At 34.0% G+C, this 56,191-nt stretch carries 54 protein-coding genes, 2 pseudogenes and 1 other annotated feature; of the genes and pseudogenes, 41 read left to right on the top strand and 15 right to left on the bottom strand.

Features of this window, described 5'->3' with window-relative positions; translation table 11 throughout:
* From FC57_RS04820 to FC57_RS04705, 24 genes are all read left to right on the top strand, one after another.
* Positions 1-907, top strand: a 907-nt coding sequence (locus FC57_RS04820) for a zinc-binding dehydrogenase (protein WP_056990016.1), incomplete at its 5' end; no start/stop codon positions are given.
* Between the two features lie 142 nt (positions 908-1,049).
* Positions 1,050-1,982, top strand: a complete 933-nt coding sequence (locus tag FC57_RS04815) for an AEC family transporter (protein ID WP_007125722.1) — start codon at positions 1,050-1,052, stop codon at positions 1,980-1,982.
* A gap of 25 nt (positions 1,983-2,007) precedes the next feature.
* Positions 2,008-3,036, top strand: a complete 1,029-nt coding sequence (locus tag FC57_RS04810) for an FMN-dependent dehydrogenase (protein WP_007125723.1) — start codon at positions 2,008-2,010, stop codon at positions 3,034-3,036.
* A gap of 175 nt (positions 3,037-3,211) precedes the next feature.
* Positions 3,212-3,670 (top strand): hypothetical protein, encoded by a 459-nt coding sequence (locus FC57_RS04805; protein ID WP_007125724.1) that lies wholly within the window; start codon positions 3,212-3,214, stop codon positions 3,668-3,670.
* A 31-nt stretch (positions 3,671-3,701) separates the two neighbouring features.
* On the top strand, positions 3,702-4,217 hold the full coding sequence (locus FC57_RS04800) for a DUF805 domain-containing protein (protein WP_007125725.1): 516 nt from the start codon (positions 3,702-3,704) through the stop codon (positions 4,215-4,217).
* A 136-nt stretch (positions 4,218-4,353) separates the two neighbouring features.
* A complete protein-coding gene (locus FC57_RS04795; protein ID WP_007125726.1) occupies positions 4,354-4,560 on the top strand; it encodes a hypothetical protein in 207 nt (68 codons plus the stop codon).
* A 169-nt stretch (positions 4,561-4,729) separates the two neighbouring features.
* Positions 4,730-5,644 (top strand): glycine betaine ABC transporter substrate-binding protein, encoded by a 915-nt coding sequence (locus FC57_RS04790; RefSeq protein WP_007125727.1) that lies wholly within the window; start codon positions 4,730-4,732, stop codon positions 5,642-5,644.
* Positions 5,645-5,695: 51 nt separating this feature from the next.
* The gene (locus FC57_RS04785; RefSeq protein ID WP_007125728.1) at positions 5,696-6,328 is read left to right on the top strand and encodes an ABC transporter permease; all 633 of its coding nucleotides are present in this window, start codon (positions 5,696-5,698) and stop codon (positions 6,326-6,328) included.
* Positions 6,321-7,088: an ABC transporter ATP-binding protein gene (locus FC57_RS04780; RefSeq protein WP_007125729.1), complete on the top strand. Its 768-nt coding sequence runs from the start codon at positions 6,321-6,323 to the stop codon at positions 7,086-7,088. The genes FC57_RS04785 and FC57_RS04780 overlap by 8 nt, the downstream gene beginning before the upstream one ends.
* A complete protein-coding gene (locus tag FC57_RS04775; protein WP_007125730.1) occupies positions 7,085-7,726 on the top strand; it encodes an ABC transporter permease in 642 nt (213 codons plus the stop codon). Before FC57_RS04780 ends, FC57_RS04775 begins: the two co-directional genes overlap by 4 nt.
* An 11-nt stretch (positions 7,727-7,737) precedes the next feature.
* The gene (locus FC57_RS04770; RefSeq protein WP_007125731.1) at positions 7,738-9,033 is read left to right on the top strand and encodes a replication-associated recombination protein A; all 1,296 of its coding nucleotides are present in this window, start codon (positions 7,738-7,740) and stop codon (positions 9,031-9,033) included.
* Positions 9,034-9,110: 77 nt separating this feature from the next.
* A complete protein-coding gene (locus FC57_RS04765; protein ID WP_007125732.1) occupies positions 9,111-9,671 on the top strand; it encodes a sugar O-acetyltransferase in 561 nt (186 codons plus the stop codon).
* Between the two features lie 6 nt (positions 9,672-9,677).
* Positions 9,678-11,132: a carboxylesterase family protein gene (locus FC57_RS04760; RefSeq protein WP_007125733.1), complete on the top strand. Its 1,455-nt coding sequence runs from the start codon at positions 9,678-9,680 to the stop codon at positions 11,130-11,132.
* Positions 11,133-11,151: 19 nt separating this feature from the next.
* On the top strand, positions 11,152-11,829 hold the full coding sequence (locus tag FC57_RS04755; RefSeq protein WP_052536195.1) for a YczE/YyaS/YitT family protein: 678 nt from the start codon (positions 11,152-11,154) through the stop codon (positions 11,827-11,829).
* 78 nt (positions 11,830-11,907) lie between these two features.
* Entirely contained in the window at positions 11,908-12,354 is a 447-nt protein-coding gene (locus FC57_RS04750) for a YybH family protein (RefSeq protein WP_007125735.1), read from the top strand.
* A gap of 110 nt (positions 12,355-12,464) precedes the next feature.
* Complete coding sequence (locus tag FC57_RS04745; protein ID WP_007125736.1) at positions 12,465-12,932, top strand: hypothetical protein; 468 nt, start codon at positions 12,465-12,467, stop codon at positions 12,930-12,932.
* Positions 12,933-12,964: 32 nt separating this feature from the next.
* Complete coding sequence (locus tag FC57_RS04740) at positions 12,965-13,786, top strand: MerR family transcriptional regulator (RefSeq protein ID WP_007125737.1); 822 nt, start codon at positions 12,965-12,967, stop codon at positions 13,784-13,786.
* 243 nt (positions 13,787-14,029) lie between these two features.
* Positions 14,030-16,534 carry an excinuclease ABC subunit UvrA gene (locus tag FC57_RS04735; RefSeq protein ID WP_007125738.1) on the top strand — a complete coding sequence of 835 codons (2,505 nt, stop codon included), beginning with the start codon at positions 14,030-14,032 and terminating at the stop codon, positions 16,532-16,534.
* A gap of 88 nt (positions 16,535-16,622) precedes the next feature.
* Complete coding sequence (locus FC57_RS04730; RefSeq protein WP_007125739.1) at positions 16,623-17,138, top strand: NlpC/P60 family protein; 516 nt, start codon at positions 16,623-16,625, stop codon at positions 17,136-17,138.
* A gap of 58 nt (positions 17,139-17,196) precedes the next feature.
* Positions 17,197-17,440 (top strand) — a binding site (T-box leader).
* A 64-nt stretch (positions 17,441-17,504) separates the two neighbouring features.
* Positions 17,505-18,881: a branched-chain amino acid transport system II carrier protein gene (gene brnQ, locus FC57_RS04725; protein WP_007125740.1), complete on the top strand. Its 1,377-nt coding sequence runs from the start codon at positions 17,505-17,507 to the stop codon at positions 18,879-18,881.
* A gap of 197 nt (positions 18,882-19,078) precedes the next feature.
* Positions 19,079-21,025, top strand: coding sequence for a hypothetical protein (locus FC57_RS04720; RefSeq protein ID WP_007125742.1), 1,947 nt, complete (start codon positions 19,079-19,081; stop codon positions 21,023-21,025).
* Between the two features lie 51 nt (positions 21,026-21,076).
* On the top strand, positions 21,077-22,855 hold the full coding sequence (locus FC57_RS04715) for a hypothetical protein (RefSeq protein WP_007125743.1): 1,779 nt from the start codon (positions 21,077-21,079) through the stop codon (positions 22,853-22,855).
* Entirely contained in the window at positions 22,836-24,698 is a 1,863-nt protein-coding gene (locus tag FC57_RS04710; RefSeq protein WP_007125744.1) for a hypothetical protein, read from the top strand. Before FC57_RS04715 ends, FC57_RS04710 begins: the two co-directional genes overlap by 20 nt.
* A gap of 77 nt (positions 24,699-24,775) precedes the next feature.
* Entirely contained in the window at positions 24,776-25,294 is a 519-nt protein-coding gene (locus FC57_RS04705; protein WP_007125745.1) for a GNAT family N-acetyltransferase, read from the top strand.
* A 41-nt stretch (positions 25,295-25,335) separates the two neighbouring features.
* Here the strand turns inward: FC57_RS04705 and FC57_RS04700 are convergent, their stop codons facing one another.
* Positions 25,336-26,211: a LysR family transcriptional regulator gene (locus FC57_RS04700; RefSeq protein WP_040529410.1), complete on the bottom strand. Its 876-nt coding sequence runs from the start codon at positions 26,209-26,211 to the stop codon at positions 25,336-25,338.
* A gap of 122 nt (positions 26,212-26,333) precedes the next feature.
* Between FC57_RS04700 and FC57_RS04695 the strand changes: the two genes are divergently transcribed.
* Positions 26,334-27,068: an SDR family oxidoreductase gene (locus FC57_RS04695; RefSeq protein WP_007125747.1), complete on the top strand. Its 735-nt coding sequence runs from the start codon at positions 26,334-26,336 to the stop codon at positions 27,066-27,068.
* Positions 27,069-27,079: 11 nt separating this feature from the next.
* Complete coding sequence (locus FC57_RS04690; protein WP_007125748.1) at positions 27,080-28,090, top strand: alpha/beta hydrolase; 1,011 nt, start codon at positions 27,080-27,082, stop codon at positions 28,088-28,090.
* Positions 28,091-28,141: 51 nt separating this feature from the next.
* Here the strand turns inward: FC57_RS04690 and FC57_RS04685 are convergent, their stop codons facing one another.
* Positions 28,142-28,459 (bottom strand): DMT family transporter, encoded by a 318-nt coding sequence (locus FC57_RS04685; RefSeq protein WP_040529411.1) that lies wholly within the window; start codon positions 28,457-28,459, stop codon positions 28,142-28,144.
* A gap of 184 nt (positions 28,460-28,643) precedes the next feature.
* Here FC57_RS04685 and FC57_RS04680 point away from each other — a divergent pair, with 184 nt between their 5' ends.
* From FC57_RS04680 to FC57_RS04650, 7 genes are all read left to right on the top strand, one after another.
* The gene (locus tag FC57_RS04680) at positions 28,644-29,210 is read left to right on the top strand and encodes an RNA 2'-phosphotransferase (RefSeq protein ID WP_007125750.1); all 567 of its coding nucleotides are present in this window, start codon (positions 28,644-28,646) and stop codon (positions 29,208-29,210) included.
* A 101-nt stretch (positions 29,211-29,311) separates the two neighbouring features.
* On the top strand, positions 29,312-29,857 hold the full coding sequence (locus FC57_RS04675; protein ID WP_052536196.1) for a cyclophilin-like fold protein: 546 nt from the start codon (positions 29,312-29,314) through the stop codon (positions 29,855-29,857).
* A gap of 20 nt (positions 29,858-29,877) precedes the next feature.
* Positions 29,878-30,777 (top strand): alpha/beta hydrolase family protein, encoded by a 900-nt coding sequence (locus FC57_RS04670; protein WP_007125752.1) that lies wholly within the window; start codon positions 29,878-29,880, stop codon positions 30,775-30,777.
* A gap of 21 nt (positions 30,778-30,798) precedes the next feature.
* Complete coding sequence (locus tag FC57_RS04665; protein WP_007125753.1) at positions 30,799-31,692, top strand: alpha/beta hydrolase; 894 nt, start codon at positions 30,799-30,801, stop codon at positions 31,690-31,692.
* A 404-nt stretch (positions 31,693-32,096) separates the two neighbouring features.
* Positions 32,097-33,053: an alpha/beta hydrolase gene (locus tag FC57_RS04660; RefSeq protein WP_007125754.1), complete on the top strand. Its 957-nt coding sequence runs from the start codon at positions 32,097-32,099 to the stop codon at positions 33,051-33,053.
* 182 nt (positions 33,054-33,235) lie between these two features.
* Positions 33,236-34,816 (top strand): peptide ABC transporter substrate-binding protein, encoded by a 1,581-nt coding sequence (locus FC57_RS04655; protein ID WP_148449542.1) that lies wholly within the window; start codon positions 33,236-33,238, stop codon positions 34,814-34,816.
* Positions 34,817-34,975: 159 nt separating this feature from the next.
* Positions 34,976-35,929, top strand: coding sequence for an AEC family transporter (locus FC57_RS04650; protein WP_052536197.1), 954 nt, complete (start codon positions 34,976-34,978; stop codon positions 35,927-35,929).
* 10 nt (positions 35,930-35,939) lie between these two features.
* On the opposite strand, the gene FC57_RS11225 is transcribed toward FC57_RS04650, so the two are convergent.
* Together FC57_RS11225 and FC57_RS04635 are read right to left on the bottom strand one after the other, a co-directional pair.
* A complete protein-coding gene (locus FC57_RS11225) occupies positions 35,940-36,521 on the bottom strand; it encodes a hypothetical protein (RefSeq protein WP_236253588.1) in 582 nt (193 codons plus the stop codon).
* Between the two features lie 184 nt (positions 36,522-36,705).
* Positions 36,706-36,996, bottom strand: coding sequence for a hypothetical protein (locus FC57_RS04635; RefSeq protein ID WP_007125758.1), 291 nt, complete (start codon positions 36,994-36,996; stop codon positions 36,706-36,708).
* A 110-nt stretch (positions 36,997-37,106) separates the two neighbouring features.
* Here FC57_RS04635 and FC57_RS04630 point away from each other — a divergent pair, with 110 nt between their 5' ends.
* Complete coding sequence (locus tag FC57_RS04630) at positions 37,107-40,649, top strand: SNF2-related protein (protein WP_007125759.1); 3,543 nt, start codon at positions 37,107-37,109, stop codon at positions 40,647-40,649.
* Positions 40,650-40,774: 125 nt separating this feature from the next.
* Here the strand turns inward: FC57_RS04630 and plsY are convergent, their stop codons facing one another.
* Positions 40,775-41,410 carry a glycerol-3-phosphate 1-O-acyltransferase PlsY gene (gene plsY, locus FC57_RS04625; protein ID WP_007125760.1) on the bottom strand — a complete coding sequence of 212 codons (636 nt, stop codon included), beginning with the start codon at positions 41,408-41,410 and terminating at the stop codon, positions 40,775-40,777.
* A gap of 96 nt (positions 41,411-41,506) precedes the next feature.
* On the opposite strand from plsY, the gene parE reads away from it, so the two are divergent.
* The 5 genes from parE (at position 41,507) to FC57_RS04600 (ending at position 48,704) form a co-directional block, all read left to right on the top strand.
* Positions 41,507-43,453 (top strand): DNA topoisomerase IV subunit B, encoded by a 1,947-nt coding sequence (gene parE, locus FC57_RS04620; protein ID WP_007125761.1) that lies wholly within the window; start codon positions 41,507-41,509, stop codon positions 43,451-43,453.
* 17 nt (positions 43,454-43,470) lie between these two features.
* Complete coding sequence (parC, locus tag FC57_RS04615) at positions 43,471-45,927, top strand: DNA topoisomerase IV subunit A (protein WP_007125762.1); 2,457 nt, start codon at positions 43,471-43,473, stop codon at positions 45,925-45,927.
* A gap of 151 nt (positions 45,928-46,078) precedes the next feature.
* Positions 46,079-46,984: a LysR family transcriptional regulator gene (locus tag FC57_RS04610; RefSeq protein WP_052536198.1), complete on the top strand. Its 906-nt coding sequence runs from the start codon at positions 46,079-46,081 to the stop codon at positions 46,982-46,984.
* An 80-nt stretch (positions 46,985-47,064) separates the two neighbouring features.
* A complete protein-coding gene (locus tag FC57_RS04605; RefSeq protein ID WP_007125764.1) occupies positions 47,065-48,000 on the top strand; it encodes a manganese-dependent inorganic pyrophosphatase in 936 nt (311 codons plus the stop codon).
* A gap of 104 nt (positions 48,001-48,104) precedes the next feature.
* Complete coding sequence (locus tag FC57_RS04600) at positions 48,105-48,704, top strand: peptidylprolyl isomerase (RefSeq protein ID WP_007125765.1); 600 nt, start codon at positions 48,105-48,107, stop codon at positions 48,702-48,704.
* Positions 48,705-48,743: 39 nt separating this feature from the next.
* On the opposite strand, the gene FC57_RS04595 is transcribed toward FC57_RS04600, so the two are convergent.
* A complete protein-coding gene (locus FC57_RS04595) occupies positions 48,744-49,091 on the bottom strand; it encodes a helix-turn-helix domain-containing protein (RefSeq protein ID WP_007125766.1) in 348 nt (115 codons plus the stop codon).
* Between the two features lie 370 nt (positions 49,092-49,461).
* Between FC57_RS04595 and FC57_RS04590 the strand changes: the two are divergent.
* A pseudogene (locus FC57_RS04590) lies at positions 49,462-49,878 on the top strand (YoaK family protein); the annotation flags it as partial.
* A gap of 1,352 nt (positions 49,879-51,230) precedes the next feature.
* Here FC57_RS04590 and FC57_RS04585 read toward each other — a convergent pair.
* The 6 genes and pseudogenes from FC57_RS04585 to FC57_RS04560 form a co-directional block, all read right to left on the bottom strand.
* Entirely contained in the window at positions 51,231-51,485 is a 255-nt protein-coding gene (locus FC57_RS04585) for a GlsB/YeaQ/YmgE family stress response membrane protein (protein WP_007125768.1), read from the bottom strand.
* Positions 51,486-51,673: 188 nt separating this feature from the next.
* Entirely contained in the window at positions 51,674-52,453 is a 780-nt protein-coding gene (locus tag FC57_RS10640; protein ID WP_007125769.1) for an alpha/beta hydrolase, read from the bottom strand.
* Positions 52,454-52,459: 6 nt separating this feature from the next.
* Positions 52,460-52,968, bottom strand: a pseudogene (locus FC57_RS04575) (kinase).
* A gap of 12 nt (positions 52,969-52,980) precedes the next feature.
* Positions 52,981-53,433 carry a GNAT family N-acetyltransferase gene (locus tag FC57_RS04570; RefSeq protein ID WP_007125771.1) on the bottom strand — a complete coding sequence of 151 codons (453 nt, stop codon included), beginning with the start codon at positions 53,431-53,433 and terminating at the stop codon, positions 52,981-52,983.
* Positions 53,434-53,467: 34 nt separating this feature from the next.
* The gene (locus FC57_RS04565) at positions 53,468-53,824 is read right to left on the bottom strand and encodes a DUF6176 family protein (RefSeq protein WP_148449537.1); all 357 of its coding nucleotides are present in this window, start codon (positions 53,822-53,824) and stop codon (positions 53,468-53,470) included.
* Between the two features lie 28 nt (positions 53,825-53,852).
* A complete protein-coding gene (locus tag FC57_RS04560) occupies positions 53,853-54,143 on the bottom strand; it encodes a hypothetical protein (protein ID WP_007125773.1) in 291 nt (96 codons plus the stop codon).
* 155 nt (positions 54,144-54,298) lie between these two features.
* On the opposite strand from FC57_RS04560, the gene FC57_RS04555 reads away from it, so the two are divergent.
* Positions 54,299-54,469 carry a damage-inducible protein J gene (locus FC57_RS04555; RefSeq protein WP_081445810.1) on the top strand — a complete coding sequence of 57 codons (171 nt, stop codon included), beginning with the start codon at positions 54,299-54,301 and terminating at the stop codon, positions 54,467-54,469.
* A 79-nt stretch (positions 54,470-54,548) separates the two neighbouring features.
* Here FC57_RS04555 and FC57_RS04550 read toward each other — a convergent pair whose 3' ends face one another.
* From FC57_RS04550 to FC57_RS04540, 3 genes are all read right to left on the bottom strand, one after another.
* Positions 54,549-55,310 (bottom strand): nucleoside phosphorylase, encoded by a 762-nt coding sequence (locus FC57_RS04550; protein WP_007125775.1) that lies wholly within the window; start codon positions 55,308-55,310, stop codon positions 54,549-54,551.
* Between the two features lie 59 nt (positions 55,311-55,369).
* A complete protein-coding gene (locus tag FC57_RS04545; protein ID WP_007125776.1) occupies positions 55,370-55,834 on the bottom strand; it encodes an NUDIX hydrolase in 465 nt (154 codons plus the stop codon).
* Positions 55,831-56,191 (bottom strand): ATP-binding cassette domain-containing protein (locus FC57_RS04540; RefSeq protein WP_156655818.1); only part of this gene is annotated, 361 nt, incomplete at its 5' end. The genes FC57_RS04540 and FC57_RS04545, both read right to left, overlap by 4 nt.

The following is a 56,191-nucleotide window of genomic DNA, read 5'->3' as shown; positions in this document are numbered from 1 at the left end:
TCCTGAGGTAAAGAATGGTTATGATCTAATTCAAATCAAAGCCTTTGGTGTTAATGAATCTGAAGTTACTAGTCGTAAAGGAGAATCAGATCCTGACTTCAAGTTCCCACGTATCTTAGGTATCGAAGGCGCTGGTGTTATTGCCAAGACTTATGAAGGTTCCAAGTTTAAGGTTGGTCAAAAGGTAATTACCATGATGGGTGGTATGGGCCGTAGTATTGATGGTTCTTATGCAGAGTACACTTTGGTGAAAGAAAAGAACCTAATTCCATTTGATAGCGATCTTGATTGGTCAGTTATTGGAGCTTTACCTGAAATGTTGCAAACTGCTTATGGTTCAATCTCTGAAGGCTTGCATGTGAAGAAGGGCGATTGGCTTTTAGTTCGTGGTGGCTCTTCAACAGTCGGTTTAACTGCTTCAATTCTGGCTCACCATATGGGTGCAAAAGTGATCGCTACCACTAGAAACCCTAATAAATTGGATACCTTAAAGCAATTAGGCATTGATTATCCAGTACTAGATGACAAGAACTTCAAGAAGAGCGTCAAGGAAATTACGCCTCAAGTTGATAAAGTTTTAGAGTTAGTTGGATTTAGCACTTTGTTTGAAGATATGAGTTTTCTTAAGCAAGGTGGTTACTGCTGCTTCACTGGTGCTTTGGGTGGTCAATGGACTTTAGACAACTTCTCTCCATTTATGATTCCTAGTGGCGTCTATTTAACTAGCTATGCTGGTGAAGCTAAAGATTTGCCTGCTCAAGAATTTGATCATGTTCTTAATTTAATTGAAGAAAAGAAATTAGTTTTACCAATCGCTCACGTTTACCATGGTCTTGAAGAAGTTGGGAAGGCTCAAGCTAACCTTGAATCTGGTAAATTCAGTGGTAAACACGTCGTTGTACTTTAATAATTAAAGAATACTCTGAATAATTGCTTATTTAGGGTATTTCTTTTTGTCATTTTTAGTCGTAAAAATTTGATCTAAGTCAAGGAAGAAACCATCTAAATATTAGATTCTAAACACGGAGAAGAAAAAGAGGTGGAACTGAATGAAGGCTGTACAAGTACTATTTCCTGTCTTTTTTATGTTATTTCTAGGATATATTTCACGTAAAAAGCAATGGGTTACTTACGAACAAAATGAAGGAGCAAAAAATCTGGTCTTAAACGTATTATTCCCATTTCTGGTTTATAACGTGTTAGTTAGTTCAAAGATCACTTCTAATTTCGTAATTCATATCGTATATGTTGATACTTGTTGGATTCTGATTTATATAATTGCTAATCATTTAACCAAATTTACTGGTAAAAGATACGCACATATTTCGTCTTTTCTCTTAATGACTAGTGAAGGTGGAAATGTTGCTTTGCCGCTTTATTTAACATTAGTCACTGCAAGTAATGCAATTAATACTGTAACCTTTGATGTGGGTGGTATCTTAATTAATTTTGGCTTAGTACCAGCAATTATTACTAAGAAAACTGCCGGGCACATTAAGCCAAGCATATTATTTAAAAAGATTATAACCAGTTCATTTATGATTGCAGTCATTCTGGGATTAATTGCCAATTTAACAGGCTTTCATCATTCAGTAATGTCCTCTCAATTAGGTCCAATTTATACTAATACAATTCAAATGGTTACTGGTCCAATTATGGGTATTATTCTGTTTACCATTGGATATGAACTCAAATTTGAGACTAAAATGCTAAAGCCTTTATTCAAATTAGCATTAGTTAGATTGATTGGATGCAGTTTGATTATTGCAGGCTTCTTCTTATTCTTCCCACAATTAATGCAAAATGAGGCATTCAAAATAGGAGTGCTGTTATACTTTATGTGTCCAACTGGTTTTCCTGTCCCATTGCAGGTTCAATCATTGGTTAAAAACAGGGATGATGAAACATTCATGTCCGCATTCATCTCACTTTTCATTATTATTGCTTTGATTGTTTATACGATAATAGTAATTGCTAGATAATTTTTATAATACGAGGAGAAAAATTATGAATAACAAAACTGATGTAAATACTGGTGCATCCAAAGTTGATGCAACTTCTGGTTCTTCTTTGATTGATAATCATGAAGAAGTAGTAAAAAGTCCTTGGCCAGGTCCCAAGGGAATGATTCCCGTTACAGATGGCAAAGCCGATGACGCCAATGTCCATAATCGTGCTTATTTAGATAGTATCTTAGTTGAAATGCGTTTGATTGATTCAGTTAAACCGGATCTAACAACTGAAATCTTTGGTCGTAAATATGCATCCCCATTAACGTTAGCTGCTGTTTCACACTTAAATAAAGTTTTAGACGATAAAACTCGTAAGCCAATGCAAGAAAAAGCTCGTGCAGCTAAAAACATGAACGTTTTAAACTGGATTGGTATGGAAAGCAATGAAGAATATACGGAAATTGTCAAAGAGGGTGGCGATACTGTCAGAATAGTCAAACCATTTGCGGATCATGACAAGATTATTGGTGAATTACAACTTGCTGAGAAGCTTGGTGCAGTAGCTGTTGGAATGGATATTGACCATGTGGCAGGTAGCGATGGCAACTATGATGTAGTTGACGGTATCCCGCTTGGTCCAATTACTTTTAATGATTTAGAAAAGTATGTCCATTCAGTGAATGTTCCATTTGTAGCTAAAGGCGTACTTTCTGTCAGAGATGCTGTTAAGGCTAGGGATGCAGGGGCGCAAGCAATTGTAGTTTCACATCACCATGGTCGTGTACCTTTTGGTGTCCCACCATTGAAAGTATTACCGGAAATTAAAAAGGCATTACGTGGCAGTGGTATGACAATTTTTGCTGATGGATCTCTTATGACAGGCTATGATGCATACAAAGCTTTGGCTTTAGGTGCAGACGCTGTCTTAATCGGCCGTGGAATTTTATCTGAATTATTAAAAGATGGACAAAAGGCTACGGAAGATAAGATTAAGAAATTGAATCAACAATTATCACAGATGATGCTTTATACAGGAATAAAAGATACTAAATCATTTGATTCTAGCGTGTTGCATTTTGAATAAATTCTGATTATTCGTTAATAATACCCTTACAGTTACTGACAGACAGTTGGTAACTGTGAGGGTATTTTCTTTTTGAAAAAAATAAATAAAAATCTGAAAAAAGTATAGACTGTAACGGAAGGTTACAGTCTATCTTAATATCAACATCAATTAATAGAAAGGACGTGTACATATTATGAAAAAGAGAATAACAAGTATAGTCATTAGTTTGATTATTGTAGTAATAACTTTTGTTTCTGTTTTGGTTATTTCAAATAGAGCTAAAAGCCCAGTTGCTTTTGCCAAGCAAGATGCTATTGAAAATAGAGCTTATAGACATTTTAATCGTGAACATTCATTTAAAATGCCTAAAGTATATCGAATTAAGAAGGGAGAGACTATCAAGGCTTACTCTTTAAGTAAGAATAATAAGCTAGAGACTGTCACTACTCTGAAAAGTAGTGAAGATACACCATTTTATGGTGTAATGCTTTTAAACTCTAAGACTAGTTTAGGTCAATTTGACAAGAATGGTATTACTTATCGAGGCGTTGTAACTCCCAAGGGAATTGCTTATTATATTCGTTCCAACGATTTTTCAAAATTAGATCGAATCAATTACTTTAATAGAAATAACCACGACTGTAAATTTTAATTGTAGAAAATGAGTTATTTGGAGGCTCAATATGAATAATCTTTATTATGAACAAAAATATCAACCAAGTAAGAATCAAGTACCAGATTCAAGTTTTGGGCAGATAATGAGAGAAACATTTGGTGATCTATTTAAATGGAATGCTCGTAGTACTCGTAAGACATTTTGGACCGGATTTATTATATCTGGCATTATTGAAATGATTTTAGGTATGATTTGGTGCTTCATATCTTTTAAGCAATTGATGTTCAATGCACCTAGCTTTTATCCTGGTTATTATTACCCACATGAAAGCTTTAGTAATTTATTTGGACACCTTTCACCAGCATTTTATGTTGGCGGTATTATCATTTTTCTGATTTGCTTATATCTTTTTCTTTGTCAATTAGGATTGGCAGTTAGAAGACTGCATGATACTGATCATAATGGTTGGTGGGTATGGTTGACTTTGATTCCACAAGCTGGTTGGATTATCCTTCTGTTTTATCTCTTAGTTCCAACTATGGAAAAACCGGTTAAGTGGAATCATTACCTCTCAATTAAATAGCAATATAAAATTCTAGGGCTCTTCGAGAGTCCTTTTTATTGTGTCAGAAAATAATTAATTAGTCTTGACTGTAACCATTCGTCACAGTTTATTATTTCAAATATAAAACAAATTTCAGTAGAAAGGACATGAAATTATGTTTGCTGTTAAGGAACGCCGCATCCTTAAAAAACATGTGAAGAATTTAAAATCTGCGAGTTTATATAAAACCTATCGTAAAATTTTTAATGAGTTAGAAACAGATCCTTTAATTAGAACTCATCATTTTGAATTACTTGCTAAACGTAAGACAAAACCTAGTCTATACTCTAAGTCAAGACAACCGGATTGGTTACTCAGTTGATTTAAAAGCAAAACAAGTAGTAATTTTTAGTGCTTGGGGACATTATGCTAGTGGTGATCAGAGCTTAATCCACAATAAACTTTAGGAAAAGTGGTATTATTTCTTGACTGTATCCTCACGTTACAGGATATGGTTAACAATGAAATAACTAATCAAATGGAGGAAAGAAATGAATAAAAAGAAGACATGGTCAATTGTTGCTATCATTATTGTAATTATTGCCGTCATTGCAGCAATAGTTTGGCCTAAGGGCAATAAAAACAACAACTCTGCTAAGAACCAATCTCCAATTACCATTGGTTCTAAGAACTTTACTGAAAGTAAGATAGTCATGCAGATTTACGCTGATGCCTTAAAAAAAGAAGGCTATAACGTCAAGACTAAGCCAAATATATCTAGTTCAGTAGTCTATCAAGCAATTAAATCTGGGCAAATCGACCTTTATCCTGAATATACTGGTACTATTGCTATGACTTACTTGAAGGGGCACATTGTTGGTAAAACTCCTGCTCAAATTGCAAAGATTGCCAAGGATGGTATGGCAAAACAAAATTTGGTAACGTTAAATTATGCTCCAGGCTCTGACTCACAGGGTATTGCTATTAAAACTTCAGTTGCTAAGAAATATGGTATTAAGACAATTTCTGATTTGCAGAAGAAAGCCAATAAAATTCGCTTTGCTTCCCAAGGTGAGTTTGATAAACGTGAAGATGGGATTCCTGGACTTGAAAAAGTTTATGGCAAATTCAATTTTAAGAGCGAAAAGATTTATGATCCAAGCTTAAAGTATAAAGTTTTAGCTCGTGGTGATGGTGATATTACTCCAGCTTCTACTACTGAAGGTCAACTTGCTACCAAAGATTACTTTGCATTGAAAGACAACAAGAACTTTTGGCCAGCTTATAATTTAGTTCCACTTGTTAGAGAGAAGACTTTAAAAGCAAATCCTGGCATTAAGAAAATCCTTAACAAGATTGATGCTAAATTGACTACCAAAGAATTAACCTTATTGAATAAAAAGGTTGATGTCGATGGTAAAAGCTATCAAAGCGTAGCTAAAGATTGGCTTAACAAGAATTATTAATCTCAAAAAGATTCAGTGAGCGCTGAATCTTTTTGTCATAGGAAGGTTTATATGTTTACTCAAATTATCCAATATTTTGAAGCAAATTCTAGTGAATATTGGCTGGAAATAGGGCAACATCTTTTTCTTAGCTTTTCTTCGTTAATTATTGCATTAGTCATTGCATTGCCTGTTGGTTATTTAGGTTCTAAAAACAGGGCAGTTGCCGCATTTTGTGAGAGTTTTGCTCAAATTTTGCGGATCATCCCGAGTTTGGCCTTGCTTTTTATCCTAATTCCTTTCATTGGAACAGGCATTGGTCCTGCTTTGATTGCACTAGTAGTTTTAGCTTTGCCTCCATTAGTTGTAAATACAATTTTAGGCTTTAATGAAGTTCCAACTGATCTGGAAGAAGTTGGACTTTCCTTAGGGATGAGTAATTGGCAATTATTAAAACAAATATCGTTGCCACTAGCTTTGCCATTTATTCTAAACGGAATTAAGTTAGCTCTTGTTGAAGTGATTGCTAGTGCCAGTTTAGCCACATATATTGGTGCTGGCGGATTAGGTCAGTTAATCATGACTGGTTTAGGACTATACAAGATGCAATATGTGATAATCGGTGGCGTAAGCGTTGCTTTGCTATCTTTATTAGCAATGTTTATTTTTGATCTAATTATTAAAAAGGTGAGAAACAATGACTAAGGAAATTATTAAATTCAACCATGTAAGGAAAAGTTTTGGCAGGAATGAAGTGATTCCTGACCTGACGTTTTCCATTAGTCAAGGTGAGTTCGTTACCGTTTTAGGTTCGTCTGGTTCAGGTAAGACGACCACTTTGAAGATGATTAATGGATTGGAGAAACCAACTAGTGGCGATATTTTAATTTCTGATAAGAATCTCAAAGATACTAATTTAGTCGATCTTCGCAGGCACATTGGCTACGTCGTTCAATCAATCGGACTTTTCCCTCACATGACCATTGCTCAAAATATTGCAGTCACACCCAAACTCTTAGGCTGGACACAAGAAAAGATCAATTCACGAGTTAACGAATTACTTGAAACAGTAGGCTTACACAGTGCTGACTTTGCTAAGAGATATCCCGCTCAATTATCTGGTGGGCAGCAACAAAGAGTAGGAGTGGCACGAGCATTAGCTACCAATCCTCCAATTATGCTTTTTGACGAACCTTTTTCTGCTTTGGACGCAATCACACGACAGAAATTGCAAGTTGAAGTTAAGCAATTACATCAACAGTTGAAAGATAAAACTTTCTTCTTCGTTACTCATGATATCAATGAAGCTCTTTACTTAGGTGATCGAGTAATGGTAATGAATCAAGGAAACATTGAGCAGTTTGCTAGTCCTCAAGAGGTGGTCAATCACCCAGCCAGCGAATATGTTAAAAATCTGATCGATACGGTTCGTACAAATCAAAAACTGTGGGAGAATTTGAAATGATTCAATATTGGCAAGAAAACTCGACTCGTATGATTAATTTGATGATTCAACACGCCCAGATGGTTTTAACCTCGCTTTTAATAGCATTGCTAGTTGCAATTATTTTGATTGCCATCTTTCTTAGAAAAAAGAATTGGTTAAATGCTTTGATTTATATCTTTTCACTGCTTTATTCTGTCCCCAGCTATGCCTTCTTTGCTTTGTTAATTCCAATTACTGGTTTAGGCAAAACGAGTGCCATTATTGTATTGGCCTTTTATAGCGAATATGTTTTACTGAGAACCTTCATTACAGGTATTCAAGAAGTGGATCCAAACTATATCGAGGTTGCTAAGGGTGTCGGCATGACGCAGCAAGAGATATTTGTCAAAGTCCAACTACCTTTGGCTTTGCCAGCCGTTTTTTCTGGCTTGCAAATTGCTTTAGCTTCAACAATGGCAATAGCTACGATTGCTTCAACTATTAGCGCAGGTGGATTAGGAGATCTTTTATTCGAAGGACTCCAAACTAGCCGAGTTGTTCCCATCTTATGGGGCACGATCTTAACCGTAGTATTAACTTTAATGTGTATTGCCGTCTTGAAATTAATAGAAAATATTATGATTTCTGATTGGCAGGATGCTGAAAAAAGCAGGTAGGTAAAATTATAATGACATTTAAACAGCCTTTAGCCGATTTAATGCGGCCTAACACATTAGATGAAATGATTGGTCAGGAGCATTTACTGACACCAGGTAAGCCTCTTTACCAGATTATTAAGAATCATGTTTCGATTAGTTTGCTTTTATGGGGTCCACCTGGTTGTGGTAAAACAACCCTAGCTCACGTAATGGCAAATACTTTGAAAATCCCTTTTGAGAAATTTAACGCTTCTATTCAAAATAAGAGTCAGTTGCAAGCTCTTGTTAGAAAACACCCTGAGGAAAGTTTTGTCTTACTACTGGATGAAATTCATCGTCTGACAAAACCGATTCAGGATTATCTATTACCTTATCTAGAAAATGGTCATATTTTACTAGTAGGGACAACTACCGAGAATCCAATTATGGCAATTCAACCAGCCATTCGTTCTCGCTGTCAAATCTTTGAATTTAAACCAATTGCACCAAAAGATGTTGAACCTGTTTTAATTAAAGCAGCAAATGAACACTTGGATTTTTCACTAAGTAAAGAACAAGCTCACGCTATCGCTAACTGCGGTAATGGGGATGTAAGGGTATCTCTGAATATTTTAGATACCTTACATGCCATGTGTCTTGATAAATTAACAATGGATGATATTGCTGATTTTGCTAGAAATCAGCACTTTTCTTATGATAAGGACGCGACTCAGCATTATGATTATATTTCCGCTTTTTCTAACTCCATCGAGGGTTCAGATGCGGATGCTGCTCTGTATTATTTAGCTGTAATTTTGCAATCTGGAGATCTAGCCTCAGTAGTTCGTAGACTAAAAGACTCTGCAGCATTAGATGTAGGATTGGCTGATCCCGAAAAAGTTAATCAAGTTATTAATCTGTGCAATACAGCTTTAGAAATAGGATTGCCACGTGCTTCAACTCATGTTGCAATGGCAACAATTATGCTGGCTATCGCTCCTAAGTCTGATTCGGTAATGCAAGCCTATTATCAAGCTTCAAAAGATGCAGTTCATCCCAACCAGCACCCTATGCCTGATTACTTACGAGACTGCAGCTATCAAGGTTCAGATAAGTTACGTGGAGCTGGCATAATGAAAGACATGTTCAAAGAACCACACCATATTGCCAAACAGGCTTACATGCCAGCTGACTTGATTGGCAAACACTACTATGAAGGTGGTCCAAATCGTAATGAAGAGAAACTTTATGCTCAATATCAGGCTTTGTTTAAATATATTTACGATCAGCCTTTTGTTAAAAGTAAGTTGAAGAAAGTTTCAATGTTTAAAGAAAAAAATGAATAAATGTGTTGACTGTAACGTTTAGTTACAGTCTATTTTATTATTAACGCCAATTATAGATTATTTAGGAGGCAGAAATAATGGAAATTTTAAAAAGAATCTTACAAGGCGGACACATTCCACCAGATAAAGAAGGTTTTGCAGGTATTGCCAAAATTATTGCTAAAAATGCGGAACTAGAACAAGATTTGAACTGCAATCATCATACTGATGCAGAGAAGCGAGAATTATTATCAGAAATCCTACAACAAGAAATTGATACGACCACATCAATCTCTTTACCTTTCCATACTGATTTTGGTCCACATATCTTCTTAGGGAAACATGACTTCATCAATAAGAACTCAATGTTTGTTGATTTAGGTGGTGTTTACTTTGGCGATAACGTTTTGGTAGGGCCAAACGTAACTTTTGCTTCCTTGAATCATACTGTTGATCCTAAGCATCGCTGGGAAATCAATGCAGCAAGTGTTCATATTGGTGATAATGTTTGGATCGGTGCCAATGTTACTATTTTGCCAGGAGTAACTATAGGTAAGAATGCAATTGTAGGAGCGGGGGCCGTCGTAACTAAAGACGTTCCTAAAAATACTATCGTTGTCGGTAATCCAGCACATGTTTTGAAGAAAATTGAGGAGTAAATAAATATGACTAATATTAACATTCCAGAAACAGATCGAGTGGCACATACTAATCCGACCTTTTCTAATATTAAAGAATGGCTTGGAATACCATATGCGACTGCAGATAGATTTCAAAGCCCTGAGATGGTAGATTTTAATACTAATCTAGACTATAGCAAATCTGGACCAGCATCTTTACAACCGTTTGATGCAGCTACGCTTCAATCAGATAAAGGCCTTTCGGAAAATTGTTTAAATCTTAGTATTTGGGCTCCAAAAAAGATTGAAAAGCCATTGCCAGTTGTCGTTTACTATCACGGTGGTGGATTTATCTATGGTTCAAATTCACAAATCACCTCGGTACCATCTGGATTAGCAGCCTCTGGTCGTGTGATAGGGGTATCTGTTAATTTCCGTTTAGGTGCTTTGGGCTGGCTTTCACTTTCCCAATATGGTGGTCAATTTGAAAATGCCACCAATTTAGGGTTACAAGATATGATTATGTCTTTGAAATGGATTCAAAAGTATATTAGTTCATTTGGAGGCGATCCTGATCAGGTAACTTTGACTGGACACAGCGGTGGCGCATTCATGTCAGCAGCATTACTTGCAGTTCCATCAGCTAAGGGGCTGTTTAAGCGAATGGCTCTCTTTTCTGGTGGTACAACTAGGATTATTCCGACGTGGTGGGCTGAACAATATGCAGATACAGTTATTAACAAGCTTGGTGTTCAAGACAATCTTTCTAAATTGTTGACTATTGATCCAAACTTGATTAATAAGGTAGCTCGTGAGGTCATTGCGCCAGATATGGGAGAAAGAGTTACAGTTGACAATATTCAACTTGGAATTGTTGATGACCATGATGAACCTAATGGCATTATAGCTTCTACCCCTACAGAAGCAATTGCCAAAGGATCATGTTCCGATATAGATATCATCTTTTCAAACACAACTAATGAGTTTGATTGGTGGGTTAAAAATGATCCAACCTTTAATTTGGGCAGTTATGAAAATGTGATCAAACATTTTGCTAAATTTAATCGTTTGCCTATTTCTCGTGTTCGTAGCATGATTGATTTTTATAAAAAAGATCGTACTCCCGCTGAAACCCGAGCTGCATTGTTTACTGACTATGTATTTGCATTGCCTAATATTAGGGATGCTCAATTGCATGCCCAAAAGGGTGGTCGTTCATATCTACTAAGCGTTGGTCCTGCAGATAATGCTCCCGCTGTTCATGGTACTGATATGTATGCCATTGTTGGGCAAAGGCAGCCTAATGCTAGTCAGGATCAAATTAAACGGGATACAACTGAAACTAACATTGTTCTAGATTTTGCTTGTCAAAATTATGATAAGCTTTGGCAACCAATTTCAGATAAGTTAGTGGTTAAGGAACTTGGCCATCGTCCATATAATGCTGAGATTTACTATAAACAAATAGAAAAACTATTTGCAGGTATTCCAACTACTTAGATGGAAAAAGTGGTTAAATATGGAAGAAAAAAATGATTCTTTATCCTTAAGAATAACAGCATTAATCGTAGGATTATTAATTAATGCAATCGCTAATGGATTAACTGTTTCAACAAACATGGGTACCAGTCCCTGGACGGCCTCAGAGGTTAATTTAGCACATTTATTTAACATTCCAGTTGGCTTACCAATTTTAATAGTTGGAATTTTAACTATAATCGTGAATCAGATTCTGCTTAAGCATTTTGACAAGATCCGTTTCTTTGGTGAGCTTTTATTTATTACTTGCTTCAGCTATTTTGTAAATATTTTTGTGGATTTTTTTGATCGTTTAGGAATACCTGATTTACCCGTCTGGTTAAAGATCATTCTATGTTTTAGCGGTATTTTTTCATTTTGCTGTGGTATTTCATTTTATCAAAGAGCTAACTTATTTATGCATCCCAATGATGACACTACCAATATTTTACGATTTGAATATTTTAAAGGGAATGTTGTGAAAGCTCAATTAGTGAATTTCTCAGTACCAACATTAATTATTGTTATTTGCGTTTTGTTTACTCATAAAGTCTATTCAATTAATGTTGGAACAATCTTATGCTTGTTTGCAAATGGACCATTAATTAACTTTGCTGATAAATATCTATGGCATAGTTTACATCACAATTTTAGAATTATAAAACCAATTAGAAAATAAAATACTTGACTGTAACGCGTAGGTACAACTTATTCTAAATTCTGAAGAGAAATATCTATTGAAAAAAAGGAGTTTATTATGAATTTTAATTATACACCCGAACAAGAAAAACTTGCTAGCCACCTTATTAAATTAGAAAAGAATGCATTAGACAAATTTTATCAAGGTGATGTGTCTGGATATTTAGACCTCTGGTCCAAAGACAACTTCACGTATTTCGATGTCAACTGTGCAGAAAGAATTGATGACTGGCAACAAATTGCCGATTTCATGAACAAGAACGTTGCTGGTAAAATGCACGCTGACAGTTACGATTTCCATAACCCAAGAGTTCAGTTTGGAAAGGATATGGCTGTTTTAACTTATCAATTACACGCTGACACCAGTATGATTGAAATGCACTATAACGTTATCGAAGTCTTCCAAAAAACAGAAGATGGTTGGCATGTAATTCACTCAACCTGGGATTTAATTCAACCATTTTCTCCAAATGTTAAGAGACCTAAGACTAATGTAGCCGTTTAATAGATAAAAAGTATTGGATTGATTAAATCCAATACTTTTTTTGACTATGACGTTGCGTGACAGTGTATATTAGGTTTATCAATAAAGTTATAGAAAGAAGGAATTCAACCATGAGAAAAGCAGTACCAATACTTACAGATGAATTAACTAAAGAACAATTCTTAGACATCATTGTTGAGAGTTTACAAACGGTAATTTTTGCGACAATTGATGATAATGATCATGCCCGCAGCAATGCAGCTGATATTGAATTACGTGATGGAGAAAAATTAGTATTTTCAACTATCGTTAATGGTCCGTTTTATAATCGCTTGAAAAAGCATCCCTACATATCAATAACTGGCTTAAAGGGCGAGGAGACGATGAACTCTGTGGCTTTTACTGTCAACGGCGAAGTTGAAGAAGTCGATAGCAGTTATCTTGAAAAGATTTACGAAACTCATCCAGAAATGAAAGATATTGACAATACAGATCCTGATTCAAGTAAAGCTACATTACGTCCTTTTGCGATTACACCAATTGATGGACAAGTTTATGATTTGAGAAACGGTTTCTTTAGAAAACACTTTGATTTCTAATAAGATAAAGAAGAATTAAGAGAGGCGTATATATGCCAGAGGAAAAATTATTATCAATTTCAGAATTTGCTAAGTTAGCAGGAACTACCCGTCGTACATTAATTTTCTATGATCAGAAAGGTATTTTTACTCCTAAAAAAATAGCAGATAATGGCTATCGCTTTTATGATTATGGCCAACTTTATCAAATTGGCTTTATTCTAGGTTTACGTGATCTAGGGTTATCTGTTGAAGAGATCAAAGATTATCTAAGTGACGAGAGCTCAGATGCTTTAAATAAAAAATTAGTTCCACTTAAGAAAAAAGTTGAACTTAGAATTCAAAATTTAAAACAAATACTGACTATCTTAGAAGAAAAAGAAACTAATAATACTCAGTTAACTAATACAGATTTCTATGTAGTTAAACAATGCTATTTGCCAGAGCGAAACTTTTGGTGTTCAGATTTTAAAGTTGATTGTTCTGAACAAGAAATTGCTTCAGCGTACAGTCATTTTTATCAAAGTCTTGGGACTGGTGTAATGGCGAATAAGATGCTTTCAGGCTTTTTGACTGATTTGCCACAGGCTAAACCGGGTATTTATGCTGATTCTGGTTTTAGAATAATCAAAGAAAAATCCTATAATCAGAAGGTTAATGTACCAGTTATTACCCAAGATGATGGAGATTACTTGATCGTTAAAGTTGAAAATAGTGGTGAAGGTATCGAAAAGGGTATCTCTGCTATCCGAAAATATGCCAATAAGAATAATTTACAAATTGGTGATGATCTTTGGCAATTCAACCTTGGAATTAATATTGAACGCTTAGGTTTAACTAAGAATAGCATTTTGGCATATCAAATTATGAAATGAGAGGTGATTCAAAAATAGATTATATTTGGACTTCCCAGCTATCTACTTCTTATTAATCATTAAAACCTCACTTTATTGATAATTATTAGTAAAGTGAGGTTCTTTTCTTACTTTTTCTTGACTGAACGTTAAGGTACAGCTTATCCTCGTTAATGAAGAATTGTTTTAATGGATTAATTGTTAAGACGGTATTAGTATTGATATGTATTGTGTTAATTATTAAAGAATGAAAGGACGGCTACAATGGCATTACCAACTAAGATTGAAGTTCGTGGAGCAAGGGTTCACAATCTGAAAAATATTGATGTTGATATTCCCCTTCATAAATTTGTAGCAATTTCTGGTTTATCGGGTTCTGGTAAATCAAGCTTAGCAATGGGCATACTTTATGAAGAAGGCTCAAGGCGTTATCTTGATGCTCTTTCAACTTATATGCGTCGTCGAATCAAACAGGGTGCACAGGCAGATGTGACTAGTGTAAAACACATTCCATCAGCTTTGGCCTTGCGTCAACGGCCAAGTGTACCTAATGAACGAGCAACAGTTGGTACTACTACTGAAACTTTTAATGTCTTACGTCTGATTTATTCAAGATTAGGTTCTCCTGTTTGTCCTAATGGTCACAGAGTTCCTGCGAGTTTAGATATTGCAGAAGCTATGTCTAAGTCAGGGGATGAAATGGGCCAGATTACTTGTCCAACCTGTGGTACTAAGTTCTATGTTCCTAGTGCGGAAGATTTCGCTTTTAATTCAGACGGTGCCTGCAAGAATTGTGGAGGTACTGGAAAAGTTCGTCAAATTGATGAAGACAAGCTGATTGCTGATGAAAACTTATCAATTGAAGATGGCGCGGTAGCTTCATGGAGTCTTCCTGGTCGTAACTTCATGCCCAGTGTAGCTGAACATGCTGGTGTTAGAATTAACATTCCTTATAAAGATCTTACTGATAAGGAAAAAGATTTCGTGTTAAACGGTCCAGAGAAAAAATACAAGATGGACTTTTTATCAGGTACTGGTCGTGTTTTCCATGACTTCAACGCCTTATATGAAAATGCCCATCAAGCAGTTTTGCGTTCTGCTAAAAGTAGTAAAAGTGAACGAGCACAGAAGAGAATTGCGGAATTCTTCACTTATTCTACTTGTCCTGTCTGTCATGGCACTTGTTTAAGACCAGAATTGCTCAAGCAATTGGTGAATGGTAAGAATATTGACCAAGTTGAACACATGCAATTAGGTGATTTACCTGATTTTGGTAAAAAATTGTTGGCAAGTTTACCCGATGATATGCATAAAATGGCCAGTTCATTGATTAATGAATTTTTAAATAATTTGCAGCCCTTACTTGATTTGGGACTTGATTATTTAACAATGGCTAGAGCAGGTAATACCTTGTCTACTGGTGAATTACAGCGTATTCAATTAGCTAGAACTCTTAGAACTGAGACTACAGGGGTGCTTTATGTATTAGATGAGCCATCAATTGGTTTGCATCCCGCTAATGTGGACGGTTTGATCAAGATTTTACGCAAACTTGTCGCTCAAGGAAATTCATTGGTAGTTGTTGATCACAACGTTGATATTATTAAAGCTGCTGATGAAATCATCGAAATTGGTCCAGGCTCTGGTGAACAAGGTGGTCAAATCCTTGCGCAAGGCAGTCCAGCTGAGATTGAAAAAGATAGTCAATCATTGATTGCGCCATATCTAAATGGCCAAGCTAAACTGATGGCAAGAGAAACCGCTTCTGCACCTAGTTCTGAACGAATTACTTTCGAGGTAGATCATTACTTTAACTTGCACGATGTTAAGGCAAGTATCCCACTGAATCAGATTACTGCTGTGACTGGCTTCTCTGGAGCAGGGAAAACAAGTTTAATTTTGGACTCACTTGTTCCTGCTATTCAAAAACAAAGCAAAAAGGAAAAATTGCCAAAACAAATTAAGCAATTTAATTCGCCATTACATAATGTGGTAAGTGTCGACGCTTCCCCAATTGGTAAGAGCACGCGGTCAACTGTTGCCACTTATACTTCGATTATGGATAACCTGCGTAAGCTTTTTGCTCGTCAGCCTTTGGCAAAAGAAAAACATTATACGCCAAGTTACTTCTCCTACAATAATAAAGAAGGTGCTTGTCCTACTTGTGGAGGAACAGGAATTGTCACTCTTGATATTCAGTTTTTACCAGACATGCAACAGACTTGTCCAACATGTCATGGAGAACGTTACAATCCTAAGATCAAACAAATAAAATGGCATGATATGTCAATAGTTGATATCTTGAACTTAGATATCAATGAAGCTTTGCCAGTCTTTAAGCGCGTGCCTAAGATTGAACGTGAATTAAAACTATTAAAAGAAGTTGGACTTGATTATTTGCACTTAGGTGAAAGTACGCCGACTCTTTCTGGTGGCGAAGCTCAAAGATTGAAGCTGGTAACTCACTTGAGTCATAAGCAAGATGACACTTTATTTGTCTTTGATGAACCAACTATTGGTTTACATCCGTTAGATGTAAAGGTTTTGGTAAAAGTAATGCAAAAGCTGCTTGATCAAGGTGCAACGATAATTACTATTAGTCACGATTTGAATTTGATTGTCAATGCCGACTATATGATTGATTTAGGACCACGCGGTGGTGAAAATGGTGGTCGAATTGTGGTTGAAGGTCGTCCGCTGGATTTGATTAAGAAACTTGAAAGTTTAACAGTTCATTACCTGGCCGATTATTGGAATCAATTTAAATAAAAAATTAAGTCGTTAGATTGAAAAATCTACGGCTTTTTTTATCGATTCAGAGTATAATCATGAACAAAAAGAAATCGATGTGAAGAATATGAATAAATTTGTTAATGATGAAAGATACTCAGCCCCTTTGGTAAAGGATGGACGTAAATTAATGGGCTTTTTCACTTATGGTACAAATGAGGAAAGAACCTTGTATAATGACTGGCACCATCCTGATAAAAACGGTAAAGCAGATTGTTCCAGCTTCGTTTGGCTAGTTATGAAAAGGTGCGGCTACAATGTGGGTGATACACCGTTTTCAACTCCAGAGATGGAAGAAGATGCAAAGAAGAATCACGTTTTTTTCAAGAAAATCTTGGCTAAAAATGTTAAGCCGGGGGATGTAGTAATCGTCAATGAAGGTGTCGGCTACGGTTCAAATGGACATACTGCAATCATTGATGGACATTATCGCGGGCGACATACTCAAATTATTGAAATTGGTGGAATAAAACCTAACGGACCAGTCCACCGTTCTGTAATTGGAGAATCATTTGCTAGTTTACTTAAAGCTGGGCGAATTACTTACGCTAGACCAGTAAAAAATAATTGGAAAAATTCTTAAAAAAAGTGTTGACAAACATTATAAACTAATTAAAATAATTATTAACAATTTAATCAATCTGAAAGCAAAGAGAAAGAAGAGTAACTTAATTTTTAATTTACAGCGAGTCTCGTAAGGTGTGAGGAGATAAATTATAATTAAGTGAAAATCACTTTCGAGTTCTGCTTCTTAATTCTAAGTAAGAAGTAGTGGGAGCACCCATTATAGTGCCTACGTATCGCTAGATTTTAGCTGTACGTGAAAGGTATTGTTAGTAATAACAATATGAATAAAGGGTGGTACCACGCTAGAGCGTCCCTCAATCGAATCAGTTTCGGTTGAGGGACTTTTTTTGTGATCAGAATTATTTTCTAGGAGGAGAAAGTTATGAAAGATCTTGAATCTCATAATAAGTTGACCTGGAAGCAATATTTGATTGTTGCTTCTCTGTTATTCGGATTGTTCTTTGGTGCCGGGAACCTAATTTTCCCACTTCACTTAGGACAATTAGCTGGTGCACATTGGAGCACAGCTGCTGTTGGATTTTTAATTACTGGGGTATTGTTACCATTACTCTCAGTATTAGCTGTAGCCATCACTCGTTCAGAAGGAGTTTACGATATTGGTAAGCCATTGGGCGCTGGATTTGCAGTTGTATTTATGGTTTTAATTCACGCAACTATTGGACCATTATTTGGTACTCCAAGAACTGCTACTGTTTCATTCACAGTTGGTGTAGCCCCATTTGTGCCTAAGAACATGCAAACTACTGCATTGTTGGTATTTTCAGCTTTGTTCTTTGCAGCTGCATTTGGTTTTTCATACCATCAAAACAATATCTTGTCCAATGTTGGTAAAGTATTGAATCCTCTATTTTTAGCATTATTGTTCTTAGTATTCGTTGTAGCATTTGTAAATCCATTAGGTAATCCTCAAACTGCTACTGTAACTGCAGCTTACAAGCATTCAGCATTGGTTAACGGATTCCTTGAAGGGTATAACACAATGGATGCTTTAGCCGGCTTAGCCTTCGGGGTAACGGTTGTAACGGCTGTTCGTTCAATGGGGCAAACTAAGCCTAAGAGTGTTTCTAAAGTGGTTGCTAAATCAGGTGTTTTAGCCGTATTAGCTATCGGTTTTATCTACTTATTACTCATCTTGATGGGTGCTATGTCATTAGGTCGTTTCCACGTTTCTGACAATGGTGGTGTTGCTTTTAACCAAATCGTTAACGAATATGGTGGTGTATTTGGTCAAGTATTATTAGCTTTCTTGTTAACAATTACTTGTTTGACTACTGCTGTAGGGTTGGTTGCTGCATTTGCGCAAGACTTCCACAAACATTTTCCCAAGGTAAGTTACCACACTTGGCTTGCATTGAGTTGTTTAGCTTCATTCTTTACTGCCAACTTCGGTCTTGATCAAATCATCCTATGGTCAACTCCAATGTTGATGTTCTTATATCCTTTATCAATGGTTCTGATCTTGTTGTCAGTTACATCACCATTATTTAAAAAGGATGGCGTAGTTTACTTCTTTGTAATCTTATTTACTGTTGTTCCAGCATTAGGTGATATGGTTGTTGCTTTCCCAAGTGTAGTTAGTCAAAGTAGCTTTGGCTTAATGGTTGTTTCTTGGAGAAATAACTTGCCATTAGCTAACATGGGATTGTCCTGGTTAGTTCCAGCACTTGTTGGTGCCGTAATTGGTTTAGTATTTCACTATGCTAGAAGAAATAAAAAAGTTGCTCAAGTTGAAGAGTAATTAGATTAGAAAAAGAGCTTTCTTACTCATATTAGGTAGTTATGAGAAGAAAGCTTTTTTTATTTGTTAAAATTAATTATGATGATTTCCTTGTTTATTTTAATAATATATAGTATATTTTATACTATCTTATCTAGAAAGAATGAGGAGATTGAAATGAAAGAAGAAAATGCTACAAAAGACGTATTGATTATCTTTTGAAACAAAATAAAGATACATTTTTATCTATAATTGAGCAAACAACTGGTTTAGGTAAAACACATGCTATTATCCAAAAAGTTTCTGAAGTTTTAAAACAAAGCAAAGATTCTGAATTACAGCCTAAAATCTTTGTAATAACGTCAGGCATTAAAACTAGGAACGAATTCTTTCATGGTTTAAAAGAGAAACTACCAGATTTTGAAAACAAGATATTACTTTTTGAAAGTGTGGCTGATCAGGTTGCGAATTTCTTAAGAAGTTTATTAATGAAAATTGATTATCCAAATGATAAAGTTTTGGCAAATGACTACTTAGTTAAATGGTTTGATCAGAATACTGCAAAATTACCTGATACGAATAGCTTGTTAAAGAAAATTGCCACACAATACATTTTTGTAGAACAAGACCAAGATACATTTGGAGAATTAAGTTCTCGATTGAAGCGAACTATTTATCACGATCTGAAAAGGTTGGCTAGAAAAGAGAATGTAAAAACAGATACTAAGCAAAAACGTCTTAATTATTTAAGTAAAAAAGCTCCATGGGTATTCGATTTATTCAAGGATACAGACCTTAACCGGTACTCTGTTTTAATCATGACTGCCGATAAGTTTATTTTTCCATATAAAACAGCTATTGGTGGTAATGATAATTACTGGACTTTAACTTTTGAGAAAAGTCAAAGACCAATACTCTTTTTGGATGAATCCGATAAAATCAAATCTAATTGGATGAATAAATTAATAGAGAATGAGATTGGATCTAAAGATGTTGAGGACATGACAACTTTAGTTCATAGATTTTACTCTAATTTATTACCGGCAGTTGGACAGATGGAGCGTCTTATTATTGACGCTAAGGATCCATCGGGTGAGACTAATAAAGCTAGAATTAATCAACTATATCAAGCTATTAAAAAAGTATATGATCAGTATCATTTAAAATATGCATTAAAGATTGATTCTGATTTTTTAGGAAATAATACCAGTAAGTTCTTATTTAATACTGGAAAATCAAGTTATTTATATGGGTTAAAAAGAGACGAGAAATATTTAGTTTGGAAATTTAATCCTAAGCGGCTAGTCAATGAAATTACAATTGATCAGCAAATTTATGAAACTCAACCGGAGCTTAGGTTAAATAATGTTACAAGTGCTCTTAATCGACTATTGCGCTACATTGCAAAGACAACGTACTCAATAGCCAGAAACTATCATGAATTTAAAATAAATTTAAATAAGAAAATTACAGATCCAAGTAAACTACATAATGTATATGATTTACCAGATGAGCATTTGCAAATCGTAAATGTAATTCTACAGCCTACGAGTGGCGAAAAACGTTTAGCACAATATTTTATTGATAATTATCTAGAAAAACATTTAAACTTAAAACTACCTAATATAAAATCAAGTTTTACTGATGATAAGACAATTTATGCTTCTGGATTTCGCTTGTTCGATTTGACTGTAAATGAAGACGCAAATAATAATGGTCAACTTCGCGTTTATCAGCAAAGAACAACTCCAGAACAAATTCTTGCTAGCGTAGCGAATAAGATGCAAACAATTTTAGTATCATCAACTAGCTTGAACCCATCACCACTTGATAACTTTGATCTTAACTGGGTAAAAAACAATGTAGTAAATGTTGTAGACATCCCCGTAAAATTGCAAAAAAGTCTTGACCGAGAAAATAATGAACGAAATAAACAAATTAAAGATAAAGTAAGGATTCAGACTAAATTAATCGGCAGTAATTTAACAAAAGAGGGATGCTCTTTTAAAGAGATTTTTGCCACTTTATTAAAAGAAGAAAATTATCTTGAACCAACATCAATACAGATTGAAAAGATTTTAAATAAATATCCCGCTCGTTTAATTGGAAATCGTATCAGCAACGGCTTAGATCCTGATGCTCCTTTTGTGTATGAAGATGAATGACAAGGACTTGATTCTCAAATTAGTAGTACCTACTTTAATTTTGAACGTAAGTTGCGTTTATTAAGTGCAATTATTAATTTCTTACAACTAAATCAAAAAAATCCAAGTTGTAATGCATTTATTGTTTATACTAATGCAATTATTCGATCTGATGAAATAAGTTGGTTAAATCAAGCGCTAAACGTCTTAAATATTGAGATTCCCGAAAATTTATTTAAAGTCATTAGTTCACAAAATCGACTAGATATATCCAATGTAAAAAAGACTTGGAGTAATGGTCATTTACAAATTATGTTAACTAATAAGCAAGCTTTGGGACGCGGAACCAATCTTCAATATCCTTTGAACAAAGAATATTATCAAGAACATAAATCTAATTTTGCTATTATTGATCAGCGCTTTGTTGATTGGGATAATCCTCTTGTTGATATTTCTGGGATTTATATAGAAAGTCTTACTCATATGTTTGAAAATCCCAATAATAATGGTATAGAGGATTTAGATACTTTTAAGATCAAGGCAGCACATACCATTTATGAACAATATGAATTATTCGATTCAAATCAAACTGACTTATCGTACAGAGATATTAAAACTCGATTGCAAAGATATTTTGGAAAATCCTCTTGTACCGGTAATAGCATGTGGGATTTATTACCAGCACAGGATGCAGTTGCAGCCGAATTAGAACAAATAACTGGGAGACTTTGTCGTACCAATATTAAAACTAAAGAGATGTTAATTCAGTATGACTATAACTTTGTAAATAGAATTGATTGGGATTACTTAAATCGAAAAAGAACTAATGTATTAATGGAAGACCTAATTAATCAAAATACTAATAAATTGTCTTCAAAAGAAATTTATCAAACAAGAATTTTATTACTGAAACAAAAACAAGAGCTATTTTTGATTAATAGTGCAGCATCCTTTTTAGCTAAGCGGGCCTATAACTTACGATCGTTAAATAGAAATATGCAAGATCAATGGATCAAAATGCGCGAATGGATTGCAAAACATTCTAAAATAACCACATTGGATGAAATCCCTGATTATTTGAGAAAAACAGTAGAAGGTTTCTATTATCATCTCACAAAAAATAATACAAAATACTATTATTATCATGATCAAAGTTCAGATTCAGACTTTAAAGATGTACTTTTAATTAATTCAGATCAAGTTAAAGCACAGAAAATTTTAGATTACTTAAAAGAGAAAAAAGAAGTATCGGTTAATGTGCAGTTATCTACTCTTAATTTAGAAAAAGATAATGAGTATTTAGAAAAAATATTTGAAAAAAATCCTTGGCTAAAAACTAATTTGTTAAAAGAAGGATACGATTTGGATTTTAGTAAAAAAGGTGAGTGGTTGTTGACGCCAGCTGCATATAACAACTTATATAAAGCTGCTATTTCGGAAAAGATTTTTGCTTTAATTTGCCAAAAGTATCACTTAGACTTCCATGAAATGCGAGATTTGATGCAAAATGAGTTTGAAAGATTTGATGGTTTCTTAAAGTTGAAAGATAAACGCATTCTTTATGTAGACATGAAAAATTATGATTCGCGCAAAACTACAGCTTTAAAGGAAAAAGTGGACTCACATATCCAGAATAAACTAAATGATTCTAGTGGTAATGCAGCTGTGATTATTAATTTTTATGAATTTGAAAAAGAAAATTCGTATCGAAATCAAGGTATTAATAATGGTATTGACGAGAAAAAAATCTATTATTACACATACTTATTCCATCACAACGGTGAAGTAAACCATATATTATTACGAGATCTATACAATAAGGTGGCAAGAAATGATTCCAGTTCAAAATAAGATTTATCTTAATCAATTAGTAAGTCCGTGTTTAAAACTAGAACAACTAAATCAGGATTTTGATTTATATGCAGTTCATTGTACACGTAAATACATTTCCAGAGCATTGCTCAATCGTAATCAAGAAAAAATGCCAACAATTAAGGCAGTTTATTATGCTAAAGAAAGTAATAAGGATATTATTTATATCTTAACAAGCAAAAACAAGACGAATCCTTTCGAATTAAAACGTAGTTTAACTGAATTAGATGATACATTAGGTAGGATAGATCAACTGAATTTTAGTGAGATAGACCAAAATATTATATTGAATTTGTTTTTAATACAACTACAGGTATTTTCTACTGTTAAGGGCTGCAATTTGCTAGGGAAACTCTATATCAATACCAATACAGAAGAAGGTCCTAAGCTAAAGTTTGAAGAAGTTAGCTTTGATAAAAATCTTACTATTAACGTTCAAACACGTGCGTTTACTCAAATATCTTATTATAAAAGATATTTGGGTAAGAGCTTATTGAAAAACATGAAATCATGGGGACGAAGTCCACGTTATCAAATTAATCTTAAGGATAGCACAATAAAACAGGTGGCTAATTGTTATCATGAAGATGAAGAGGATAATTGGTACTTAAAACATCCTGCACGTAAAAATAATAAGCCTAATCAAACGCCTTTCTTTTATCTTGATGGAAAAATTGGTCAGGCTAGAACTAGCTTTTTAACTAGTAAAAGTGGAATTGCTTACTTTTTGATTGATCAGTTAAACAGACGCTATTCTCAGTATTTTAATAAATTAAAGTTCAGAGAGATTTTAGCTACAAGTTATGATCAAGGTATTAGTCAAAAGAAAAGAGGAGATATACTATTACAACAAATACAGGAATTCTGGGGTAATAAGGAAATTGTGTTACTTGATCGAATTCACGAAAGTTCTGAAGTACTGAATAATATTGTCAATTTTCTTGAAGAAAACCTATCAATTAAAGTTCGAATTAGTCAAACAAGTAGCCACTTCAATTTAGTTTTAATTCACGATCTAGATTATTATTCAAAAGAAGAGAATAAAGATAAAACAGATTCTTATTATAGTAATCAAAATGAAATTATTCAAAACTTAACAATAGAAAAAGTAATAAACAAAAGTGGAACAGTAGCTAAAAGTGCGTTAGTCAATGCAATTAAAGAATTAACAGTCAAAGCAATTTTAGAATTGCAGAACTTTGAACCATTATCTACTGGTATTGATCTAAATAGTTTTGTTTTTTATAGGTACTACACGAAACATAATCAAACTTTAGCTTTCGAAAGCAATGGAACTAATTTTAGTATTACTCCTGTCACTACTAATTATGAAGATCCTTTTCTCTTAAATAATCTACTAATAGAACGAAATGATCAACTTACAACTGATGTTGAATTTGTTATCTTAGATAAGCAGACTAAAAATTACTATGCTGTAAGCAAAACAACATTAAAGACCATGCCATCTCCTGCATTATATAAAGCAGCAAATAACCAACAAGGTACTCTAGCATATCGAAATAAAGAAGCTCGAAACAAATATTTAGCTGGCTTGATCAATCTAAATTATTTTTATGAAAATAGTCAACTTTATTACAACGTTGGAGTGATTGGAAATGGAGTACAGAGTAAAGAGCCTGTTGCCTCAGTTATTAGAAAAATTGAAAGCTTAAACTCTAACAATCGAGAAACATTATTAAACATGCAGCAGTTTTTACAATCGATGGATGTTGTTTGGGTTAAATTTAAAAACTTAACAGTTTTACCATTTCCTATTAAATTGATGAACGAATATATGCAAAAGAAAATACAAGATTTATAGAAAACTTAAAAACATAATCCTTAAAATAGAAAACATTTCAATACTTTGATAATATTTTCTAAAAAAGGAGGAACACCATGTCACTAGTTTATATTCGCCAAGCCGCTAAGAATGATCTTGATGAAATCATGCCAATTATTGATGAAGCCAAGAGGTTTTTAAAAGAAGATGGGAACCCACAATGGCAAAGTGGTTATCCTGATTCAGCAACAATCTCTTCAGATATTGAAAATGGAGAAGCGTGGGTCTTAATTGTTAATCAGAATATTGCTGGCTACACTGCTGTTACTTCAGGACCAGATCCTAACTATCATCAAATCGATGGAAGGTGGAAAAATGATCTCGATCCTTATGTGGCAATTCATCGTGTTGCTATTAGCAATGAATATCGGGGGATGCATCTAGCTAGTTATTTGTTAAGTAGTCTAATTTCTATGCATTACGATCAAGGAGTAAGAAATTATCGAGTTGATACTTTTAGGACAAATGAGATAGTTCAACATTTGGTCGAAGATTCTGGGTTTACTGAACGAGGAACTATCAAGAATGATGATCCAATTGATCCATATCGAGTAGCTTATGAATTGAATTTATAATATCTTTTGGTGTTTGAGAGATAATTGCTCAGACACTTTTTTTAATTATTCAAAGATTCACGTAGTTTTTGTAAGAAAAGATTGGCTAAATTTGAGCGATGAACATTCTTTTTCCAAATTACAATATTAGGATCCGTAACTTTAGGAGAAAGTGGACGTGAGGTTAAATTAAATAATTTTTCATTGACTAAGTAGTCATAGGTGATCTGTACTGCATTACTTTCACTTGCTAAGATAGAGGCATTATAAGCCAAGTTATTCTGGGCCAAGATTTTTACTTGATCATACAAGTTTCCCCACCAATTCCTAAACTTATCTGTAACTAAAGTTTGACTAGAGATGATGATTGGAAAGTTAACTAGATCTTGTGGCATTAGTTTCTTTTGATTGGATAAAGGATGATTATTGTTCAATACTGCAACGAATTCATTTCTTTCTGGTAAAATCAGACTTTCAAAATTCTCTAACGGGCGATCTCCCATAATTACGCCAAAATCGAGAGTACCAGCATTTACCATAGATTCAACATCATCGGCGTTGCCATCAATAAATTGAAAGTCGGTATTTGGTTGATCCTTAGCAATTTGACTGATTACTTTCATAATTCTTAGCATAGCAGAAGCCTCACCAGCACCTAGGCGTAAAGTACCTGAAATTAAATTAGAACTTTGAATAATTTGTTCAGTCTGGTCCGCCATAGCAATTAAATCCTGTGCACGATCACGTAAAAAATAGCCTTCTTGGGTTAATTTGATCTGTCGATGACCACGTTCAAACAAAGTAACGCCAAGTTCTTTTTCAAGATCTTTAATTTGAGTTGAAAGCGAGGGTTGAGCAATATGTAATGACTCTGCCGCCTTAGTAATATTCTTTTCTTGGCAAACGGCAAGATAATAACGAAGAACACGTAATTCCATTTTTCCTCCTAGCATAGTTTTTTCCTATATTCTACAACAGTTATTAAGTATTTCACATAAAGAGCCGTGCCTATTATAGTTATTAATGAATCTAGAGATAAATGAGAAAGGAGAGATAGAACTTGTCGCTTAAAGATAAAGTTATAATCATTACTGGTGCCTCAAGTGGTATTGGTAAAGCAACAACAGAATTATTAGCAAAAAAAGGAGCTAAGCTGGTTATTGCCGCAAGAAGAAAAGAAAGATTAGATGAAATCAAAGATTCATTACCTGAAGCTTGCATTAGTACTATTAAAGCTGATGTAACTAATTTTGAAGATGTTCAAGCTGTGGTAGATTTTACAATAGATAAATATGGTCACATTGATGCCATGTACAATAATGCTGGTGTCATGCCTGTAAATGCGTTAATTAAAGGACAGCGCCAAGAGTGGCAAAAAACTTTAGATGTTAATGTAATGGGTGTTCTTAATGGCATTGCAGCAGTTTTACCAATAATGGTTAAACAACAGCATGGTCATATTTTGGCAACCGGTTCAGTTAATAGCAGAGTGGTTGTTCCTAAGTGGACAGTTTATAGTGCTTCAAAATATGCTGTTCGTGCCATTCTAGAAGGATTGCGCAAAGAGGAAAGAACTAACGGAATTAAAACTACTTTAATTTGTCCTGGTTCAGTTCATACGGAACTTTATAATTCAATTAACGATCCTAAAGCACGTCAAGCAGAAATTGAAACAGAGGAGAAGATTGGACTTAATCCTAACCAGATTGCTAAAGCTGTTGCCTATGCAATTGATACTCCATCTGACACAGATGTCAATGAAATGATTATTCGTCCAATGGGACAAGCGGTTTAGAAAGGAAAATAATGAGTAAATTAGTAAACGATACACGTGTATTTAAAATAAATCCAGAAATTGATGTTCAAAACGTTAGGTTTGAAAACAGATATGGGTTCATTTTAGCTGGTCACTTGTACTTACCTAAAAATTTTAAAGATAGTAAAAAATATGCTGCAATTGCTATTTCAGGGCCTTTTGGTGCCGTTAAGGAACAGGCTAGTGGTCTATATGCACAAACTTTGGCTGAACGTGGCTTTGTAACAGTTGCATTTGATCAATCAATGACTGGTGAAAGTTCCGGTAATCGCCGTGATGTTGCTTCACCTGATATATTTGTTGAAGATTATTCAGCCGCTGTCGACTTTTTAGGCAAGCAAAAGTTTGTAGACCGGGAAAGAATTGGTGCTATCGGTATTTGTGGTTTAGGCTCACATGTGTTAACTGCGGCTGCAATTGATGTTCGTATTAAGGCAGTAGCCACTTCAGTTATGTATGATATGTCTGAATCAATGTGGAATGGTCTTAACAATTCTAAGACCGAAGAAGAACGTGAAAAAGAAAAAGATTACTTAGCTCAAATGCGTTGGGAAGAAGTAGACAAGGGGCATCAAGTCAAAGGCTTCCACGAATTGCCATTTGATGAAAACGGTAATCCTGTTAGAGCAAATACTTTGTTTCCAGATAAGCTACCTGCTGATGCCGACCCAGTTACAACTGATTTCTATAATTACTATGTTGGTCGCGCTTACCACCCACGTGCAATGAACTCTAATACTAATATGTGGGATGCAACCAGTCCTTGGGGTTACTACAATTTCCCACTGCAACAAAGAATTGAAAAGATTCGTGCACCCAAATTAATTGTTACCGGTGAAAAAGCTCACTCTCGTTATATGGCAGAGGAAGCTTATGAACGTTTGACTGATCCTAAAGAACTAGTTATTGTTCCAAATGCCACACACGTAGATCTTTATGACCAAATGGACAAGATCCCATTCGATAAATTTGAAAGCTTCTTTAAAGAAAATTTGAAGTAAATCATACCAAAGAAAGCAATTGCTTCGTCTATAGTTGAAGCAATTGTTTTTTTATCTGGCACTAATTTTAATGCCAATAATAGAGATAATCAGTAAAATTACAAAGACCCAGGTAACCCAGTTCATTTGGTTATGAAAGAGAATAACACTAATGATTACTGAACCAACTGCACCGATACCGGTCCAAACAGGATAGGCAATTCCAATTGGTAGATGCTTAGAAGCAACAATGAGTCCCCAGAAACTAGCAATCATACCGATAACTGTGATGATTGACCAGAAGACATTATGAAAACCATTGCTTAACTTCATTGTAGTTGCCCACCAAACTTCACATAATCCTGCTAATATTAAGTAGATCCAAGTCATATTTTTAACCTCCAAAAAGAAAAGAGTAATTGACATACTTCTTCAAAGACCTAATGAAGTATGTAATTACTCTTTTTAGTTTTCTCCCCGGTGGGAGATAGATATTTAATTTACAAAGTTAGTATAGCAAAGCAAAGTTTATAATTAAAGAGAGAATAATAGAAAAAAGTTAGGCGAAGTAAAAATGCAAGATATATCAGATCATCGTAGTGATGTTTTTATTAGTAAAAAGATGTCATATTGTCTCCGTCACAATCCAGGCAAATATGGACTTAAACTAGATGAATATGGTTTTGTTGACTTACAAGAGTTTCTAAATGCAATGAACAGAATACACCATTTTCAGCCAAAATTAACAGAAATGAAAATTCGTGAAATTATGCATAACAGCGATAAGGAACGTTTTGAAATCAAAAATGGCAAAATCTGTGCTCTATACGGGCACTCACTTCCCGGAATTATAAAACGAAAAAAGGCTATTCCACCAAAGGTCCTCTATCATGGCACTGCACACCGATTTTTGACAAGTATTGAAAGAGAAGGCTTATTACCAATGGGACGGCAATATGTGCATCTTTCTACAGACATTGCGATGGCGGAATCAGTGGGCAAAAGAAGAGACCATCATCCCGCTATTTTGCTAGTTAATGCCGAAAAGGCTCATAAAGATGGCATAGACTTTTATATTGGTAATGATGAAGTTTGGCTTTGTGATTGTGTGCCTAGTAAATATTTAAGGCTATTAAAATGAAAGCCATAATTTTTAGTTATAGAGTACCTAATAAAATAAGTATTTAACATAGTAAGTGATCCCCACTAGAATTTAATTAATCAATGAAAGGGGACATAACTATGAAAAAACATTTTATTCCAGCTGTAATTGCAACTTTGGCAGCAATTGGTTTTACTACTGCTTGCTCAAACAATAATGCAACTCCAACTACGCAAGTTTCAGCCAAAAAGGTTGTCAAACATACTAAGAAGACAAAAAAAGTAAGAAAACATAAAAAGACTAAGTCCGTCAAACAAACGACCAAGCTAAAAATTACAATTAATGGTCAAACTCTTCATGCTGAATTAAATAATTCGTCTGCGGCTAAAGCGTTCGCCAAGGAATTACCAAAGACTATGTCATTCCGAGACTTTATGTCCGGCTTCCCAGAAAAAATTGCTGATTTGCATCATTCATTACCAACAAAAGGGATGCCACGTGGGCATGAAGGTACTAAAGGTGTGATTGGTTATTGGTCACCAGATCAAAGAATTGTTTTTTATTATGGAACCGAAAGTTACTATGATGGCATCCATATAATTGGTAAGTTTACGTCTAAAAATTATGCAAACGTAATAAAGAATATGGGTAATAACATTGAAGTTAGAATTAATCAAGCTAAATAGTAGAGCCTGGAGCAGTTAATATGAAAAGTAAGAAATTATTTGCCTGCACAGTGATTGCAGCTACTAGTTTTTCAACTATCGCTTGTGCCAATCAAGCTGAAACGTCTTCAGCCAAAAAGACCAGCAGTTCAGTAAGAATAAATAAGAAAGTGCAAAATCATTATCAGATTTATACCAAAACTTGGCATATTAAAAATGGTCGGGAAACTATTTATGGTCACATTCACATGCCCAAGAATTATAAAGGAAAAATGAAAGTTGCTATTTTATCTCATGGATTGGGTGGCAATTATGAACAAATGGAACCATATGCTAAAAATTTGGCTCATAAAGGATATTTCACTTTTACATATGATTTTCCTGGCGGATCTATAGGTGGACAAAGCATTGGTCGTAAATCGACACAAATGTCTATTTTTACTGAAGAAAGAGATTTGCTAGCAGTAATTAAGGCGGTCAGCAATAGGCAAGATGTCATTAGAAACCATATTCTTCTAGTTGGGGCCAGTCAAGGTGGAGCAGTGAGCGCTTTGACTGCTTCAAGGCATTCCAAAAACATCGATGCATTGGTTTTAATGTATCCAGCCTTTTCAATCACTGCAAATGCTCAAAGACAGTATAAATCTTATAATGATGTACCTAAAGAAGTTGATTTATTTGACTTTTCACTTGGCAAAATTTATTTTAAGCACTTGTTTAACATGGATATCACTCAAGCCGCTACTAAATTCAGTGGTCCAGTGTTAATAGTTCACGGTCAACAAGATGATATTGTTCCGATCCATTATTCTCGTCAGGCTGCTCATAACTTTAAGTACGCCCAATTCAAGGTTTTGCCTAATGCTGGACATGATTTTGCTGGTGATGATCGTAATCAAGCAATTAAATATATGGACAATTTTGTTAATAAATTAAAATAAGAAATATAAAAGAAGGATTCTATGAAAAGAAAATTTTATTGGTGGTTAGGACTTATTTTAGTCGTGATTATAGCGGTAGGTGGTTATTTTAGCTTGCAAAACTACCAACAAAATAAAGTCCAAACTATTGAAAAAGTTAAAGTAAATAACAAAGTTACCCCAACATTTTTCTTCCATGGTTGGGGCAGTAGCTATCACGCTGAAGAAAAGATGACAGCAGCAATCAGACAGGCTGGTGTATCCAATACCGTGGTTCGTGTGAATGTTAGTAAAAATGGTCATGCAAAATTATTAGGAAAGATCAGTAAAAGAGCTAAAAATCCTTTGATTGAAGTTAATTTTGCAGACAATAAATTAACAAATGCTAAAGGTTCATACACAAACGCGTACTACACCACTGGTGCACGATATGTTAGAAACGCAATCAATGTTGTAAATAAGAAGTATGGTTATCGTTCAATCAATGTAGTTTCTCATTCAATGGGTAACTTAGAATTTACAAATTATTTGCGTCGTTTTCACAATCAAAAAGATTTCCCAAGAATTAATCACTGGGTGTCAATGGCTGGCCACTATGACGGCATCGTTGGTGAAGATGATGAACCAAATGTGACTAAGATCAATTCTAAAACTGGGAAACCAAGTCGTATGCAACCTGAATATCGCGCCTTACTTAGTTTAAGAAAGACATTCCCACGCGAAACAAGAATATTGAACATCTATGGTAACTTGGAAAACGGCACTAACTCAGACGGTGACGTAACTAATGCTTCAGCTAGATCTTTGAAATACTTAATCAATGGTCGTGCAAAGTCTTATCGTGAATTAATGATTCGTGGACGTGGTGGTCAGCATAGTGCTTTACATAATAATGCAAAAGTGAACAGAGCTTTAGTTAACTTTATCTGGAGATAAAAATATCCTTGCTCAGAAGATGTTCAATCTTTTATTCTATTATTAATTCGGCAAACTGATCCTCATGTTGAATTATAGTTCAAGCCTAATCTTCTGTCTTATTAAATAATAAGACGAAGTTCAGTTTTATTCATATATAACACAATTTTGAGAAAAGATAAAAAATGCATATCCCAATTCATTTTTACTAATTCCAGTCAACTAACAAATCATATTATTATCATATTTAAAATTAGATCTACAGTTGCTAAATCTTTCTGAGCAAGGATGGAGCTTTGATTTTTCAAAGCTCTTTTTCTATAGCTTACAGTTATGAAATCCTATGCTTAATATATATTGGTCTAAATCATTAAATCAAGTAATAATAAAGTATAGAAAAATAAAGAAAATAAGGAGGAAAATTTATGGCATACGGTTATATTGCTGATTTAAAAGATGGTGTTAAGCGAGATCATGTTCACTTTAACAATCGTTACGGAATGAAAATTGTTGGTGATCTTTATTATCCCAAAGATTTAAAACGTGGTGAAGAACTGCCAGCTTTAGTTGTTGGTGCTCCCTATGGTGGTACCAAAGAGCAGGGCCCCTGTGTTTATGCAAATGAATTGACACCTCGTGGTTTTGTTGTTTTAACCTTTGATCAAGTATACATGGGAGAATCTAGTGGTGAACCAAGACATGTCTCTTCACCAGAATTATTTGCAGAAAGTTTTAGTGCCGGTGTCGACTTTTTAGGCGTTAGCGTACCTTTCGTAGATCGCGATAAAATTGGTGTCATCGGTATTTGTGGTTCAGGTGGTTTCTCACTTTCAGCTGCATCTGTTGATACTAGAATTAAGGCAGTTGCTACAACCTCAATGTACGATATTACTGGTGTTCGTGATATGATGCATCCTTCTGAAGAACAATTGCGTAAAATGAAGGATCAATTATCGGAGCAACGCTGGACAGATTTTGCTAATGGTTTACCTGAATATAAGCCAAGTTTTCCAACCAAACCATATCCTAATGTTGATGCCTTGCCCAAAAAAGATCCAATTTCTAATGAGTGGGATCGTTTCTATGCAGTCCCTCGCGGTTGGCATCACAATGCTCGCGGCGGTTTTACTACTACTTCAAACTTAGCAATGATGCAATTTTCAGCTTTGAATTATATTAATGAAATTTCCCCACGTCCTATACTTTTCGTTTATGGTGATAAAGCTCATTCCCGTTCATTCTCTGAACATGCTTATGATTTGGCCAAGGAACCTAAAGAAAAATACATTGTTAAGGATTGTGAACATATTGATTTATACGATCGAGTAGATAAGATTCCATTTGATAAATTAGAGAGTTTCTTCAAAGAAAATCTAAAATAGTATGTTATAAAGAAGAGCTAATTCAAATTGATGAATTAACTCTTTTTAATAAGTATTAATTATGATTTTCAGAACTAAAAATTATTTTACTTCTTACTTTTAATTAGCTATACTTACTTTATAAAAGTTAAGGAGGGAAAGTTGTGAAGACTAAAAAGAAGTTTCTAACGGGATTATTAGTTATAACAGCTGCAGGGGCGTTAGCAGCTTGTTCCAACTCGGGAAATCCCTCGTCATTCAATAAGCAAGTTATGAACACTGCTGCTAACAATGAGATCTCGACTTTAGACTCCAGTAAGTATGGTGACACGACAAGCTCTGAAGTCTTGCAAAACTCAATGGAAGGTCTTTACCGTTTTGATAAGAAAAATCATGCAAAACTGGCAGGTGCAACAAAGGTTAGTGTTTCAAAGAATCAAAAAGTTTATACTTTTGATTTACGTAAAGATGCTAAATGGTCAAATGGAGATCCAGTAACCGCTAAAGATTATGTTACAAGTTGGCGTAGAACGGTTGATCCTAAGAATTCATCATTGGATAGTGATAGTTTTACAATTATAAAAAATGGTAATCAAATTACTAAAGGAAAGGCTAGTCCAAGCAGTTTAGGTATAAAAGCTTTAGGCAAATATCGTTTACAAGTGACTTTAGCTAACCCAATTCCATATTTGCCTGAAATTCTTGTTGGTGCTCAATTCTATCCTCAAGATAGTAAGGTCGTTAAACAAAATGGTAGTAAGTATGGCACCAACAGCAAACGTTTAGTTTATAACGGTCCATTTACTGTTAAAGGCTGGACCGGTTCAAACTTGAAATGGACTTTAGTTAAAAATAAGAACTACTGGAATAAAAGGATAGTTCATTTGGATAAGGTAAATGTGCAAGTTGTTCAAACTACCTCAACCGGGGTTAACCTGTTCAGAAGCAATAGTCTTGACTATGTTCCACTTTCTTCAGACTTTGTTAAACAGTATCAAAACAATAAGAATTATCATTCTGTCATTACACCAACTAATGGCTATATGACCTTTAATCTTAAGAGAAGGGCAACTAGTAATGTTCATGTTAGAAGAGCCATTAGTCAGGCTATCAACAAGAAGCAACTGGTTAATACTATTCTTCATGCTGGTCGTCCTTCTAATGGTATCGTTGCTGCTAACTTCATTACAGATAAAAATACTGGTAATGATTATCGTAAAGATGCTGGTGACATGGTTACTTATAATGTAAAAGATGCGCAAAAGGAATGGAAGATTGCTCAAAAACAGTTGGGTAAGAAGAAGATTACCTTGGAGTTACTTACTTCAGATATCGATGATGCTAAACGAGTAGGCGAATTTATCCAAAGTAACTTAATGAAGAATTTACCTGGATTGAACATTAATGTGCGTTCAATTCCTATAAAATCACGTCTTTCAAATACTACAAATCATAATTATGATTTTGTTTATGGTACTTGGCAGCCTAGTTATGAGGATCCACTTGATTTCTTGACGGTTGGTGGATTATTTAACTTAGAACAAGATTATCACAATCAGAACTTCTGGCATCAGATTGATTTAGCTCGTTCAACTTACGCTACTAAACCTAGTCAAAGATTAAATGCTTTGATTGCAGCTGAGAATCAGTTGATTAAGAAAGATGCGTTTGCAGTACCACTTTATCAAGGTGGAGCTTCATATCTTCTTAACTCAAGAGTTAAGGGATTCCAACTTTCACCATATGGTAATGTGGCTTACTACTGGAATGTGCGAATGAAATAAAAAAAGACTTGATGTATGAAAATACACCAAGTCTTTTTGTCTATAAGAATATTTTCTCTTGTAAAAATAGAAATCCATGGTATAAATACTATGCATATATAGATTATATATGTAAAGCCTTAATTAACTTAATTTTTATTTATATGAGGGGGATATAAATTGACAATATTTCTGTCATCCATATCCAGCGTTGTTGTCATTGTTTTAATGATGCTACTCGGATATGTTTTGCGAAAAAAGCATTGGTTTGCAGATTCATTTTCCGGTGACATTTCTCGGCTGATTACTCAAATAGCTTTGCCAGCTTCTATCTTTATCTCGGTGCAGAATAATTTAACACGATCAAGCTTAATGAATTTGTTGGAGGACATGATTGTACCAGTTATCGGAGTGGTTATTTCGTATCTTGCAGCCTTTATTATGGTCAAGGTCATTAAAGTTAAAGTTGGCCGTCGTGGTACTTTTATTAATACAGTTGCTAACGCCAATACTATTTTTATTGGCATGCCATTGAATATCGCTCTTTTTGGTAATAAAGCAATGCCATACTTCTTGATTTACTATGTAATTAATACAGTTTCAACTTGGGCATTTGGTGTATTCTTAATTAAAAACGATGATCCTACTGTGACTAAGAAGAGCAAGAACAAGATTGATTTGAAAAAACTGTTGCCCATGCCATTAGTTGGTTTTATTGTTGCTATTCTTTGGCTTTTAACTGATCTAAAACTGCCAACATTTGTAAACGATACTCTAACCTATGTGGGTAATTTGGTTACGCCTTTATCACTAATTTATATTGGTATTGTTTTAGCTGATTCTGGTCTTAAGAGTATCCATTTTGACAAGGATACAGTTTTTGCATTAATTGGTAGATTTGTTCTGGCACCAGTCATCATGTTTTTACTGATTCAAACACTCGCACCAGCTATGAGACTAAATGTGCCATTCCTAATGGGACAAACCTTCATCGTACAAGCAGCTACACCAGCTTTGTCAATTTTGCCGATTTTGGTTAATGAAGCCCATGGAGACGTTGACTACGCAACTAATGTCGTTGTTTTGAATTGTTATTGTAACAGAAAAAGAGGTTATATAACACACTTTTTTTAATATTTTTCGTTTAATTAGTTAAATTTGAATTAATGTCTAGATCTTTTTCATTGTCATCAAAAAATGCAACTAATTTATCAACATCTGGGTAAAGCTCCGGGTAAGTGTCCAAATATGCTTTAATCCAATTACAGTATTCAATATTTTTTTCTTTCTGACTACGCTGTAAGACCTTTTTAAAACTATCCCGTGAAGCCGGATAAATAAAATTATTGGTTGCAAAACCTACAGAATTACTTTGTACATCAATGAAAATATAAGATGTGCCTAACTCATCGATTTGCTCAATTAAACGAGTAATATGTTCAATTTCTTGTTCCTTATTATGTCCTTTAGGTAAAAGCAATAAAGAAACAGCAGTAATATCCATTTCAAACTGTTTCCAAAATTTCTGATATAATTCCCCGAAGTTAGTATTTTCTTGGGACAAGAGCCATTCTCGATAAATTTTTAGAACCTTGATAGTCTTTTGAACATTAAAAATGTAGAAGTTACTATAACAAAACCGCTGAAATTTTCTGGTAATGCCAGAAAACAATTCTCTATAGCAATCCAAATCTTCAGCAGTTAATTTTTCAAATTGCTGAGTCATTTTATTACTCCTATCTAGTTGTGTTTCATTTACATTATCGTATTGAATTATAAGCAAAAGTGATAATACGGTACTACTTACAACCATATTATAAAAGGATCTACTCATTTGTTAATAACAAAATGCTTGAAAAAAACGAAAAAATAGCATCCCCCGATTAAGTTGATTTGGGGATGCTATTGCATTATTTAACTAACTTTTTCGCCACATTCTTAGCAACTAACAAAGATTTATTCTTGGCTACATTTAGATTGTCTTTTACTTTATTCAAATTTATTTCTTTTAACTGCCTCTTGTGATCAATTTCAATACCATTCAGATCTTGCATTAGTTCAACTTTAGTATGATCATCCATATAATTAGCACTCAATATTTTTTTAATATCGTTTTTATGCTTCTGCTCACTGATTGTTTTACCAATTACTAGACCTAGGCCACAAAAGAAAGTAGTTTTAATAATTCTTCTTACTAACATGTTTCGTACCTCGTTCTATTGCTTAACTCAATTATATCCTTCTTTATAGATTTTATTTACTATTATGTAGTATCTTAATCAATAACTAATAAAATCAAGGAGGAGTCAAATTGGCTAATTGGACAAGGCTATTTCCTCAACGTATCTTGGACCGAGGAGAAATTTATTATGAAAATCAAATGGTTCAGGACGTGCGGTTAGGAAATGATGGAGAACACTTTGCTGCCCATGTTCAAGGTGGAATCGGTCGTTATTACAATGTTTCGGGCCGACTTCGCCCAAATGGACGAGCTTCTGAATTAAAATGTGATTGTCCTTGGGCTAAAAAGGGACATCGTTGCAAACACCAAGTTGCATCTCTATTTGCAACAGAAAAATTACAAAAACAGGAAAAACACAGCATGCCTCTTGATAGTCAACAAATTGAATTACGTGATTTGGTTTCAAGAAACGTCAAACAAGCGATTGCAGAAGCTAAACCCGCATTAGATCCTTTTAAAATCATTGGTAAACAATCTTTTACCCAAGAATCATATGACCTTGCACTACAATTAATCAATAAATATTCTGAGATTCATTGTCGTCATATTGATGATAAGATGCGAGCATATGAATATATTTGGAATCTAGAAAAAGAAGATGGAACATGGCTTGTAATTTCCGTTAAGTTTACACGTTGGCAGGTTTTAACAATTGATTTTCAACCAAATATGCCTACAGATGATCAAGATGCTGCAACAATTTTTGCATTATTGAAATTCATCAAGGAATATATTAAAGAAGATCCTTTTGATATCACTAACAAGGCAGCTACTGAATTATTAAACTTTTATTCTGATCCAACAACTCAAAACAAAACTGATCAAATTATTCTTCAAGCACAAATTGATAATTATGGACGTCTACCGCGACTTTCGTTCAAGTTAGGCAAGGAAAAGCATTTATATCAAATTCGTGACTTAAATGCTTTGGTTGATGCCATTAGACAGCAGTCAATTGTGAAACTAGGTAAGTTCTTCAATGAGCCTATTGATCCAAATAAAATGTCTAAAGATAGCAAACGTTGGATTAATCTAATTGAAAAGATTATCGATGCTCGCAATTTAAGTGTTTATTATGGTAATTCAAGAGACTTTGGTGCAATTGAAATTGAGAATTCGATTGCTGATGAAGTTGATGAATTACTTTATAGTGGAATTAAACTTTTTTCAGGTACGCATTTGGTTGGCTATACTTCTGATCAATTAGACTTAAATATTCAGATTACCGAAGACAAAGGCGCAGCTGATGTAAGCGTGGAAGATTTCCCCGCAGGTACTTTAATTACTGGTAGCAAAAAATACTATGGTTACTACAAAGGTGTATGGATTCGGTATGAAGGAATTACACCGACATATTTACAAGAATTAAAACTTCATCCTGGAGATCAATTTCGTTTTAGCAAAAAGACAGTACAGCAGTTTGCTCGTCAAATCTTACCTAGGTTTGAAAAATCAAAATACGTTTCTGTTACCGGTGCTAAAGAATTACGGGCTTCATTACCGCCAGAGGCTACGTTCGTATTTAGTCTAGATTATCGGGGTGGTAATTTACTTTGTACAGCCAGAGTCAAATATGGTGAGAAAGAATATGAGCTTAATCATAATTACTCTGCAAACAATCAGCGAGAATCTGATTTAGAGAGATCGACAGAAGAAGTCATCAATCAATACTTTGTTGATTTTAAAGAAGGCAAATATATTTTGCCAAATGAAAATACTGATATTGTTGCTGATTTTCTGGACCACGGAATCAAAAAACTGAAGCATATTGGCGAAGTTCGAATTACAGCCAATTTTAGATCTCTGTTAAGGGGTTTAAAAAGTAATATGGAATTTGGGGTTAGTGTCAATTTAACTAATGAGTTACTAAACATTGATTTAACCGATCAAAAATTCAGTTGGGAAGATATTCAAGCTGCATTAAAAGCATATCAGGAGAAGCAACATTATTTCATTCTAAAAAATGAAATGCTCCAAAGAACTAATCAGCCCACAATTGAACAGTTAGCTCAAACTTTACATGATATGGGTATCAGTTTTAAGGACTTTATCCACGGTAAACTGCAGATACCTGCCTATCGTGCCTTTTACTTTGCTAAACAAATGAGGGATGCCAATGCATTACATTTTTCCAGTAATTCAGCATTTAAGCAGCTAATTGCTGATTTATCTAAAAATCACTTAAAGAAGAATAAGTTGCCTGTCAGTTTGCAAACTGTTCTTCGTCCGTATCAAAAAGAGGGGTTCAATTGGTTAAGTACAATTGTTAATTATAATTTTGGTGGATTGCTTGCTGATGAGATGGGGCTAGGTAAAACATTACAAATTATTGCTTTGCTTTTATCAAGAAAGGAACAAATAAGCTCTAACTTACCTAGCTTAGTAGTTGCACCTGCTTCGGTTATTTACAATTGGCAAGCCGAGTTACAGAAATTCGCTCCCCACCTTTCTGTTTGTATCTTAGATGGCAATAAGAACAAACGTGAAAAAATGTTAATGGAATCCCCAAAATATGATTTATACATTAGTTCATATCAATCCCTTAATCATGACCTTGAGTCATATGATAATTTAACCTTTGACCTGCAAATAATTGATGAAGCCCAAAATATTAAAAACCATGAGGCTATTACTGCAAAATCAGTTAAGGTAATCAAGGCTCATCATAAACTAGCTTTGACTGGAACACCGATAGAAAATAAATTAAGTGAACTTTGGAGTATCTTTGACTATTTAATGCCAGGCTTTTTAGGTTCTTATCTTGATTTTAAGAAAAAGTTTGAAATTCCAATTGTTAAAAAGAAGGATGAAGATGCAGAAGCCTTACTAAGTAATATGATTATGCCGTTCACTTTACGTCGACTTAAAAAGAATGTTTTATTAGACTTGCCAGCTAAAGATGAACAAGTAATTTTAGTTAAAATGAACAAAAAGCAAGAAGGACTTTATCAATTGCAAACTCAAAAATTAATTGCCCAGTTAAACGGACAAGAGGAAACAGATTTTAAGAAATCTCGTTTCGAAATTTTTGCACAAATTATTAAATTGCGTGAAATTTGTTGTGATCCACGTCTTCTATACGAGAACTATCATGGTAAATCCAATAAACTTATAACCACAGTTGATTTAATTAAAACTAATCTAGAAAACGGTCATAAAATTTTATTATTCTCACAATTTACTTCGATGTTGGAGATTTTACAGAGTAAACTTAAAAAGGCTAAGATACCTTTGTTTATGCTTACTGGCTCGACTCCTAAAGAAAAAAGACAAGAATACATTAGAGAATTCAATACTATGGAACAACCTGGAGTATTTCTTATTTCACTCAAAGCAGGCGGTACAGGTATTAATTTAACAAGTGCTGATGTTGTAATTCACTATGATCCTTGGTGGAATCTTGCAGCGGAAAACCAAGCTACTGATCGAGCACATAGGATAGGACAAAAACATTCTGTGAAAGTTTATAAGATGGTGACTAAAAATACAATAGAAGAACGGATAATAAAGCTTCAACAAAAGAAGGCTGAACTTGCTCAAGCTATTTTAGGAAATAGTAATATATCTAACGCAGCAATAAGCAAAGCAGATTTATTAAGAATTCTAGATTAAAGCTTTAAGTTATATCTTGATTAAATTATGTTTACGGCACTTGCGAACTATTGTTTGCGTATGTATAATAATCACATAACAAAAAACCAACAAGTTAAAACTTGCTGGTTTTATATTTTGTTAATCTAGTTTGATTTGGTATGTTTTTTCTTATACCAATAATATAGGCCGAAGGGAACGGTGTTCTCTTTATGGTGCTCAATTCGAACAATGTTGCTTCTGTGACTCCAGTAGATTAAGACTACGAGTAATCCACTGATAATGCTTAAGGCAAGATCGTGGAAAAAGAATGAAGCAATAAAGATTAAGACTACCGAGATTAAGCTAGTTAATGACACCATACTTGTGATGAACAAGATAGGGAAGAAGATTACTGCACAGATCAGAAAGAAATGTACATTATAGCCAAGTAAAAATCCGGCGGAAGTAGCAACTGCCTTGCCTCCTTTAAATTTTAAGAAAATAGAGAAAGCATGGCCTAAAATTGCGGCTAAGCCGAAATATAGGCAAAAATAATGTGATCCTAAATGGAAGATCATTGGTAATGTCGTAGCAAGTGTTCCTTTAAAGAAATCAACTAAAAAGACGATAATACCAGCAGTTGGTCCTAATACTCTAAAGGTATTAGTAGTACCAATATTCCCTGATCCGTATTTTCTAATATCTTTTTTGAAAAAGATTTTTCCGACTAGCACGCCCGTCGGGAATGATCCGATCAAGTATGCTAAAATAAACAACGATGCAAATTTTAAAGCAAACATATTTAACAACTCCTATTAATCTATCGCTATTTTAGCAAAGATTACCCTTTAAATATATGGGAGTTGTTGAATTAATGAACAAGTGGAGGAATTTAAGTGGCAAAAGCTCATACTTATGATGATTCTTCAATTCAAATTTTACACGGTCTAGAAGCCGTTCGAAAAAGACCGGGTATGTATATTGGCTCAACTGATATACATGGATTGAATCAACTGGTTTACGAAATTGTCGATAATTCAGTTGATGAAGCTATGGCTGGATTTGGTAAAGAGATTGATGTAACTATCCATAAAGACAACAGTGTAACTGTAAGAGACTTTGGACGTGGTATGCCTACAGGAATGCATAAATCAGGTAAACCAACTATTGAGGTTATTTTGACTGTATTGCATGCTGGAGGTAAGTTTACCGAACAAAATTACAAGACATCTGGTGGTTTGCATGGTGTAGGTTCATCTGTAGTAAATGCACTTTCAAGCTATATGAAAGTACGTGTAGTACGTGATGGAAAAGCTTACGAGGAAGAATTTAAGAATGGTGGTCACCCTGTTGGCACTCTCAAGTGTTTAGGTAAAACTAAAGATAAGACAGGTACGACTATTACGTTTAAGCCAGATGACTCAATTTTTTCAACGACTAAGTATAAATACGAAACCATTCAGGAAAGAATACGAGAATCTGCCTTTTTGCTTAAGGGTGTTAAGTTTGTCCTAACAGATGAACGTGAACCTGAACATCATGATATTTTCAAATACGATGATGGAATTAAATCGTTCGTTTCTTACCTTAACGAAGGTAAAGGAACAATTTCTGATGTTTTCTATTTTGAAGGAAAACAAGATGGCATGGAAATAGAATTTGCTGGTCAATATAGTGACGGCTATTCTGAAAATCTTGTGTCATTCGTTAACAATGTGCGTACCGGAGATGGTGGTACACATGAATCAGGTGCTCGTAGCGGTTTTACCCGTGCGTTTAATGATTATGCCAAAAAGCAAGGATTACTTGGTAAAAAGGATAAAAATATCGATGGATCCGATTATCGTGAAGGATTAAGTGCTGTCTTATCTGTGAAGATTCCGGAAGAATTATTGGAATTTGAAGGCCAGACTAAAGGTAAACTTGGTACTCCACAAGCTCGCTCCGCAGTAGATTCTCTCGTATATGAGAAGATGTCTTATTACTTAATGGAAAATGGTGAGCTAGCTCAAGAATTAGTTAAGAAAGCTCAACGAGCTAGGGATGCACGTGAAGCCGCTAAGAAAGCCAGAGACGAAAGTAGAAACGGAAAGAAACGACGTAAAAAAGAAGTTCTTTCTGGGAAACTGACTCCTGCACAATCTCGTAATCCTAAGAAAAATGAATTGTTCTTAGTTGAAGGGGATTCTGCTGGTGGTTCTGCTAAGCAAGGACGAGACAGACGCTTTCAAGCAATTCTTCCCCTTCGTGGTAAAGTGCTAAACACTCAAAAAGCCAAATTGCAGGATATTTTCAAGAATGAAGAAATCAACACCATGATTTATACAATCGGTGCTGGTGTTGGAACTGAATTTAATGTTAATGATTCTAATTATGATAAAGTCATTATCATGACAGACGCCGATGACGACGGTGCTCACATTCAAATCCTATTATTAACATTCTTCTATCGCTACATGCGTCCAATGATTGAGAAAGGTAAAGTTTACATTGCCTTACCACCACTTTATCGTCTTCAAAAGGGACGTGGCAAGAAGAGCAAGGTTCAATATGCTTGGACTGATGAAGAACTTGCTGAAGATGAAAAGAAGATGGGACGCGGCTACTCCTTACAAAGATTCAAGGGATTAGGTGAAATGAATGCTGAACAACTTTGGCAAACAACTATGGATCCTGAATCTAGAATGCTAATTAGAGTTAAGATTGATGACGCTGCTCTTGCAGAAAGAAGAGTAACTACTCTAATGGGTGACAAAGTTGCCGCAAGAAGAAAATGGATCGAAGAAAACGTTAAGTTCAGAATGGGCGAAGACGGCTCCATTCTAGAATTCGAAAATGAATAAAGAAGGTTTTTAATTTAATGGCCACAAAAGAACGAATTCGTGAAATGCCCCTTGAACAAGTTATGGGTGAGCGTTTTGGACGGTATTCTAAATATATTATTCAAGAACGTGCATTGCCAGATATCCGAGATGGTTTGAAACCTGTTCAACGTCGTATTCTTTACGCAATGTATCAAGATGGGAATACTTACGACAAGCCATTTAAAAAGGCTGCTAAAGCAGTAGGTAATATTATGGGTAACTTCCACCCGCATGGTGACAGTTCTATTTATGGAGCTTTAGTTCACTTATCACAAGATTGGAAGATGCGTGAGCCTTTAGTAGAAATGCACGGTAACAATGGTTCGATGGACGGTGATGGTCCAGCTGCCATGCGTTATACTGAATCTCGTCTAAGTAAAATTTCAAATATGCTTTTGCAGGATATTGACAAAGATACTGTCAATATGGTGCTAAACTTCGACGACACTGAATATGAACCAACTGTTTTACCAGCACGCTTTCCTAATCTATTGGTAAATGGTTCAACAGGTATTTCATCTGGTTATGCCACAGAAATTCCACCTCATAATTTGGGTGAAGTGATTGATGCCACTATTTATCTTTTAAAACATCCTGATGCTTCTTTAGAAGACTTGATGAAATATGTTAAAGGACCTGATTTTCCAACTGGTGCCATTGTTATGGGTACTAAAGGAATTAAAGAAGCTTACAAAACTGGTAGAGGCCGTATTCAAGTCCGTGCTAAAACTAGTATTCAAGATATACGTGGCCATCGACAAGAGATTGTTGCTACAGAAATCCCATTTGATGTTAACAAATCACTTTTGGTTAAGAAGATTGATGAAATTCGATTAAACAAAGAAATTGACGGTATTGCAGAAGTTCGGGATGAAACTGATCGGCATGGTTTATCTATTGTTGTTGAACTCAAAAAAGATGCTGATGCACAAAATATCTTAAATTATTTATTTAAGAATACAGACTTACAAGTATCGTATAACTTTAACATGGTTGCCATTGATCATATGACACCTGTTCAGGTAGGCTTAAAGCGAATCTTAGCGTCATATTTGGAACACGAAGAAGATGTTGTTACCAAACGTACTAAATATGATTTAAACAAAGCTGAAGCTCGTTTAGAAATCATCCAAGGCCTTATCCATGCTATGGATATTTTGGATCAAGTAATTAAAACTATTCGTGCATCTAAAAATAAAGCTGACGCCAAAAAGAATTTAATTGCCAAATATAAATTTACTGAAAAACAAGCTGAAGCAATTGTTTCTTTACAACTTTATAGATTAACTAATACTGATGTTAATGAGCTGATTGCTGAACAAACCAAGTTAAATAAATTAGTAGAGAAATATCGTAAACTTTTATCAGATCGAAAGACCCTTGAAAAGGAGATTATTAAAGAACTTTCAGCTGTTAAGAAAGAATTTAGCAATCCTCGTAGAACGCAAATCTCTCAGGAAAGTGCCAAAGTTGAGATTGACGAAAAAGCATTGGTAGCTGACGAACAAGTACGCGTATTAATTAGTCGAGATGGCTATTTGAAACGTTCTTCTCTTAGATCATATCAATCTACAGATGATACTGATAATGGTTTACCAGATGGAGACAAAGTTATTTATGAAAACACGCTTTCTACACTAACTAACCTGTATCTCTTTACTAATCGTGGAAACGTGATTTATCGTCCTGTTCACGAGTTAGTAGAAACTAAGTGGAAAGAAACGGGTCAACACTTATCTCAGGAAATTGGGTTAGATAGCGATGAGCAAATCATTCGTGTCTTTGCATTTAATAATTTAAATGCTGATGAAAACTTCCTGCTTGCCACTAACGATGGCTATATTAAGCAACTAGAGTTAGCAAATTTGCAACCAACTAGAACTTATAAATCTAGAGCTATGACTGCTATTAAACTAAAGTCTAAAGATAGTTTGCTAGTTGGTGTTGATTTAGTTAAGCCTAATGCTAAGAAAGAAATTACGCTATTTACTCATAGAGCTTATGCTATTAGATACGATATTAGTGAAATACCAGCTTCTGGTGCTAAGGCTATTGGGGTTAAATCAGCTAACCTTAAAGATGATGACTACATCGTGGGCTATGTTTTAGTAGATAGTAAATATCTTGATCTTATGCATGTTGGTTTAATCACTCAACGTGGTGCATTTAAACAATTTAAGCTTAAGCTAGTTAATAAGGTATCTAGAGCTAAACGTGGTGTATTAGTTCTGCGTGAATTAAAGACTAAACCACATAGAATTACTGCTTTAGTTCCATATGCACAAGATCATATTTTGCATATTACTACCTCAAGCGATCGCCATATTAAAATTAAGACGAACGAATACCCACTAGGTGATCGTTATTCAAATGGTTCATTTGTAATTGATACAACTACAGATGGTACGCCATTAAATATCGAATTAGGACGACCAATTAGTAGTCAAAATTAAGTTTTGGCCGAATAATTCATGACATCATAAAAAGACGGAAATAGTGTTAAGACGTATGTTTTGACACTATTTATTTTTGGATAGATAATAAAATGTGTTATGGGACACGGCTTATTATAAAATAATATTTTTAGGAAAGAAGATAATTGTTATGCCTAAAACTGATACTATACTTTCGGCCCAATCCTTACGTTATTTTTTACAACTAATTGACACCATGAATTATACTCAGGCAGCTCAAATTTTGGGTATTACTCAACCTGCGTTAACTCAACAAGTCAAAAAATTGGAACACGCCATCGGTGCTCCTTTGTTTGGCCAAATGGGAAAGAAATTGTACTTAACAGAAGCAGGCAAAGAAATGGAGTCAGCTGCTGTTGAATTATTAAGCACAATTAATGGCGTTGTAAGCGATATTCAGGAATATACTCAAGCTGATAAAGGTCATATTTCTATTGGTATCTTAGACTCTTTGCATGCAGGTATCTTTTATGAATTTCTACGTATTTTTAATAAAAAGTATCCAGAAGTTACTTTTTCAATAGATTACTACGATCGCAAAGAATTATGGCGCAGATTGGATACAAATCTGATTGATATGGCAATTATGTATTTGCCTGATACAACTAAAAAAGAAGAAACTAATCTGCGTCATCAATACAGTCATGCAGATATCTGTGCGGATCGTTTAGTTGTTTTAACTCATAAATCAACTGTAGAAGCAGGGGAAACTTATCCTGTTTCTCGTTTTTTGAACAGAAAATGGGTTACTTATCCAGATGATTTCTATTTGACACCACTGATGCATGAATATTTGGGTAAAAAGAACAAGTTAAATACTCCAGTAAAGATTGCTTCTACCAAGGAAATGATTAAGATGGCAGAAGATACGGATTACGATACATTCGTTACTCAATCTTATTATGATGCACATCGTGACGAAATTAGTTTGACACCTGTTTACTTATCAGAAGAACATGACTTCCATATTTCTTACGTTTACAGGAAAGGTAAGCTTGAAATTCCTAGAATGGAAAATATGCTAAAAGAATGGTAAAAATTCTTGGATAAACATCTCAAGTCTAGTAGACTATTAGATGAAGTAAAATAAAGTTAGAAAACGAGGCAATTAATTTAATGGAAAAAGAATTTGTTTTCGGACACCAAAATCCTGATACCGATGCAATTGGTACTGCTATTGCATTTTCATATTTACAAAACAAATTAGGTTATAACACTGAAGCTGTTGCTTTGGGTGAACCTAATGACGAAACTGCATATGCACTTAAGAAGTTTGGCTTTAAAGCACCACGCGTTATTAAGGAAGCTGCTCCAGAAGTTAAGGCTGTTATGTTGGTTGATCACAATGAACCTCAACAAAGTGTTTCTGACATTGATAAAGTTAAGGTTACTCACGTTGTAGACCACCACAGAATTATGAACTTTAACACTGCAGATCCTTTGTACTACCGTGCAGAACCAATGGGCTGTACTTCAACCATTGTATGGAAAATGTTCAACGAAAATAAAGTTGAAATTCCTGAAAAACTTGCTGGTTTAATGCTTTCAGCTATTATTTCAGATACTTTGCTTCTTAAGTCACCAACTACTACTGATGATGATAAAAAGGCTGTCGAAGCTTTAGCTAAGATTGCTGGTGTAGATTATAAAGAATACGGTTTAGCAATGCTTAAGGCTGGTACTAATATCAGCGATAAGTCAGAAGAAGAACTGATTGACTTAGATGCTAAGAGCTTTGAATTAAACGGTCACAATGTACGTGTCGCACAAATTAATGTTGTTGACTTACCAGAAGCTTTGGAACGTAAAGATGCTTTCTTAAAAGCTATGGAAGCATCATCTAAGGACAACAACTATGATATGTTTATGCTTTTAATCACTAATATCCTTGATTCAGATTCAGAAGCATTGGTTGTTGGTTCTGATGAAACCAAGGCTCTTTTCGAAAAGGCTTTCGATAAGAAACTTAGTGATTCAGAAGTTAAATTACCAGGTGTTGTATCACGTAAGAAGCAAGTTGTTCCACCACTTACAGATGCTTTTAATGCTTAATTTTAAGCTATTAAATAAGAGATAGTCGGTAGATGACTATCTCTTATTTTTTGTACTTATAACAAGATATAATAATAGAACTATTTAAAAAAAGAAGAGATAAAATGAATTACCCACAATTAAACTTAGATAAAGTTAAAGGTCCTAAGGCCACTCTAAAAACCAATCATGGTGATATTAAAATTCAGTTATTTCCAGAACAGGCACCCATGACTGTAGAAAATTTCGTTCGTTTAGCTCAAAAAGGATATTACAATAACACAATTTTCCATCGAGTTATTAGTGATTTTATGATTCAAGGTGGGGATCCTAAAGGAAACGGTACTGGCGGTACAAGTATTTGGAATCATCCATTCGAAGATGAATTTACAAAAGAATTATTCAACATTCGTGGAGCTTTATCAATGGCAAATCCCGGTCCAAATACCAATGGTAGTCAATTCTTTATTGTTCAAAATAAAAATATGCCTAAACGTTATATTAGACAAATGGAACCTGCAGGTTATCCTAAAGAAATCATCCATGCATATAAGCAGGGAGGTACTCCATGGCTAGATGGACGCCATACTGTTTTTGGACAAGTAATTGACGGAATGGATGTTGTCGATGAAATTGCAAAAGTAAAAAAAGATAAGATGGATAAGCCATTAGAGGATGTTGTCATAAAAACAATTGAAATTGATAAATCTATCTTTTCTGATTAAAAAATAAAGAGATGTGGTATAAAAGTTAACCACATCTCTTTATTTATTTTGATCCATCTCTTTCAATAATACAATTAGCGACTTACAGATTCGCTCAGCTTTCACAGTAGGAAGCTTTCTTAATTCATTAGTTACTTTTTGGATGAAAATAGGATTCTCGGGCTTAATTTTTTTCACGCGATAAGCATTATTAACAATATCTGGGGTAGTAGTGTTCAAAGCTCGTGCAATTGAATCGAGCTTTTGAATACTAATATTTTGATCCTTAGTTCTTTCTAAACGTGAAATAAAATTTACGGAAAGATCACTGAGTTCAGCTAGATCTTCCTGCGTAAGTTTTTGTTCACGTCTTCTACGAGAAATTTCTTCTCCTAAATTAATATTCACTAAGCATACGATCCTTTCAAACTACTTATATATCTATAGTTATAGACTATAAAAAATCAAAAGTAAAATGAATAAACTATTTTAATAATATTAACTTACATTATAGTAACCATTAATATTACTTTATTTATTATTTGATAAGGCTTTATCATCCTTACCATTTAAGCAATTTTACCGCAAAAGATGTATTAAATTAAGTATTTTGGTTCTTAATCTAAAAATAATAAATAACTTTAAAAAGATAATTCAGCATAATTTGCAACAAAGTTTATAATATAGGTTGTTGTATTTGGGGTAAGAAGATTGGAGTTATTAATGGGTTTAAAAGAAATATTAAATAGTAATCGACCTGCAGAATCACGACAATTAGCGTGTGCTTTGTTTATTTCCAATTCTTGCAATTTGCATAATCGTTGGCTTTTTGCCAAAATCTGTACCAAATTATTATGTAGTGCCAGCAATTGCGTTCGGTTTAGCTATTCAGAATGCATCTTTCAGTAAAATTGAAGGAATGGGATACAACAATGCATTTACAACAGGAAATTTAAAGAAATCAGTTGTTGCGTGGAGCGCATTTTTCTTTGGTGAAGATAAAAGCAAACATACAGCTGCAGTAAATTATATGATGTTAACAATTTCGTTTGCCATTGGAGCAATTATTTCAGCATTGCTTCAAAAGGTTTTTATTCTAAAAACTATTTGGATTGCAGTTATTTTTCTTACGATAATCAATTTAATTTACATAGCAGCACTTAAGAGAAATAAGAAATTAAATTTTGAAAAATAATGAATTGGAGTTTTTAAAACACTTGCAGTAAATTGCAGGTGTTTTTTGAATACAAAAGATTAGAGTAGACAAAAGAGATGAAAATAATTTGTTAAATGTATCTGCGTATAATTCATATTATGTAAAGCTACAGTGGGAAAATTATTATGCCTAGGAAAGTCATTAATTTTAAAAAGCTTTTTAAAATTCACTTTTCATTTAGTAATTAATAAATCCTTCAGCATTTATATATTTTTTTACTTATTTTTATTGATTTACAAATTTAATGCTTTTTTGCATGCTGAGATCGCAATTCTAAGACCAAGTTCATTTATTTTGACCATTAAGTTTAATAATTTAATTCAATTAACTTTTATATGCGTTCTGAGTAAACAATATATTTAATTAAAATATTCGTATCACATTACTAATTACTAATGTCAATTTACCAGGTTATCAAAAAAGTGCTGATCAATATATATATCTACAAATATCTATAATTACTGATATCAGAGCAATATTTTGATTTAAATATAATCCTAATTTGTGTGATTTAAGCTAGACATCTAATCATGATAGCTAAACCAAAATTAAGGAATATTTGCTGATCCAGAATTATCAAGTTTTTAGTCAAAAATAGGTTAAGCATACAAATGATGTTTCAAAAAGAAAGAGATTGTAATACTCTTTGAAACATACCTATTTATCAAAATAAAAGATTTTTATATAAAATCAAAATGATTTCTAGCACTACATAAAACAATAATTTTAATGATAGCAAGATAAACCTCTCTCCAAAATAAAGATTTTTATTGTTAAACATCAAAACAATTTTTAATAACTAAAAACAAATATTTTCTTTTATACCTATATTTTTCACAACTACTTTTCAGCATTTATGAAGATTTTAAATTTAGATTTACTGCCCTTATTATTTTCTATAATGCTCATGTTTAAATTATCTTTTCTACTCTTTTTATTTTGAGTAAATTTCATTCTAAATTGTTCTTCTATATAACATAATGACTAGACTTACTGGTAACTTATCATCCAATTATGCATAAATTTAATGTTTTTAAACGCATTTTTATAGTTGTTTTGAAGCTATTTATATCCAAAATACTACGATTTTTGACTATTTCAGCAAAAGTTTATTTAAAAATAAGAATCTATAGGCAAATCACCAACTTTTTAAGGTTAAAAACTCAGCTCATCAACTTTATTACTATTTTTTATTTGTGTATCTCCCCTCCTCCATTGACTAGGGAGCAGGGAAAACATAAATAAAAAGCCCGAAATGACAATAAAATAGTCAAATTCAGGCTTTTCTTACTAGTACTAGCAAATTATTTTATATTCAGATGAAATTACTCTTATGCAGTATGGAATCTGCTGACAACAAAGGCCACAATGATTACCAAAATTACTGCACCTAAAATAGATGGAACAATTGCCATACCTGCTACCTGTGGTCCCCATTCACCCAGAAGGGCTTGTCCTAATGAAGAACCAATCAGACCAGCTAAAATATTAGCAATCCAATTCATTGATCTGCCGTGACCTGTTAAAGCCCCAGCAATCAGACCAATTACACCGCCGACAATCAATACCCAAATCCAATGTAGCATTTTGATCACCTTTGCTTTCTTGCAACATCTATATTTATAAATAATTTAATTAAGTTAAGCGCTTATTCTTAATTATTTATATTTTATAAAAGACCATAACTTTTGTCACTAATTGTATTCTACAAAACTATAGGTCTTATGTTTTTCTTTAGCTTTTAGGCATCAAAGTTGATCTTCATTTTCAAAGATTATTTGCTTAAACTAATCAAAATATCCGCAATTTCATGAGGATACTCCCACTGAATGTAATGAAAAGTCCCCATTGGTATAATTTGGGATTCAGAATTTTGGTTAAAGTATTCAGATCTTTCATATTCGCTTATTCGATACCTCTCAGTAATGATTATCGTTGGAATAGAGTCATTCCATTTATCTTGATTAAACCAAAAGACATCTCTTTTCATAGCATTCATTAAATGTTGGTCATCTTGATCATTGAAATGGGCTTCATTCTTTTCTGTTGTTTGCCAAAAAGTCTTTGCTTCTGTTTCTGGAAATAGATCAAATATTTTTTGATGAATAAATTTTTCAGAAGCAGCTTCATTCTTATTTCTTTCCAAATAAGCTTTTTCTTGTGGTGGATTTAGAATAATTTCTCGGTCAGTTGGCTCTATACCTACAAAGGCTTTCAAATTTTTAACTTTATCTCTCATTTGAAATGCATATACTCCGCCAATACTATGAGCTAAGATAATAACACTCTTTGCATTTAATTTATTTATTATTTTAGCTATCGCATTAGCTTCATCAGTAATAGAATACGATGTTTTTGATTTACCACTATAGCCAGTGTTTAAAAAATCAGGTGCAAAAATTCCCAAATCTTTTGGTAAATATTTAAGTACTTGGGAGAAGTTCTGAATTGTATCAAAGCTGCCGAAACAGTTTAAAAGTACAATTAATGGTTCTCCAGTTCTAAAAGCATACTCAATTTGTCCCAGCTCGGTATTAACTTTTTGAATTTGCATTTAATATTAACTTTTCCCTTTCAGTTTTATGTCTTTCATTATAGTATCTATTTCATCTTCTAAACTCAGATTACGCCTGAAGATCTTTTCTGGTAAGAACCCAATATAGTCTTTTTCATTCCACCACGAGCGATTTGTTTTTCACCAAAAGATGCTTCATGTCGTTCTTGATGACGTTTCATTGTTTCTTCGAAAGGTATATCAAAGTAATAAGCATAAATTTGCTGACCAAATAGTTCATGTGCTTTTTTAAATAAAGATGCATACCATTTTGCATTCAAAATTCCTTCAAGGATAACATAATCACAATTTTTATAGCCATAAACTATTAAAGCTTCTAATAATGGCAAAGCAAGAGTATGTTCTCCATCTTTTACACGTAACATATCTCTTCTGATAACATCTTGAGAAATTAGTAATGTATTTCTAGGTAATCTCTTATGAATCTCACGTGCTAACGTTGTTTTTCCACTGCCTGAATTACCACGTAAAATGATTAGTTTAGTCAAAGTCAACACACTTTCTTCCTAGTTCAGTTTCATTTTATCTTGAGAAAAATCCACGGGATAAGCATCAGACCATTTTTCAGTAACCGAATCAATCACTTGAAAGCCAAATTTTTGATAGAGTCTTTTTGCTTTTAGATTATGCGTGAACACATCTAACTGTACTGGACGACTTAAATCTAACAACACTCTTTTCATTAATGCTGTACCAATTCCTTGTCCTTGTTTGTCTGGGTCAACATACAAAAATTCTAAATGATGAGGTTTGGCTCCTACAAAACCAACTAATTTTTGACGCTCTACAGCAATGTAAATCCTACAAGATAAGAAATAATCTAGATATGGTGCATTCTTTAAAGAGATAAAAACGGCTTCTAAATCCTCACTTTTTAACTCCTGCATTCTACTTTTGTCCATTACCTGACAAAGCTGATCAAAGTATTTTTGCTGATACGGAAAGATTTGAAAGGTCATTTTTATCTCCTAACAATTGCTTTAATTCATAAACTCATTTCTTTTGGATTACTTTATCTATTATTGGTGCAATCAAATTCTCTTCTAAATCCATATCTACAGGATGATAGCTTTCATCAATACATTCATCCCAATATTCTAAGTGTTTTTTATCAATGTAACTCTCTGATTCTTCTACCTTTTGTCCACCTTCGCCTTGTAAAGAGTACCAATAAAAATAAGTATAACCATCTGGATTTTTCTCTTTAAACACATTTTCAACATACATACGCTCACCTACCATGGTTGCTACTGTATCTTCATGATGACTATTCAAGAAATCCATCCATTCTTGAGCTTTAGTTTCTTTACCTTTTTTAATTCTAAAACGTGTTAATTCAACTTTCATTATTCTAATATCCTAACTAATATTTTTTATTCTAAATATATTGTGTTGATCTGTTTTTCCAATTAATATCAAAATCGATCACTGTTATCTGATAATCATAAGTTTCAATCTTATATTCATTGCCTTCTTCATAACCGTAGCACACATTAAATTGGGCAGCCATCTGACCTAAAAAATTCAGGACTGTCATGAAATCTTGAAAACTAACGAGTTCAATATAGTATCCATTTTGTCCTTCTTCAATTTTACTTAGAATAGTCGGACCAATAGATTTAAATAATTGCCAAGATTTCATAAATTCTTCTTTTTTACTTTTATCCATTAAGATTACCTCCTTCAAGCTTCTACTAAAGCCTACTAATAAGATAGTATCTTATATTTATTAATAATAGTTAGACATTTAAGCAAGATTGTATTAGGCTGTGTTAATATGTGTTACGGTTTAATCAGATAAATTACAATGCTGAGGTGAAGATTATGACAATTACTATAAGTCTACAATTGCCGGAAGACCCGAAAAAGAAAGCTACTGATATTTCTTCAATGCTTAAAGACAATATTGAGAAATCATTAGCTGAATATAAGGCTGGAAATTATCAAACTACGCATTCTGTAAATGAGCTATTTAAGGTGCTTAATAAATATTAATGACAGATATTAACTTAACTCCTTAATTAGCAAAACTGGAAGAAGCTATTTCAGCTTCTTTTTTATTTTCCCGGTCTTTTTAACACTCTATCAAAATCTTTATACCAACTTCAAGAGAAGTTCTATGCGATTCTTCTCCCCAATTTCGATTATCATGCTCATTTATATCTGCCAACGAATCCGCGGTAAACAGAATTTGAGCAAAGTCTACTTTTCTAAATCGCGCACAAGCTGCTAAAGCTGCACATTCCATTTCAACAGTAGTCGCACCTAATTCCTTGAATTGATTTACCTTCTTAGGTGTTTCCCTAAAGAAACCATCCGTTGTCCAGGTAATCACTTCCTTGTAACTCAACTCTAGTTTTTTTATAGCCCTTTCAACTTTACCTAAAAAGTCGGAATTTAAGTCTACAAAGCGACCTGGCTCCATATAATGAAATGATGTACCTTCATCACGGATTGCCCGTTTGGGTAAAAGCATAACGTTCTCTGGTAAATCCACTAGTACGCCTGCAGTACCTACAGTTAAGACTTCTTTAACTCCATATCCAATTAACCAGTCAAGCAATTGCACCGCAGCTGGTGCACCTAAAGGAGCCTGACAAAGAGTAACTAATTCATTACCTAACTGAACTTCATAAATTTTTGGTGTAAAAGAGACACTATCAAACTCACCAATGGTACGATGCAAGTGTTGATCTAGAAAAGCGTTGATCTCTTCTTCAGGTACAAATGCATATAAAAGTTTTGCATGAAAATGAAACGGATAATTGTCATGATTGGGCTCAAGCACTGCATGTGGGTTGTTATCAAAATCTAAAATGTATGGTTGTTCATTCATGTTTTTCCTCTAATTTAAAATCAACTAATATCTGTATTAGAATGGTTAAGTTCTTTATTTTACTTAAAGAATGGATAATTTTTTGAGAAGTAATGATTAATGAATTTTAGATGCTGTCTATTAAAAATTCTAGGCAGATTATCTTGCGCGAAGTATTCTAGATCTAGTGTTTCAGAACTGATTGACTGATTTGTTTTTCCCACTAATTCAACAATAAACTCAATTACCACAGCTTGTGCTACATCTCCATTAGGATAGTGTTGAATAAAATCCGTTGAAACACCAAGCAAAGACTCCACTTTAACTTTTAAGCCTGTTTCTTCCCTGAATTCTCGCACACACGCATCTTCAGCTGACTCACCAAATTCCATTGCTCCTCCTGGTAATCCCCAAGAATTAAAATCTGATCTTTTCTGCAATAAAATTTCATTTTTCTCATTCACTAAAATTCCACCAGCAAAATTTAGAATAAGTGGTGCGTGACCTACTTTCTGACGTAAATCTTGAATATAATCTTTTTTCATAATCTTATTTCTCTATCAAATAAACTACGCATATCTTCATTAAAATTATGAGCAATAAAAATAATTGTAGATTTGCTTTTAACAAGCTCTTTTAAAATACTTAAAGTTGCTTGCCGATCGATAGCGCTAGTACCCTCGTCAATTAAGATAATTTCACTACCGTGGATTTTGGCCCGAGCAAGTACAATTTTCTGCCTTTGACCACCAGAAATATTTAACTTGTCTAAATTTAGTTTGGTGTTTATACCAGCATTAAACTTATTTACATCGTCGCTCAACTTAACTTCATTTAAGACATGTTCTACTTTACTATTCAAACTCTTATTGAACATAGTAATACGCGTGGTGCTAGTTAAA

Source organism: Lactobacillus ultunensis DSM 16047, assembly GCF_001436305.1.
Lineage (GTDB): Bacteria > Bacillota > Bacilli > Lactobacillales > Lactobacillaceae > Lactobacillus > Lactobacillus ultunensis.
Note: the sequence above shows the minus strand (reverse complement) of the source record. Positions and strands in the feature narration are given on the sequence as shown.

What these genes read in the sequence shown, in the direction of transcription:
- FC57_RS04660 (WP_007125754.1), top strand. Translation starts at nt 32,097, where the DNA reads ATGGCATACGGTTATATTGCTGATTTAAAAGATGGTGTTAAGCGAGAT.
- FC57_RS04585 (WP_007125768.1), bottom strand. Translation starts at nt 51,485, where the DNA reads ATGCTACATTGGATTTGGGTATTGATTGTCGGCGGTGTAATTGGTCTG.
- FC57_RS04745 (WP_007125736.1), top strand. Translation starts at nt 12,465, where the DNA reads ATGAGAAAAGCAGTACCAATACTTACAGATGAATTAACTAAAGAACAA.
- FC57_RS04755 (WP_052536195.1), top strand. Translation starts at nt 11,152, where the DNA reads ATGGAAGAAAAAAATGATTCTTTATCCTTAAGAATAACAGCATTAATC.
- FC57_RS04805 (WP_007125724.1), top strand. Translation starts at nt 3,212, where the DNA reads ATGAAAAAGAGAATAACAAGTATAGTCATTAGTTTGATTATTGTAGTA.
- FC57_RS04675 (WP_052536196.1), top strand. Translation starts at nt 29,312, where the DNA reads ATGAAAAAACATTTTATTCCAGCTGTAATTGCAACTTTGGCAGCAATT.
- FC57_RS04700 (WP_040529410.1), bottom strand. Translation starts at nt 26,211, where the DNA reads ATGGAATTACGTGTTCTTCGTTATTATCTTGCCGTTTGCCAAGAAAAG.
- FC57_RS04775 (WP_007125730.1), top strand. Translation starts at nt 7,085, where the DNA reads ATGATTCAATATTGGCAAGAAAACTCGACTCGTATGATTAATTTGATG.
- FC57_RS04555 (WP_081445810.1), top strand. Translation starts at nt 54,299, where the DNA reads ATGACAATTACTATAAGTCTACAATTGCCGGAAGACCCGAAAAAGAAA.
- FC57_RS04680 (WP_007125750.1), top strand. Translation starts at nt 28,644, where the DNA reads ATGCAAGATATATCAGATCATCGTAGTGATGTTTTTATTAGTAAAAAG.
- FC57_RS04685 (WP_040529411.1), bottom strand. Translation starts at nt 28,459, where the DNA reads ATGACTTGGATCTACTTAATATTAGCAGGATTATGTGAAGTTTGGTGG.
- FC57_RS04800 (WP_007125725.1), top strand. Translation starts at nt 3,702, where the DNA reads ATGAATAATCTTTATTATGAACAAAAATATCAACCAAGTAAGAATCAA.
- FC57_RS04635 (WP_007125758.1), bottom strand. Translation starts at nt 36,996, where the DNA reads ATGTTAGTAAGAAGAATTATTAAAACTACTTTCTTTTGTGGCCTAGGT.
- FC57_RS04560 (WP_007125773.1), bottom strand. Translation starts at nt 54,143, where the DNA reads ATGGATAAAAGTAAAAAAGAAGAATTTATGAAATCTTGGCAATTATTT.
- FC57_RS04815 (WP_007125722.1), top strand. Translation starts at nt 1,050, where the DNA reads ATGAAGGCTGTACAAGTACTATTTCCTGTCTTTTTTATGTTATTTCTA.
- FC57_RS04550 (WP_007125775.1), bottom strand. Translation starts at nt 55,310, where the DNA reads ATGAATGAACAACCATACATTTTAGATTTTGATAACAACCCACATGCA.
- FC57_RS04740 (WP_007125737.1), top strand. Translation starts at nt 12,965, where the DNA reads ATGCCAGAGGAAAAATTATTATCAATTTCAGAATTTGCTAAGTTAGCA.
- FC57_RS04785 (WP_007125728.1), top strand. Translation starts at nt 5,696, where the DNA reads ATGTTTACTCAAATTATCCAATATTTTGAAGCAAATTCTAGTGAATAT.
- FC57_RS10640 (WP_007125769.1), bottom strand. Translation starts at nt 52,453, where the DNA reads ATGCAAATTCAAAAAGTTAATACCGAGCTGGGACAAATTGAGTATGCT.
- FC57_RS11225 (WP_236253588.1), bottom strand. Translation starts at nt 36,521, where the DNA reads ATGACTCAGCAATTTGAAAAATTAACTGCTGAAGATTTGGATTGCTAT.
- FC57_RS04760 (WP_007125733.1), top strand. Translation starts at nt 9,678, where the DNA reads ATGACTAATATTAACATTCCAGAAACAGATCGAGTGGCACATACTAAT.
- FC57_RS04780 (WP_007125729.1), top strand. Translation starts at nt 6,321, where the DNA reads ATGACTAAGGAAATTATTAAATTCAACCATGTAAGGAAAAGTTTTGGC.
- FC57_RS04605 (WP_007125764.1), top strand. Translation starts at nt 47,065, where the DNA reads ATGGAAAAAGAATTTGTTTTCGGACACCAAAATCCTGATACCGATGCA.
- FC57_RS04600 (WP_007125765.1), top strand. Translation starts at nt 48,105, where the DNA reads ATGAATTACCCACAATTAAACTTAGATAAAGTTAAAGGTCCTAAGGCC.
- plsY (WP_007125760.1), bottom strand. Translation starts at nt 41,410, where the DNA reads ATGTTTGCTTTAAAATTTGCATCGTTGTTTATTTTAGCATACTTGATC.
- FC57_RS04670 (WP_007125752.1), top strand. Translation starts at nt 29,878, where the DNA reads ATGAAAAGTAAGAAATTATTTGCCTGCACAGTGATTGCAGCTACTAGT.
- FC57_RS04735 (WP_007125738.1), top strand. Translation starts at nt 14,030, where the DNA reads ATGGCATTACCAACTAAGATTGAAGTTCGTGGAGCAAGGGTTCACAAT.
- FC57_RS04765 (WP_007125732.1), top strand. Translation starts at nt 9,111, where the DNA reads ATGGAAATTTTAAAAAGAATCTTACAAGGCGGACACATTCCACCAGAT.
- FC57_RS04690 (WP_007125748.1), top strand. Translation starts at nt 27,080, where the DNA reads ATGAGTAAATTAGTAAACGATACACGTGTATTTAAAATAAATCCAGAA.
- FC57_RS04790 (WP_007125727.1), top strand. Translation starts at nt 4,730, where the DNA reads ATGAATAAAAAGAAGACATGGTCAATTGTTGCTATCATTATTGTAATT.
- FC57_RS04545 (WP_007125776.1), bottom strand. Translation starts at nt 55,834, where the DNA reads ATGAAAAAAGATTATATTCAAGATTTACGTCAGAAAGTAGGTCACGCA.
- FC57_RS04710 (WP_007125744.1), top strand. Translation starts at nt 22,836, where the DNA reads ATGATTCCAGTTCAAAATAAGATTTATCTTAATCAATTAGTAAGTCCG.
- parC (WP_007125762.1), top strand. Translation starts at nt 43,471, where the DNA reads ATGGCCACAAAAGAACGAATTCGTGAAATGCCCCTTGAACAAGTTATG.
- FC57_RS04570 (WP_007125771.1), bottom strand. Translation starts at nt 53,433, where the DNA reads ATGACCTTTCAAATCTTTCCGTATCAGCAAAAATACTTTGATCAGCTT.
- FC57_RS04810 (WP_007125723.1), top strand. Translation starts at nt 2,008, where the DNA reads ATGAATAACAAAACTGATGTAAATACTGGTGCATCCAAAGTTGATGCA.
- FC57_RS04730 (WP_007125739.1), top strand. Translation starts at nt 16,623, where the DNA reads ATGAATAAATTTGTTAATGATGAAAGATACTCAGCCCCTTTGGTAAAG.
- FC57_RS04665 (WP_007125753.1), top strand. Translation starts at nt 30,799, where the DNA reads ATGAAAAGAAAATTTTATTGGTGGTTAGGACTTATTTTAGTCGTGATT.
- FC57_RS04795 (WP_007125726.1), top strand. Translation starts at nt 4,354, where the DNA reads ATGTTTGCTGTTAAGGAACGCCGCATCCTTAAAAAACATGTGAAGAAT.
- FC57_RS04610 (WP_052536198.1), top strand. Translation starts at nt 46,079, where the DNA reads ATGCCTAAAACTGATACTATACTTTCGGCCCAATCCTTACGTTATTTT.
- brnQ (WP_007125740.1), top strand. Translation starts at nt 17,505, where the DNA reads ATGAAAGATCTTGAATCTCATAATAAGTTGACCTGGAAGCAATATTTG.
- FC57_RS04705 (WP_007125745.1), top strand. Translation starts at nt 24,776, where the DNA reads ATGTCACTAGTTTATATTCGCCAAGCCGCTAAGAATGATCTTGATGAA.
- FC57_RS04750 (WP_007125735.1), top strand. Translation starts at nt 11,908, where the DNA reads ATGAATTTTAATTATACACCCGAACAAGAAAAACTTGCTAGCCACCTT.
- FC57_RS04770 (WP_007125731.1), top strand. Translation starts at nt 7,738, where the DNA reads ATGACATTTAAACAGCCTTTAGCCGATTTAATGCGGCCTAACACATTA.